The organism is Catellatospora vulcania, from assembly GCF_009720385.1.
Taxonomy (GTDB): Bacteria; Actinomycetota; Actinomycetes; order Mycobacteriales; family Micromonosporaceae; genus Catellatospora; species Catellatospora vulcania.
This window is the reverse complement of record NZ_ML769302.1, coordinates 169,437-227,107: the sequence shown is the minus strand read 5'-3', so window position 1 is coordinate 227,107 and position 57,671 is coordinate 169,437. Positions and strand designations below refer to the sequence as shown.

The 57,671-nt window shown below is 71.9% G+C and carries 45 protein-coding genes and 1 pseudogene (2 of these 46 cut by a window edge); 25 read left to right on the top strand and 21 right to left on the bottom strand.

Going from position 1 to position 57,671, the window contains the following annotated elements:
* The 3 genes from nuoN to F6W97_RS05290 form a co-directional block, all read left to right on the top strand.
* Nucleotides 1-624 carry the final stretch of an NADH-quinone oxidoreductase subunit NuoN gene (gene nuoN / locus F6W97_RS05300; RefSeq protein WP_155369008.1) on the top strand. It extends 930 nt beyond the left edge of the window, so only the last 624 of its 1,554 coding nucleotides appear in the window; its start codon lies off the left edge, out of view; it ends in the stop codon at nucleotides 622-624.
* 94 nt (nucleotides 625-718) lie between these two features.
* A complete protein-coding gene (locus F6W97_RS05295) occupies nucleotides 719-1,738 on the top strand; it encodes a polyprenyl synthetase family protein (RefSeq protein ID WP_230686492.1) in 1,020 nt (339 codons plus the stop codon).
* A 257-nt stretch (nucleotides 1,739-1,995) separates the two neighbouring features.
* Nucleotides 1,996-2,805, top strand: coding sequence for an IclR family transcriptional regulator (locus F6W97_RS05290; protein WP_407924541.1), 810 nt, complete (start codon nucleotides 1,996-1,998; stop codon nucleotides 2,803-2,805).
* A gap of 24 nt (nucleotides 2,806-2,829) precedes the next feature.
* Here the strand turns inward: F6W97_RS05290 and F6W97_RS05285 are convergent, their stop codons facing one another.
* The 5 genes from F6W97_RS05285 to eccE form a co-directional block, all read right to left on the bottom strand.
* On the bottom strand, nucleotides 2,830-2,979 hold the full coding sequence (locus F6W97_RS05285) for a hypothetical protein (RefSeq protein WP_155369005.1): 150 nt from the start codon (nucleotides 2,977-2,979) through the stop codon (nucleotides 2,830-2,832).
* A gap of 68 nt (nucleotides 2,980-3,047) precedes the next feature.
* Nucleotides 3,048-5,183 (bottom strand): PhoX family protein, encoded by a 2,136-nt coding sequence (locus F6W97_RS05280; protein WP_155369004.1) that lies wholly within the window; start codon nucleotides 5,181-5,183, stop codon nucleotides 3,048-3,050.
* 252 nt (nucleotides 5,184-5,435) lie between these two features.
* Nucleotides 5,436-6,371 (bottom strand): EamA family transporter RarD, encoded by a 936-nt coding sequence (rarD, locus tag F6W97_RS05275; protein ID WP_155369003.1) that lies wholly within the window; start codon nucleotides 6,369-6,371, stop codon nucleotides 5,436-5,438.
* Nucleotides 6,372-6,441: 70 nt separating this feature from the next.
* Nucleotides 6,442-6,813, bottom strand: coding sequence for a phage holin family protein (locus F6W97_RS05270; RefSeq protein ID WP_155369002.1), 372 nt, complete (start codon nucleotides 6,811-6,813; stop codon nucleotides 6,442-6,444).
* Between the two features lie 66 nt (nucleotides 6,814-6,879).
* On the bottom strand, nucleotides 6,880-8,724 hold the full coding sequence (eccE, locus tag F6W97_RS05265; protein WP_155369001.1) for a type VII secretion protein EccE: 1,845 nt from the start codon (nucleotides 8,722-8,724) through the stop codon (nucleotides 6,880-6,882).
* A gap of 142 nt (nucleotides 8,725-8,866) precedes the next feature.
* Here eccE and eccB point away from each other — a divergent pair, with 142 nt between their 5' ends.
* From eccB to F6W97_RS05250, 3 genes are all read left to right on the top strand, one after another.
* Entirely contained in the window at nucleotides 8,867-10,243 is a 1,377-nt protein-coding gene (eccB, locus tag F6W97_RS05260) for a type VII secretion protein EccB (protein ID WP_196278987.1), read from the top strand.
* 183 nt (nucleotides 10,244-10,426) lie between these two features.
* The gene (locus tag F6W97_RS05255) at nucleotides 10,427-10,717 is read left to right on the top strand and encodes a WXG100 family type VII secretion target (protein ID WP_230686435.1); all 291 of its coding nucleotides are present in this window, start codon (nucleotides 10,427-10,429) and stop codon (nucleotides 10,715-10,717) included.
* 37 nt (nucleotides 10,718-10,754) lie between these two features.
* Nucleotides 10,755-11,051: a WXG100 family type VII secretion target gene (locus F6W97_RS05250; RefSeq protein ID WP_155368998.1), complete on the top strand. Its 297-nt coding sequence runs from the start codon at nucleotides 10,755-10,757 to the stop codon at nucleotides 11,049-11,051.
* Nucleotides 11,052-11,112: 61 nt separating this feature from the next.
* Here the strand turns inward: F6W97_RS05250 and F6W97_RS05245 are convergent, their stop codons facing one another.
* Nucleotides 11,113-12,072 carry a sulfotransferase gene (locus F6W97_RS05245; protein ID WP_155368997.1) on the bottom strand — a complete coding sequence of 320 codons (960 nt, stop codon included), beginning with the start codon at nucleotides 12,070-12,072 and terminating at the stop codon, nucleotides 11,113-11,115.
* 156 nt (nucleotides 12,073-12,228) lie between these two features.
* Nucleotides 12,229-13,464, bottom strand: coding sequence for a type VII secretion-associated serine protease mycosin (mycP, locus tag F6W97_RS05240; protein ID WP_155368996.1), 1,236 nt, complete (start codon nucleotides 13,462-13,464; stop codon nucleotides 12,229-12,231).
* 184 nt (nucleotides 13,465-13,648) lie between these two features.
* Here mycP and F6W97_RS05235 point away from each other — a divergent pair, with 184 nt between their 5' ends.
* Nucleotides 13,649-15,805, top strand: coding sequence for an SseB family protein (locus F6W97_RS05235; protein ID WP_407924540.1), 2,157 nt, complete (start codon nucleotides 13,649-13,651; stop codon nucleotides 15,803-15,805).
* Entirely contained in the window at nucleotides 15,802-16,167 is a 366-nt protein-coding gene (locus F6W97_RS05230; RefSeq protein WP_155368994.1) for a hypothetical protein, read from the top strand. Before F6W97_RS05235 ends, F6W97_RS05230 begins: the two co-directional genes overlap by 4 nt.
* Nucleotides 16,168-16,171: 4 nt before the next feature.
* On the opposite strand, the gene F6W97_RS05225 is transcribed toward F6W97_RS05230, so the two are convergent.
* Both F6W97_RS05225 and nhaA read right to left on the bottom strand, forming a co-directional pair.
* Nucleotides 16,172-17,101 (bottom strand): alpha/beta fold hydrolase, encoded by a 930-nt coding sequence (locus F6W97_RS05225; protein ID WP_155368993.1) that lies wholly within the window; start codon nucleotides 17,099-17,101, stop codon nucleotides 16,172-16,174.
* An 80-nt stretch (nucleotides 17,102-17,181) separates the two neighbouring features.
* Nucleotides 17,182-18,381, bottom strand: a complete 1,200-nt coding sequence (gene nhaA / locus F6W97_RS05220; protein ID WP_230686434.1) for a Na+/H+ antiporter NhaA — start codon at nucleotides 18,379-18,381, stop codon at nucleotides 17,182-17,184.
* A gap of 175 nt (nucleotides 18,382-18,556) precedes the next feature.
* Here nhaA and F6W97_RS05215 point away from each other — a divergent pair, with 175 nt between their 5' ends.
* The 3 genes from F6W97_RS05215 to F6W97_RS05205 all read left to right on the top strand — a co-directional run bounded on the left by F6W97_RS05215 (nucleotide 18,557) and on the right by F6W97_RS05205 (nucleotide 23,853).
* On the top strand, nucleotides 18,557-19,675 hold the full coding sequence (locus F6W97_RS05215) for a C45 family autoproteolytic acyltransferase/hydolase (RefSeq protein ID WP_196278986.1): 1,119 nt from the start codon (nucleotides 18,557-18,559) through the stop codon (nucleotides 19,673-19,675).
* Nucleotides 19,676-19,824: 149 nt separating this feature from the next.
* Nucleotides 19,825-22,152 carry an immune inhibitor A domain-containing protein gene (locus F6W97_RS05210; RefSeq protein ID WP_230686433.1) on the top strand — a complete coding sequence of 776 codons (2,328 nt, stop codon included), beginning with the start codon at nucleotides 19,825-19,827 and terminating at the stop codon, nucleotides 22,150-22,152.
* Nucleotides 22,153-22,341: 189 nt separating this feature from the next.
* Nucleotides 22,342-23,853, top strand: a complete 1,512-nt coding sequence (locus F6W97_RS05205; RefSeq protein WP_230686432.1) for a vanadium-dependent haloperoxidase — start codon at nucleotides 22,342-22,344, stop codon at nucleotides 23,851-23,853.
* Nucleotides 23,854-23,918: 65 nt separating this feature from the next.
* On the opposite strand, the gene F6W97_RS05200 is transcribed toward F6W97_RS05205, so the two are convergent.
* The 8 genes from F6W97_RS05200 to acs form a co-directional block, all read right to left on the bottom strand.
* On the bottom strand, nucleotides 23,919-26,699 hold the full coding sequence (locus F6W97_RS05200; RefSeq protein WP_155368990.1) for a M6 family metalloprotease domain-containing protein: 2,781 nt from the start codon (nucleotides 26,697-26,699) through the stop codon (nucleotides 23,919-23,921).
* Nucleotides 26,700-27,085: 386 nt separating this feature from the next.
* Nucleotides 27,086-29,863 carry an immune inhibitor A domain-containing protein gene (locus F6W97_RS05195; protein WP_155368989.1) on the bottom strand — a complete coding sequence of 926 codons (2,778 nt, stop codon included), beginning with the start codon at nucleotides 29,861-29,863 and terminating at the stop codon, nucleotides 27,086-27,088.
* A 339-nt stretch (nucleotides 29,864-30,202) separates the two neighbouring features.
* Entirely contained in the window at nucleotides 30,203-30,781 is a 579-nt protein-coding gene (locus F6W97_RS05190) for a hypothetical protein (RefSeq protein WP_155368988.1), read from the bottom strand.
* A gap of 5 nt (nucleotides 30,782-30,786) precedes the next feature.
* A complete protein-coding gene (locus F6W97_RS05185) occupies nucleotides 30,787-31,845 on the bottom strand; it encodes a helix-turn-helix transcriptional regulator (RefSeq protein WP_155368987.1) in 1,059 nt (352 codons plus the stop codon).
* Nucleotides 31,846-32,218: 373 nt separating this feature from the next.
* Nucleotides 32,219-32,455 (bottom strand): helix-turn-helix domain-containing protein, encoded by a 237-nt coding sequence (locus F6W97_RS05180; protein WP_155368986.1) that lies wholly within the window; start codon nucleotides 32,453-32,455, stop codon nucleotides 32,219-32,221.
* Between the two features lie 217 nt (nucleotides 32,456-32,672).
* Nucleotides 32,673-33,230: a hypothetical protein gene (locus F6W97_RS05175; protein WP_155368985.1), complete on the bottom strand. Its 558-nt coding sequence runs from the start codon at nucleotides 33,228-33,230 to the stop codon at nucleotides 32,673-32,675.
* A 3-nt stretch (nucleotides 33,231-33,233) separates the two neighbouring features.
* Complete coding sequence (locus F6W97_RS05170; RefSeq protein ID WP_196278985.1) at nucleotides 33,234-34,250, bottom strand: helix-turn-helix transcriptional regulator; 1,017 nt, start codon at nucleotides 34,248-34,250, stop codon at nucleotides 33,234-33,236.
* Between the two features lie 417 nt (nucleotides 34,251-34,667).
* Nucleotides 34,668-36,620: an acetate--CoA ligase gene (gene acs / locus F6W97_RS05165; protein WP_155368983.1), complete on the bottom strand. Its 1,953-nt coding sequence runs from the start codon at nucleotides 36,618-36,620 to the stop codon at nucleotides 34,668-34,670.
* A gap of 142 nt (nucleotides 36,621-36,762) precedes the next feature.
* Between acs and F6W97_RS05160 the strand changes: the two genes are divergently transcribed.
* Nucleotides 36,763-37,503 carry a Fic family protein gene (locus F6W97_RS05160; RefSeq protein ID WP_155368982.1) on the top strand — a complete coding sequence of 247 codons (741 nt, stop codon included), beginning with the start codon at nucleotides 36,763-36,765 and terminating at the stop codon, nucleotides 37,501-37,503.
* A 297-nt stretch (nucleotides 37,504-37,800) separates the two neighbouring features.
* Here F6W97_RS05160 and F6W97_RS05155 read toward each other — a convergent pair whose 3' ends face one another.
* Nucleotides 37,801-38,604 carry an HAD family hydrolase gene (locus F6W97_RS05155; RefSeq protein WP_155368981.1) on the bottom strand — a complete coding sequence of 268 codons (804 nt, stop codon included), beginning with the start codon at nucleotides 38,602-38,604 and terminating at the stop codon, nucleotides 37,801-37,803.
* 539 nt (nucleotides 38,605-39,143) lie between these two features.
* Between F6W97_RS05155 and ssd the strand changes: the two genes are divergently transcribed.
* The 7 genes and pseudogenes from ssd (at nucleotide 39,144) to F6W97_RS05120 (ending at nucleotide 45,002) form a co-directional block, all read left to right on the top strand.
* Nucleotides 39,144-40,196, top strand: a complete 1,053-nt coding sequence (ssd, locus tag F6W97_RS05150; protein ID WP_196279019.1) for a septum site-determining protein Ssd — start codon at nucleotides 39,144-39,146, stop codon at nucleotides 40,194-40,196.
* An 11-nt stretch (nucleotides 40,197-40,207) separates the two neighbouring features.
* Nucleotides 40,208-41,206 (top strand): annotated as a pseudogene (locus tag F6W97_RS05145) (TadA family conjugal transfer-associated ATPase); the annotation flags it as partial.
* 878 nt (nucleotides 41,207-42,084) lie between these two features.
* Nucleotides 42,085-42,816, top strand: a complete 732-nt coding sequence (locus F6W97_RS05140; RefSeq protein ID WP_407924556.1) for a type II secretion system F family protein — start codon at nucleotides 42,085-42,087, stop codon at nucleotides 42,814-42,816.
* A gap of 230 nt (nucleotides 42,817-43,046) precedes the next feature.
* Complete coding sequence (locus F6W97_RS05135; protein ID WP_120321631.1) at nucleotides 43,047-43,175, top strand: DUF4244 domain-containing protein; 129 nt, start codon at nucleotides 43,047-43,049, stop codon at nucleotides 43,173-43,175.
* A complete protein-coding gene (locus F6W97_RS05130) occupies nucleotides 43,172-43,462 on the top strand; it encodes a hypothetical protein (protein WP_155368978.1) in 291 nt (96 codons plus the stop codon). Before F6W97_RS05135 ends, F6W97_RS05130 begins: the two co-directional genes overlap by 4 nt.
* On the top strand, nucleotides 43,459-43,779 hold the full coding sequence (locus F6W97_RS05125; RefSeq protein WP_155368977.1) for an Rv3654c family TadE-like protein: 321 nt from the start codon (nucleotides 43,459-43,461) through the stop codon (nucleotides 43,777-43,779). The genes F6W97_RS05130 and F6W97_RS05125 overlap by 4 nt, the downstream gene beginning before the upstream one ends.
* Nucleotides 43,780-43,874: 95 nt before the next feature.
* Nucleotides 43,875-45,002, top strand: a complete 1,128-nt coding sequence (locus tag F6W97_RS05120; protein WP_155368976.1) for a type IV toxin-antitoxin system AbiEi family antitoxin domain-containing protein — start codon at nucleotides 43,875-43,877, stop codon at nucleotides 45,000-45,002.
* Here the strand turns inward: F6W97_RS05120 and F6W97_RS05115 are convergent.
* Nucleotides 44,974-47,238 (bottom strand): DEAD/DEAH box helicase, encoded by a 2,265-nt coding sequence (locus F6W97_RS05115; RefSeq protein ID WP_230686431.1) that lies wholly within the window; start codon nucleotides 47,236-47,238, stop codon nucleotides 44,974-44,976. The two genes, F6W97_RS05120 and F6W97_RS05115, sit on opposite strands and share 29 nt — an antisense overlap.
* Nucleotides 47,239-47,415: 177 nt before the next feature.
* Between F6W97_RS05115 and F6W97_RS05110 the strand changes: the two genes are divergently transcribed.
* From F6W97_RS05110 to F6W97_RS40475, 5 genes are all read left to right on the top strand, one after another.
* Nucleotides 47,416-47,751 carry an STAS domain-containing protein gene (locus F6W97_RS05110; protein ID WP_155368975.1) on the top strand — a complete coding sequence of 112 codons (336 nt, stop codon included), beginning with the start codon at nucleotides 47,416-47,418 and terminating at the stop codon, nucleotides 47,749-47,751.
* Between the two features lie 11 nt (nucleotides 47,752-47,762).
* Complete coding sequence (locus F6W97_RS05105) at nucleotides 47,763-48,173, top strand: ATP-binding protein (protein WP_155368974.1); 411 nt, start codon at nucleotides 47,763-47,765, stop codon at nucleotides 48,171-48,173.
* A gap of 270 nt (nucleotides 48,174-48,443) precedes the next feature.
* Complete coding sequence (locus F6W97_RS05100) at nucleotides 48,444-50,789, top strand: sodium-translocating pyrophosphatase (protein WP_155368973.1); 2,346 nt, start codon at nucleotides 48,444-48,446, stop codon at nucleotides 50,787-50,789.
* Between the two features lie 174 nt (nucleotides 50,790-50,963).
* Nucleotides 50,964-51,497 carry a hypothetical protein gene (locus tag F6W97_RS05095; protein ID WP_155368972.1) on the top strand — a complete coding sequence of 178 codons (534 nt, stop codon included), beginning with the start codon at nucleotides 50,964-50,966 and terminating at the stop codon, nucleotides 51,495-51,497.
* On the top strand, nucleotides 51,488-52,459 hold the full coding sequence (locus F6W97_RS40475) for a hypothetical protein (protein WP_230686430.1): 972 nt from the start codon (nucleotides 51,488-51,490) through the stop codon (nucleotides 52,457-52,459). The genes F6W97_RS05095 and F6W97_RS40475 overlap by 10 nt, the downstream gene beginning before the upstream one ends.
* Here the strand turns inward: F6W97_RS40475 and F6W97_RS05085 are convergent.
* Nucleotides 52,405-53,079, bottom strand: a complete 675-nt coding sequence (locus F6W97_RS05085) for a M15 family metallopeptidase (protein ID WP_155368971.1) — start codon at nucleotides 53,077-53,079, stop codon at nucleotides 52,405-52,407. The genes F6W97_RS40475 and F6W97_RS05085 overlap by 55 nt on opposite strands.
* A gap of 194 nt (nucleotides 53,080-53,273) precedes the next feature.
* The gene (locus F6W97_RS05080) at nucleotides 53,274-56,300 is read right to left on the bottom strand and encodes an AfsR/SARP family transcriptional regulator (RefSeq protein ID WP_155368970.1); all 3,027 of its coding nucleotides are present in this window, start codon (nucleotides 56,298-56,300) and stop codon (nucleotides 53,274-53,276) included.
* 246 nt (nucleotides 56,301-56,546) lie between these two features.
* Between F6W97_RS05080 and F6W97_RS05075 the strand changes: the two genes are divergently transcribed.
* Nucleotides 56,547-57,671 carry the 5' end (the start) of a S8 family serine peptidase gene (locus tag F6W97_RS05075; RefSeq protein ID WP_155368969.1) on the top strand. It continues 2,640 nt past the right edge of the window, so only the first 1,125 of its 3,765 coding nucleotides appear in the window; the start codon lies at nucleotides 56,547-56,549; the stop codon falls past the right edge of the window.

Genomic DNA, 57,671 nt, shown 5'->3' with positions numbered 1-57,671 from the left:
GGCATCATCGCGGTGCTGACCATGCTGATCGGCGCGATCCTGGCGGTCACCCAGACCGACCTCAAGCGGCTGCTGGCCTACTCGTCCATCGCCAACGCCGGCTACCTGCTGGTCGGTCTGCTCGGCGGCGGCAAGGAGGGCCTGAGCAGCATGCTGTTCTACCTCGTGGCGTACGGCTTCCTGGTCATCGCGGCCTTCGCGATGCTCACGCTGGTCCGCGACGCCGACGGGGAGGCCACCCACCTGTCCCGCTGGGCCGGGCTGGGCAAGCGGTCGCCGCTGTTCGCCGGGGTCTTCAGCTTCCTGCTGCTGGCCTTCGCGGGCATCCCGCTGACCAGCGGTTTCGTGGCGAAGTTCGCGGTGTTCGGGGCGGGCATCAACGGCGACCAGACCTGGCTGGTGCTCTTCGGCGTGCTGAGCAGCATGATCCTCGCCTTCCCGTACCTGCGGGTCGTGGTGATGATGTGGCTGAGCGAGCCTGGTGAGACGACGCCGAGTGTCTCCATCCCGGGTGCGCTCACCTCGACCGCCCTCATGATCGGCGTGCTGGTCACGCTGGTGCTGGGGGTCTGGCCGAGCCCGCTGCTCGACCTGACGACCAACGTGTCCAACTTCATCCGGTAGTTAGGCGTAAATCCGAAGCTCCCTCCACGTCCGGTCCGCCGAACATGGGGGGAGCTTCGATCATGTGAGAGCCATGTGGCATCGTGAGGACGTGGTGAGCAGCGTGAACGGTCGTACTGCCCGGAGCACCGGAGTCCGGTTCGAGGACCCGGCCCTGGAGGCCTCGGTGATGGCGCACCTGGCGTCGGTGGAGGACCGCCTGCGCGAGTGCGTCGAGTCCGCGGACCCCTTCGTCACCGAAGCCGCCAAGCACCTGATGGATGCCGGCGGCAAGCGGTTCCGGCCGATGCTGGTCGCGGTCTGCGCGCACTTCGGCGACCCCGACGGGCCCGAGCTGGTCGACGCGTCGACCGTGCTGGAGCTGACCCACGTCGCGACGCTCTACCACGACGACGTGATGGACGAGGCGCTCATGCGCCGGGGCACCCCCAGCGCCAACGCCCGCTGGGGCAACTCGCTGGCCATCCTCGTCGGCGACTTCCTCTTCTCCCGTGCCGCGGAGCTCGCCGCGGGCCTCGGCCCCGACGCGGTGCGCATCCAGGCGCAGACGTTCGCCCAGCTGGTGCACGGCCAGATCGCCGAGACCGTGGGCCCGCGCGACGCCGACCCGGTCGAGCACTACCTGAAGGTGCTCGACGGCAAGACCGCGTCGCTCATGGCCACCTGCGGCACCTTCGGCGGCATGTTCTCCGGCGCGTCCCCGGCCACCACGGCAAGTCTCACCAAGTACTGCGACTCGCTGGGGCTGGCCTTCCAGCTCTCGGACGACCTGCTCGACATCTCCAGCGACTCGACGGACTCCGGCAAGACCCCCGGCACCGACCTGCGCGAGGGCGTGCCCACGCTGCCCGTGCTCTACGCGCTGGCCTCCGAGGACAGCGACCCGGCCGCGGTGCGGCTGCGCCAGATCCTGGCCGACGGCCCCGTCACCGACGACGCGCTGCACGCCGAGGCGCTGGAGCTGCTGCGCGACAGCCCGGCGCTCAAGCGTGCCCGGGAGACCGTGCGCGGCTACGCCGAGCAGGCCCGCGCGCAGCTGCAGGGGCTGCCCCGCAACGCGGCCCGCGACGCCCTCGAGTCCCTCTGCGACGTGATCGCCGACCGCATCGCCTGACCCCGGCTCGGCCACCCCGTTTTCATAGACGTTGGCCTATTACATCGAGTTTGATCTACAAATACTCGATGTAATAGGCCAACGTCTATGTAGGTCCTGGTTCGGCGCGGGGTGCCACGGACCGGGCGGGGTGGATGGAGGGGCTGGCGGGTGGGGGTGGGGACCGTCCGGAATGGATCGAGGGATTTCGTTACGTCGGGCCTCTTCACGTCAGGCGTGCATTTGCATATCGTAGGTGCGACTCCATGGAGGTGACGGTGCGAGATTCAGCGGTTCCGCCATCGGACATGGTCAGCAGCGTGGCGCGAGCGCTGCGGGTGCTGGAGGTCGTGGGCGAGTCGCCCACGGGGCTGTCCCCCAAGCAGATCGCGCGCCGGTGCGACATCACCATCGCGGCGGCATACCGGATGCTGCGCACGCTGGCCCACCAGGGCTACGTGATGCGCCGCGCCGACGGGGCGTACACGCTGGGGCTGGCGGTCGCCGACCGGTTCCGCGAGCTGGTCACCGCGATGCGCGGGCCGGCTGAGGTCGGGGCCGTGCTGCGCCGGGCCAGTGCCGAGATCGGCTACAGCCACTACCTGGGCAGCTTCGTCGACGGCCGGATCGCCATCACGGCGGTGGCCGAGGGCTTCCGCTCGCCGCACGTCGAGGACCTGGTGCCCGGCTTCGACGAGGGCGCGCACGCCACGGCCCTGGGCAAGAACCTGCTGGCCACGCTCGACCAGGTGCAGCGCGAGCGCTACCTCAAGGAGCACGGCATGCGCGCCTTCACCCAGGCCACGCTGCGCTCGCACACGGCGCTCGACGCCGACATCGCGGCGGGTATGCGCCGCGGCATGCAGGTGGAGATCGGGCAGTTCCGCGCGGGGGTGGCCTGCGCGTCGGTCTCCGTGCAGACGGCCGGGGACCTGTCGCAGCGCTACGTGGTCGCCTGCGCGCTGCCGGCGGTCGACCTCGTGAAGCAGGCGCCGGTGATCCGGGAGCGGCTGCACGCCACCGCCCGGACGCTCCAGGCGGCCCTCAACGCGCCGCTGGCGGCCGCGCCGGGCGCGGCTGCGGCCTGACCCACCCTGGGGCCTGCCGCGCGGTCAGCCGGACCGGAAGAGGCAGCAGGGGTGCCCGGCCGGAGCCAGGTAGACCCGGACGTCCTCCTGGGGCTGGAAGTCGGTGCGGGCCTGCGCGTCGAGCGAGTCCAGCACGATGCCGGACCGCTGCAGCCGGGGCTTGTTCGCAGTCATGCCGGTCAGCGTGGACAGGAACGGCGCCCGCGGCCCGAAGGCCGCGAGCGCCGCTGGTGCGAGGCAGGTCAGCTGCCTACGGGGCGGCCGTCGAGCCGCCACACGCCGACGATGCCCGGCTTGGCGTAGTCGCCGTCGGGCCAGGTGCTGGCCGGCTTGTCCATGGACGCGCCGCTGATCTCGCCCGGGTGCTGCGGGGCGACGAACACCGTCTTGTTGTCCACGCTGATGAACGGGCCGCAGGCCTCGGCCCCGCGGGGCACGGTGAGGAACTGCTTGAGGTGCCCGGCCTCGGGGCCGCTCAGCGCGGTCGCGAACAGGCCGTCGTTGGACAGCAGCGCGTTGCCGTCCGTGGAGATCCACAGGTTGCCCGCGCCGTCGAACGCCAGGTTGTCCGGGCAGGAGATCGGCGAGACCTTGGTCTTGTCGTACCCCATGAAGTAGGTCGACGGGTCTGCCGGGTCGCCGCAGACGATCGGGACCGCCCAGGTGAACGTGGTGCCGGTATGGTTGCCGCCGTCCTCGGTGATCTCGAAGATGTGCCCGTGCTTGTTGGCGTTGCGCGGGTTCGCCTCGTCGGCCGGCGCGTTGCGGCCGCCGGTCGTGCCGCGGGCCGTGTTGTTGGTCAGCGCGGCGTAGATCTTGCCGGTGACCGGGTTCGGCTCGACGTCCTCGGGGCGGTCCATCTTGGTCGGGTTGACCAGGTCCGCGGCGAGCCGGGTGTGCACCAGGATCTGCTCGACGGTCCAGCCCGGCACCATCGGCTTGTTGTCCTTGACCAGCGGGATCCAGACGCCGGTGCCGTTGAACGCGCCGTCGCTGGGCAGCTTGCCGGTGCCGTCGATCTCGGCGGCGCTGGTGTAGCCGAGCTGCGCCACGTACAGGTCGCCGGACTCCAGCAGGGACATGTTCTGCTTGCGCGCCCACCACGAGTTGCCGCGGGTGAACTTCTTGTGCGACACGAACTTGTACATGTAGTCGTGCCGCTCGTCGTCGCCCATGTACGCCACGACGTGCCCGCTGTCGGCCACGATCACGTTCGCGCCCTCGTGCTTGAACCGGCCCAGCGCGGTGTGCTTGCGCGGGGTCGAGCCCGGGTCGAACGGGTCGACCTCGACGATCCAGCCGTGGCGGTGGATCTCGTTCGGGGTCACGGTCAGGTCGAACCGGGCGTCGACCCGGTCCCACTTGCGCGAGCCGCTGGGGTAGCGGGCCGTGGTGGAGACGCCGTAGCGGGCCAGCGAGGCCTTGTTCTCCTCGGGCGCGCCCTCGCCGCCGACGAAGTACTGGTTCCAGTTCTCCTCGCCGGACAGCACGGTGCCCCACGGGGTGACGCCGCCCGCGCAGTTGTTGAACGTGCCGACGACCTTCTTGCCGGTCGGGTCGGTCGCGGTCTTCAGCAGCGCCGAGCCGGCGGCCGGGCCGGTCAGCGCGAAGACCGTGGACAGGCCGGTGATGCGCCGGTTGTACGGCCGCCGCCCCTTGCCGACCACGACCCACTGCCCGGTGCGCCCGATCCGCTCCAGCTCGACGACCGACATGCCGTGGGCGGCGATGGTGGCCTGGATCTGGTCGGTGGTGAGCGCGTCCAGCCCGGCGAAACCGGGGAACATCAGCTCTTCGTTGGTGTACTCGTGGTTGCAGACCAGCAGGGCACGGTCGCCGCCGCGGCCCAGCGGCAGCACCGCGACGAAGTCGTTGTTGTAGCCGAACTGCTTGGACTGGGTCGCCGCGGTCTGCGTGGCCGGGTTGAAGTCCGCCGCACCCGGCACGACCTCGTCGCCCCAGCGGATGATCACGTTGTGGTCGTACCCGTTGGGCACCACCAGGTTGTCCAGCGTGTTCGGGGGGATCGGCGAGAAGGTCAGCGCGGTCGGCTGCCCGGTGCGGGTCAGTGCGTCCACGGAGAACTCCTCGGCCGCGCCCGCCTCGCCGCTCTCGGCGTACGCGGGGGTGGCCGCGGTCGCGCCGGCCACCGCACCGGCGAAGCCGAGCGCGATGGCGCCGGCCGAGCCGGCCTTGAGCATGCCGCGCCGGGACACCTCGGCCTGCACGACGTCGCCGAAGTACTCGTTGGACGACGTGTTCGGGGCCGGGTGGTCACACGCATTGCCGCAGCGGTACAGGCAGGTCATGGACGACCGGCTGCCTCCGCTGTGGCCGTCCCCGCCGAGCAGGGGGAGCCGGCGGCGGGATTCGTTCATGGGAGTTGCCTCCATACGTCGGGTCGACAGGTTGTGCCGTCGTCCGGAACGTAGGGAGGCCAGGTGAGCCGCGCTCATCCCACAGCTGAACCCCACATGAACACCACCAGGCCACCCGCCCGCGCCCGCCCCGCCCGCCCCGCCCGCGCCGCCCGCGCCGCCTGCGCCGCAACTCTTAAAGAGTTGCGGCGACCGCGGGGTCGTGAGGGCGCAGGTCTTTAAGAGTTGCGCCAGGGGTGGGGGCGGGTGGGGTCAGGCGCGGGTGGCGGCGGGGGTGAAGGGGGTGGCGTCGCCGGTGGCGAGGGCGAGGCGGTTGCGGCGGGCGTTGCGCAGGCCGTCCCAGGTGAACACGGCCAGGGCGAGCCAGACCAGGCCGAAGCCGAACAGGCGGGTCGCCGGCATCGGTTCGTGGAAGGCGAAGACGCCCAGCGCCAGCTGCAGGGTCGGGGCGACGTACTGCAGCATGCCGAGGCCGGTCAGCGGGATGCGGTTCGCGGCTCCGGCGAACATCAGCAGCGGGATCACGGTGATCCCGCCCGCGGCGGCCAGCAGCACGGCATGGCCGGCGCCCACCTGTCCGAACGTCAGGTCGCCCGCGAAGGCGAGCCAGCCCAGCGCCGCCAGCGCGGGCAGGGCCAGCCCCGCGGACTCGACGAACAGCCCGTCCGCGGGCGGCAGGGCCAGCCGCTTCTTGGTCAGCCCGTACAGCGCGAAGGAGAACGCCAGGATCAGCGCGATCCACGGCGGACGGCCGTAGTCGACGGCCAGCACCAGCACGGCGACCGTGCCGACGCCCACCGCGGCCCACTGCGCGGGGCGCAGCCGCTCGCCGAGCACGAGCACACCGAGCACGATGACGACGAGCGGGTTGATGAAGTAGCCGAGTGACGTCTCCACCACCCGGTCGATGTTCACGCCGTAGATGTAGGTGCCCCAGTTGACGCCGATGAAGACGGCGGCCAGCGCGATGCCGCCGACGGTGGCGGGCCGGCGCAGCAGGTCTGCGATCTGCCGCCAGCGGCGCATCGCGGTGAGCACGAGCACCATGAACAGCGCGGACCAGGCGATCCGGTGCGCCAGCACCTCGATCGGGCCGGCGGGTTTGAGCAGCTTGAAGTACGCCGGGAAGAAGCCCCACAGGGCGTAGGCGCCGAATCCGTACAGGTAGCCGAGGCGAAGCTGACTCACCTACCAATGGTAAGGGGAGGCCCCGCCTCGGCTCCTGACATGTGTGCCAGTGCTCAGCCGGTGGGAAGAATCAGTCCTCGATGAACCAGTTCAACGCCCAACTGGTGAGACCGACGACGAGCGCGCCGAGGATGGCGGCGGGCCAGAAGTTGTCGACGTGGAACGGCACGTCCAGCAAGCCGGCGATGAAGCTGGTCAGCATGAACAGCGCGCCGTTCACGACCAGCGCGATCAGGCCGAGGGTGAAGACGTACAGCCCGCAGCCGACCATCTTGACGATGGGGCGGATGAACGCGTTGCAGAGTCCGAAGATGACGGCGATCGCGACGAACGTGCCGATCGTGCCGAGGACCGTGTCGGCCGTCACGCGGATGCCCGGCACGAGCATGGTCGCCACCCAGACGGCGGCGGCGCTGGCGGCCAGACGGAGGAGGATGCCCATGGTGCGGCATCGTGCCACGATTCGCCCCGGTGCGCACCCCCCGGCTTCCGCCGCGGGCGGGCCGGATCACCGTCCGTTCTGCTGGGTGGCGTTGATCAGCTGCTGCTCGTAGCCGGTCGTGCTCAGCGCCGCCCAGCGCACCGAGCGGCGGTGCACCACGCCGATCATGCCGGGCTGGGCGCGGGACAGCCACGCCTCCTGGTCACGGCTCAGACCCAGCACGGACACCGCGACCGCGGCCTCGGCCGGCTGCAGCGGCTGCAGCAGCGCGAGGTCGGCGCGGCCGAGCACGTCGACGTCCACCGGGGACAGGTCGTCGCGTACCACCAGGGTGCTGTGCCAGGGCGTGCCCGGCGTGCGGTCCGCGGCGACCGGGCCCGCGTCGACGATGCTGAGCAGCGGGCGCAGCGGTGTGCCCGGCGGCACGTTGACCGGGCCGGGCGCCATCACGGCCAGCGGCGCGCCGGAGCCGAGCCCGCGGCTGAACGGCTCCCAGGCCCACGGGCGGGTCGTCTGGACCAGCACGTACGCCCCGAGGGCCATCGCGCGCACGGCGACGACCTGCGCCACCGCGACGCCGCCGATCAGGACCACGCGGGTGGCCTCGGGGCGGAACAGCCGGAAGGAGACGGGCTCGCTGTGCCGGTTGATCCCTATCATGAGCCCGCTGCCGCCGTACGGCGTGGTCAGCGCCGCGACCGCGGCAGGTCGGCGGGTGACGCCGCCGCGCCCGCCGGTGGCGAGTTCGGCGGGGCCGGGCCCGGCCAGCGGGAGGGTGGCGGTCAGGCCGTCGAACTGCTGGCCGTCCAGGCGGCGGGCGTGCGCGTGCTCGTTGGCCAGCAGTTGGCGCAGCGCGGTCCCGGCGTTGCCGAGGGAGTTGTGGTCCGGGGCGGTCAGCCGCACGGTCAGCTCGGCCTGCATGGTCGCGCCGCCGTCGGTCCACGGTCCCGCCGTCAGCGACACCGAGACCGTGGTGGCGGGCAGCCGCAGCAGCCGCGGCAGCAGCGCGTGGGCCGGGTCGGGGTGCGGGGTGGGCCAGCGCTCCACGGCGTACGAGCTGGCGTACAGCCCGCCGATGTGCAGCGCCGACCAGCCCTCCTGGGCGGGGGCCGTGCCGTCGTGGCCGGCTGCCTCGGCCAGCGCGCGCAGCGCGGCGACGTCGCCGAGCAGCCGGTGCGGGACGTCGCCCAGCTTCGCCCGGACCTTGCGGACCGCACCGCTCAGCGCGCGCTCCAGGTCGGCCTCCTGCCAGCCCTCGGCCCGGCGCACCCGCACGACGAGCACGGCGCGCTCGTTGGCCAGCAGCCGTCCGCTGGAGAGCTGGCGGTAGGACGAGGCCGCCGGGGACGATCCGTTGGCGGCGTTGGCGTGCAGCACCAGTTGCAGGCGCACCGGCGGGGTGTCGGTGGCGGGCGCGGGCAGCAGCGCGGCGGGCGAGGGCAGCGGGTGCCAGGCGCGGGCCGGCATCACCGCCTGGTCGCCGAGCTCCAGCAGCACGCACATGCCTTCGGCGTCGGTGAACGCGGCGCAGGACACACCCTCGACGTCCAGCGTGGACAGTCGGCTGCCCGGTGCCGCTGCGGCCAGCAGCTCCGACGGGTCGCCGGTCGGCTCGACGCGCCTGCGGCGGCCGCGGTAGCGCAGGTAGACGGCGGCCCACTCGGACAGCCAGCGCCCCCGCCAGCGGCCCCACGCCAGCACCACGAGCGCGGCGGCCACCGGCACGGCGGGCAACAGGTAGCCGACGCCCGCCTGCGCGGCGGCCACCAGCAGCACCAACGCCAGTTGCACGGCGACGATCTGGCCACTGCCGAGCCCGAGGAAACGCCGGGCGGGCCGGGGATGTGCCGCCGGGGCGGCCTCCGCGTCGGCGCTGTGCGCCGTCGGCCCGGTCACCGTGTCGACCGTCATCGCGATAGCCTCCCCTAGGCTCCAGCTCGTGGCGTCCCTGCGGTCGCCCGGACGGCGGCTCGCGAGGGATCACCCGCCGGCTGTGCCGCCGCACTTCGCCCGGCTCATGGTAGAGCCGTACGCTGACCCGTGGGGAGGGCCCATGCCGTCGAGACAGGACCAACTGCACTCGTACCAGTTCACGGTGCAGCGTGTGGTCTCGGCGCTGGTGATGCGCGACACCGATCCGGCGCAGGCGCCGTTTCGCCGCGCGGCCGGCGCGACGCTCGCCAGCATCCTGCTGGCCGTGGTCATCGCGGCCGGATACGGGGTGTACGGCGTGTTCAGCAACCGTGGTGACACCGGCTGGAAGGCCGACGGCACGGTCATCATCGAGGAGGACTCGGGCGCGCACTTCGTCTTCCGCAACGGGAAGCTGCACCCGGCGCTGAACCTGACCTCGGCGCTGCTGGCGTCCGGCGCGGCCCAGCCGAAGATCGCCACGGTGGCGCGCAAGTCGCTGGTGGACGTGCCGCGCGGCCTGACGGTCGGCGTGGTGGACCTGCCGGACTCGCTGCCGGACCCCGGCGCCCTGCTCGGGCTGCCCTGGTCGATCTGCTCGGCGACCGAGGCGGGCAAGCCGGCCTCGGTGCTGGTGGTGGGCGACAGCGTGCTGGCCGGCAAGGGCCGGGTGCTGGGCGGCGACGACGCGCTGTTCGTGCGCGCCGGGGAGATGACCTACCTGCTGTGGCACGGCCGGCTCTACAACGCCGACGCCGACGAGTTCGCCGACCTGGCCGGCGGCGCGCAGCCGGTGGCCGTGCCGGCCGCGTTCGTCAACGGCATGCCGCAGGGGCAGCCGCTGGACGAGCCGCGGGTCAGCGAGCCGGGGGTGGCCTCGGGCGTCAAAGGGCTGAAGAACGGCCAGGTCATCAAGATCAAGGGCCTGGACGGCAAGTCCCACCAGTACGCGGTGGTCCGCGGGAACGGCCTGGCGATGATCACGCCGGTGCAGGCCGCGTTGCTGCTCGGCCGGTACCGCCAGAAGCACGACATCGGCCGGGAGATCGAGATCGACCAGACCGAGCTCGCCGAGTACGACAACTCGCCCGCCAGCCTGGTCCCGGACCCCAACGACCCGCGGCAGCCACCGGCGAACATGCCGACCATCGCCAGCTACGGCCAGGGCGCGCTGTGCGCGGTGACCCGCGACGACGCCGGCGGCACCGAGGTGCGCGCCGAGGTGCCGCTGGACCTGTCCGGGCGCATCGCGACCGTGGCCCGCAGCGCCGAGGGCGGCTCGTACGCCGACTACGTGCTGGTGCCCTCCGGCCGGGGCGCGATCGTCGCCGCGGGCACCACGTTGAGCCTGGTCACCGACCAGGGGGTGCGTTACGACGCGGCCCGGCCGGACGTGCTGCCGATGCTCGGATACAAGGACCCGGTGCCGCTGCGGCTGCCGTCGTCGCTCGTCGACCTGCTGCCCCCGGGTCCGGGTCTGGACCCGCAGACGGCCTCGGGGCAGCTCGCCCTCGGCTGATCCAGGCACCGCGGTTATCCACAGGCGACGGCTCCGGGCTGGCACGAGTCGACGCGGGACGCTACCGTCACCGAGACAGGCGCACCACCACCAATGCTCCGCATAGGACGGTGGATGTGTAACTGCACAAAGGGAATGGGGTGACGTACGACAATGGCGGAAACCGCCTCCGAAGCTGCGATCATGGCCTCGACCGCGGCCAAGTTCGACACGGCCAACGACGACCTGCAGACCATGCTCAGCCGCTTGCTGAGCGAGCTGGAGATGCTGCAGACCAGCTGGGTCGGTCGGGCCGGCAGCTCCTTCGAGCAGGTCAAGATCGCCTGGTCGCAGGACCAGAAGGCACTGCACCAGGCGCTCGCTGAGACGTCGAAAGCGATCCGCACGGCAGGCCAGGAGTACACCCGGGCCGACGAAGAGCAGGCAGGCCGGGTGGCCTCCAAGAACACCGGCGGCGTCTCGCTGAACCTGTGAGCGCGGCAGACCACGGACCGAAAGGGGGAGGACCGATATGAGCAACGGCGACAGGCTCGTCGTCAACTTCGCCTCGCTGCACGATGCGAGCGGGCACATTCAGACGGCGCTGGGCAAGCTGGAGACCACGCTGGGCCAGCTGGAAAGTGACGCCGGGCCGATGGTGTCCTCGTGGAGCGGCGCCGCGCAGACGGCGTACCACGAGCGCCAGGCCAAATGGCGCAAGGCCGCGGACGAGCTGTCCGTGATGCTGCGCGACATCAAGGGCGCGGTCGACGAGGCCGCCATCCAGTTCAAGGACGCCGAGGACCGTAACACCCGGCTGTTCCACTGACCCACGTCGCCGCAGCCCGGGGCAGCTGACAACCGCCGCCCTGGGCTGCGCGCGTGGGTGATCAGGCCGCCGTGCCGGCCGGCCGGAAACGGTCCATCACCTCGCTGGTGATCGCCACGACGCGGGCGGCGTCCTCCGCCGACAGCCGGTTCTGCGCCGCGGCCAGCGCCTGCTTCGAGTCCATCGGGCGGAACGCCGTCTTCGAGGTGCCCGAGCGCACGAACCCGCGCTGCGAGTCCTGCTCCCCGGCCGTGGTCGCCTCGATCACCCGGGCCCGCGCCTGCTCGTCGAAGGTCAGGCCGAAGTGCGCGTACAGCGCCCCGAACTCCTCCACCGGCCGCATCGCGAAGTCCTCGTAGCGGCGTACCAGCACGCCCGGCACGTGCCGGTGCACCCGGTCCACCACGTCGTAGACGACCCGCCACAGCAGCGCCGTGGTGTGGATCTCGTCCTGGGTGGCGGCGGCCTCGCGCAGCTCGTCGACATGGTCGGCGAGCAGGTCCCGGGTCAGCAGCGGCTGGCCCAGCAGCTCGTCGAGGCTGATGTGCCAGCCCAGCTTGCGGTAGCTGCCGACCAGCGACACCGGGTCGCGCACCAGCACCACCGCGCGCACCCCGAACTTCTCCGCCAGCCACGGCACCGCCATGAGGGCGTACGGGTCGTCGAGCATGGCGCTGCGCCCGCGCAGCCGACCGGTCGTGAACGCGGTCGCGTACTTCACCATCCGGGCGATGTCGTAGGGCGCGTGGTTGCGCCGCAGCTCGCGGCCGATGCCGTAGCGCAGGGCCAGGGTGCGGCGGAACGCCCGCAGCCACACGTCCTCGTTGTCGGCGCAGATGTACTGGAAGCGGTGCGTGACGTCGGCGTCGAGCACCCCCGGCGAGCGGCCCGGTGGGTGGCGCACGTTGAGCGGCTCGTTGACGTACACGACCTGCCGTCCGGCCTCCACCATCTTCCCCACCCAGCTCGTCCCGCTCCGGGGCAGCCCGGTGACCAGCAGTCCCGGCTGGGTCGCGCTCATCGGCTCTCCTTCAGACATGGCAGGGTGCCAGCGGTGACGATGCAGTCCAACGGACATGATGGCCGCCGCCGTGAGCGGGCGGATCCTCCGTCGAGTCGGCAGTCGGCGACACACGGGCCCGACGTGGGCAAATAGGTCACGAATGTCATGCTTCCGTCAGTTGCCGGCGGCACGCCACCGGCGGCGGATGCCGTTCGGCAGCGCCACGGCCAGCGCGAGCACCAGGCCGGCCAGGATCACGCCGAGCGCGGCGAGCCAGAGCGCCTGAGAGCGCTGCTGGGCGGCCCGGTCGGCGGCGGCCTCGGCGGCGGGGTCGGCGGCCCGCGGGACCAGCGCGGCCGGGGTGACCCGGGCGCCGCCGTCGAGCACGTCGGTCACCGCCCGCACCGGGTTGAGGATGCCCACGCCGTAACCGTCGCTGTGCCGGCCGCCCGGTGCCGGGTCGGCCGTGGCCATCAGCCGTCGCCGCACCTGCGACTCGGTCAGTTTCGGGTAGGCCTGGCGGATCAGCGCCGCGGTCGCGGCCACCATCGGGGCGGCGAAACTGGTGCCGCTCTCCTTGGTGTGCCCGCGACCCGGCCGCGCCACGGTCACCTTGTCACCGGGGGCCACCAGATCCACGTACGGTCCCGTCTGCGAGGCCGGCAGCCGCTGCCCGGCCTCGTCGATCGCGCCGACGCCGAGCACGTCGTCCCAGGAGGCGGGATACGGGGTCGGGTTGCCCTTGTCCTTGAGGTTTCCCGCCGCCGCGATCACGACCACGTCGGCGGCGATCGCCTCGCGGACCGCTTCGCGGAACTCGGCGAGCCTGCTCGCGGCGATGTCGCTGTAGCTCAGCGAAAGATTGATCACGCGGGCCTTCTTGCTCACCGCGTACCGGATGGCGTCGGCCATCTCCGGCACGTCGGCCCGCCGGCCGTCGTTTGAGTTCTCCTGGCCGCCGAGCTGCTCACTCACCCGCAGCGGCAGGATCTGCACGCCGGGGGCGATGCCCCGGAACTCCGTCCCCTCGACCCGCTTGGCGGCGATGACGCTGGCCACGCCGGTGCCGTGGCCGAGGCAGTCCTGCCGGCCGTCGGTGCCGCCGCCGGGCAGCAGGTCCCGGCCGGCCATCACCCGCCCGCGCAGTTGCGGGTGGGTGGCGTCGACACCGGAGTCGAGCACGGCCACGATGACGCCCGATCCGTCGATGCCGCGGGGCAGCGCGGACAGGTCCCAGCGCTGCTGCGGCCAGGGTTTGTCGGCGAGCACCTGGCCCGGCGCGGCCGCGCCGTTCGGGCACGGCGCCGCGGCGGCGGGCGCTGTCGCGATCCCGACGACCCCGAAGCTGAGCACCACGCTGAATGCCACCGTGCGGGCCGCGAAGGCGGCCGTCGGCCGGCTGCGGTACATGTCGCCTCCCCAGGCCTTGTCCGGGGACCGGCCCGCTCGCGCGCGGACGAAAACCCGCGTGGCTGATCCCCGGCGCAGATGCTACTGGAAGGAGCGGACCTAGACTGCTGGTTGCGACACGCCTACGGGGCGCAAGGTAAGTTGTGTCTCAGTACTCTCGCGGCAGCCAGGAGGTGAGCGCGTGATGGGTTGGGAGCCGGCCACCGATACCGAGATCGCGCTGCGTGACGCCCTGCGCGCCGGGGACCAGGAGCTCTACTTCCGCATCCTCGGCCGTTCGGAACTGCTGCTGCCGGTCGCCGGTGACGCGTCCGCGCGCGGCCCCGCAGGCTGGGGCACCTGGACCGCGGAGAACCGCACCCACGTGCTGGCCTTCACCTCGTCCGCCGCACTGCGGGCCTGCCTGGCCGAGCACGCCGGTCCCGCCCGCCGCGTCCCGTTCCAGGAGCTGGCCTCGTCGTGGCCCAACCACGAGTGGTGGCTGGCGGTGGACCCGGGTCTGCCGATCGAGGGTTACCTGCCGGCCTGGTTCGTCACCCAGCTGGTCCGCGGTGACGTGCGCATTCCCGGCGCGCCCGCGGTCGCCCGGGGCCGCCTCGAACGGCTGGAGGCGCTCGAGCGCGCCAAGGCCGCCCGCACCGCCCCGCCGCCGGTGCAGTCCCGCGGTCCGCAGCAGCAGGCGGCGTACGCCCCCCACCCCGACGAGGACCTGATCCTCGACGCCGAGGTGATCGACGTCGAGGAGGTGCGCCCGGTCGCCGCGCCGCAGGTGCATACCCCGCTGGCGATCGAGTCGCCGGTCGCGCCGCCGCCCACCGTGCCGGTCGCGCAGCCCGGTGGCCGCTTCTTCCCGGCCGACCCGGCCTTCTCCGCCGAACCGGTCTCGCCGGCCGCGGTGCACACGCCCACCCCGCCGGCCGCGATGCCGCCGCCCGCCGCCGTGCCGCCGCCGGCCGTCGTGGTGCCGGCTGCCGCGCCGCCTCCGCCCGCCGTGCCGCCGTACAGTGCGCCTGCCGCCGAGGCCGCCTTCGTCGCTGCGCCCCCGCCCGCCGGAGTGCCTGCGCCCGCCGGGCGGTCCGGTGAAGGTTCGCTGTTCGAGCCGGTGTCGGCTGCGCCGCCGGTGCGCCCGCCTGTCGTCGAGCCCGCGCCGACCGCGCCGACCGGTCCGCGGCCGGGCGAGGGGTCGCTGTTCGAACCTGTGTCGGCCGCGCCGCCGTTCAGCCCGTCGGCCGCCGAGCCCGCGCCGACCGCGCCGGCCGAAGGGTCGCTGTTCGAGCCCGCGTCCCCGCCGCCGACCGTGCCCGACGTCCCGGTGCCGCCGGTGACGGCACCCGACGTCGCCGTGCCGCCGGCCCAGTCCGGTCCGCGACACGTCCGGCCCAGCGGCCCCGAGGACGACTTCAGCCCGTCGAACTCCGTCGAGGAGCAGCTGCTCGAAGCCGCCGACGCGGGCAACACCGACGCCTTCCTGTCCACGCTGCTGCTCGCGACCGTGCTGCTGCCGGTGCCCGGCGGGGCGGCCGCGCCCCGGCCCGGCGAGCCCGGTTTCACCTGGCAGCCGCGCGACATCGACGGCGAGCCGCACATCGTCTGCTACACGTCCACGCAGACCATGCCCGAACCGGTCGAGGCCGTCCCGGTGCGCTTCGTCAAGTTCATCGCGACCTGGCCCGACCCGTCCTGGTCGTTCGCGGTGAACCCGGGCACCGCGATCGGCGCCAGCCTGCCCGGCGACCAGCTGCTGGAACTCGCCCGCTGGGCGGCCGAGATGGGCCTCGGCGGCGACGAGAGCGAACCGGCGGTGACCGCGCCGACGGCCGGGGCAGCCCCGCCGCCCGCCCGCCGCGACCCGGAGATCACCGAGATGCAGAAGGTGATCGCGCCCAGCCAGATCGGCTACTACCTCGACCGCGGCTACGACCGGGTCTCCGGGTTCGTGCACCGCGCCCGCGAGGTCGGCCACCTGCGCGGTCCCCAGGCGCTGCGCAGCGCGCTCGGCCTGACCTGGACGGGCTCCCCGTTCGCCGCCGACGACAAGGAGATCTACGTGCTGCGCTGGCCGGCCTACCGGCCCAGCCTGTACCGGATCCCGTACGGCGGGCAGCACGAGGCGGCGATGAAGGCCATGGAGGGCTGGGTCATCGAACGCGCCCCGTTCCGCGGCAACGGCTTCGCGCCCGGGGAGAGCACCGAGATCATCGCCGAGTTCAAGGTGGACAGCGCCCGGCTGCCGCACGGCGCGCGGCTGCTGCGCGTGGACGCCGAGGGTAAAGAGGAGATGGTCGCGGTGCTCGACGCCGACGGTCCGCGCTGGCTGCGCACCGACGGGGGCGAAGAGTGAACCGCGACGGCTACATCGCCCGCTACCTGGGCCGGGAGTACGAGGCCAGCCCCGACGGCGACGCCGTGCGCCTGTACCGGCCCGAGCCCGCCGAGGGCTTCGAGGAGGTCCGGCCCGGCCGGTTCGTCCGGGTGGTGCCCGCAGCCGAGATCGACGACCTGGCGTACGTGCGCAGCACCTGCACCTGGCGCGGCCAGCCGTTCATCGTGCTGGCCGAGCACGACGCCTGGCTGCGCGTGGAGTACACCGGCGGCAAGTCCCCCGTCGCCGCCGAACTCGGCCTCGAAGAGTTCGACTACGGCGTCTACCAGGGCTGGGCTCCCAAACAGGAAGTGACGGACCTGCGCGAATCCCGCGTCTGACCGGTCACTTGGTCCAGCGGATGATCTCGCCGGCCACCAGGTCGGGGCGTTCCAGGTGGGGGAAGTGGCCGGTGTCCTCCAGCAGGCGCCACTCGTAGTCGGCCAGGACGTAGCGGCCGGAGCCCTGGGCGGTGGCGGGCAGCGTGATCGGGTCGAGGGCGCCCTGCAGCTGCAGGGTGGGCGAGATGATCGGCTGGCGGATGGCGCGCAGGAAGCGGTAGCCGTGCAGCCGCAGCGTGGACCGGAACGCCCAGCGGTACGCCTCCATCGCACAGAACGCGGCCTGCGGGATGCGGATGGCCTCGCGGTACCGGTGCTCGTAGTCGGCGTACTCGGCGGTCTGCCGGAACGCCGGTGACGACCAGGCCCGCATCAGTCCACCGGCCATCGCGGCGTCGTCACGCGTCAGCACGTGCTCGTAGCGGGGCAGCTGGAAGCGGAGCAGCTCGCGCCCGGCCCGGCGCTGGGCCGCGTTGGCGACCAGCGCCGAGCGCAGCCGCAGCGGGTGCGCCGCGCCGAGCACCACCAGCCGGCTCACCAGCCGCGGGTGCAGCGCCGCCGCGGACCAGCCGATCAGGCCCCCGGCCCCTGCGCCGACGACGGTGGCGTTGCGCTCGCCGAGCGCGCGGATCAGACCGACCACGTCCGCGGCGAGGGTGAAGCCGTCGTACCCCCGGGGCGGCTTGTCGCTCGCGCCGTAGCCGCGCAGGTCCACCGCCACCGCCCGCAGGCCCGCGTCCGCGAGCAGGGGCAGCTGCCGGTGCCAGGCCCACCAGAACTCGGGGAAGCCGTGCAGGAGCACCACCAGCGGGCCGGTGCCCTGCTCCACGACGTGGAACCTGCTGCCGTTGGCGTTGACGAACCGGTGCGTCCACGGCCCCTCGTCCAGGACGCACGACTCGTCCACCGCGGTGTTCCCGGCCCGTTCATTCATGCCTTCTCCTCGCTACGCTCGTCGAAGGCATGTTCACTGAGCCTGTTGATTCGCTCGCTTCGCTCGCGCATGAGTGCAGGCTAGCGTGTGCGTACCCGGACCTGTCTGCGCAGCAGGGCTGCGGCCAGCAGCGATGCGATCAAGGAGCCGAGCAGCACCGCGCCCTTGACCCGGGCCTGCTGCTCTCCGTAGTCGAAGGCCAGCTCCGCGATGAGCAGGCTGACCGTGAAGCCGCACCCGGTGACCACCGCGACCGCGACCAGGTCGCGCCATTCCAGCCCCTCGGGCAGCTCGGCCAGCTTCGAGCGCACCGCGATGACCGCGCCGAGCAGCACGCCGACCGTCTTGCCGACGACGAGGCCGAGCAGCACGCCGAGCGAGGCCCGGTCGGCGAAGATCGCGCCGAGCGCGCCGGCGCTGATCGCGATGCCCGCGGAGAAGAACGCGAACAGCGGCACGCAGATCCCGGCCGAGATCGGCTGGATCCGGTGCTCCAGGGCCTCGGCGGGCGACTCGTGCTCGCCGGGATCGTGCTTGACCCTGGTGAGCAGGCCGACGGCGACGCCCGCGATGGTGGCGTGCACCCCGGAGGCGTGCACCAGCGCCCAGGCGGCCAGCGCCAGTGGCACGTAGAGCCACCAGCCGCGGAACCGGAACTGCTGGAGCAGGGCGTAGACCACCAGCACCGCGGCCGCGCCGAGCAGCGGCAGGAACGCCACGTGCGCGGTGAATACCAGGGCGATCAGCAGGATGGCCCCGAGGTCGTCGACGATCGCCAGCGACAGCAGGAAGACGCGCAGGCTGGGGGGCAGGTCCCGGGCGCAGATGGCGAGCACGGCCAGGGCGAAGGCGATGTCGGTCGCCACCGGGACGGCCCACGCGTCGGCCCCGCCGGGGGCGCCGAACGCGATGAGGAAGCACAGCAGGGCGGGGACGACCATGCCGCCGATCGCGCCGGCGATGGGCAGCGCGGCCTGCCGCGGGCTGCGCAGCTCACCGACGACCAGCTCGCGTTTGAGTTCCAGCCCGGCGACCACGAAGAAGACGGTGAGCAGACCATCCTGGGCCCACTGTGCCACCGACAGGTTGAGGTGCAGCGCCTGGGGGCCGAAGGTGTACGCGCTGAGCCGCTGGTACGCGTCGGCCAGCGGCGAGTTAGCGATGATCAGTGCCAGCGCCGTCGCGCCGAGCAGCACCAGGCCGCCGATCTGCTCGGTGCGCAGGAAACGCACCACCTCGGCGGCGGCGCTGCGGGCGGCCTGGGCACGACGGCGTTTCATCCGCTTCAGGCGCGGGCTGGACCTCGGCCGTGTCCGGCTGTCTCCCATGATCCGGATACTACGGTTCTCACCAGGCGCGCACCGGGAGGTTCGCCGCGAAGAGGGCCCGGCTCACGCGGGGGCGGCCGGTTTCACGCTGGCGCGGCGGGCGGCGGGTGCGGCAGAGTGGCCGGGCATGAACACCCCCCTGACCGTGGTCGACGTGAGCGGCACGCCCGAGGAGATGGGCACGGCGTACGGCCGGGCCGCCGCCGACCTGATCAATCTGAACGTGACCGCCTACCTCGACCGGTTCTCGCGGGCCGCCGGGCTGGACCGGGCGGCGGTGACCGTGCAGGGCGCGGCGTTCCGCGAGACGACGCTCGCCCACTTCCCCCGCCTTGCGGCCATGCTCGACGGGGTCGCCCGGGGGGCGTCCGTCGCGCCCGAGCTGATCTACGCGATCAATGCCCGCTCCGAGCTGCTGTACGGGGCTCCGGCCTGCGGCTCACCCGGCGACTCCGGCCCGCCGGCCGGTGACCGTGGCGAGTGCACCAGCCTCGGGGTGCTCGGTCCGCGCAGTGCCGGTGGGCGCACCCTGCTGGCGCAGAACTGGGACTGGCATCCCGGGCACCGCGACTACAACGTCCTGCTGATCACCCGGGACGAGCGCGGCCACGAGGTGCTCGCGCTGACGGAGGCGGGCATGCTCGCCAAGACCGGTCTCAACTCCGCCGGGGTGGGGGTCTGCGTCAACCTGCTCGGCTGCGACCGCGACGGCCGGCCCGGCGGGGTGCCCTACCACGTGCTGCTGCGTTCGGTGCTGGAAGCGGACTCGCTGTCCTGGGCGATCCGCAACGCGATGCGCGCGCCGCGCTCGGCCTCCATCAACCTGCTGATCGGCCAGGCGGATCCGGCCGGCGGCGAGTTGATCGACCTGGAACTGGCGCCGGGCGACGCGGGCTGGCTGCACCCGGTGGACGGGGTGCTGGTGCATGCCAACCACTTCGAGACGGGCCTGCCGGTGTACGACACGATCAAGGACTGGGGCGGCTCGTCGCTGTTCCGGTCGGCGCGGGCACGCCGGCTGCTGGACGCGACGCGCCAGCCGCTGACCACCGCCGATCTGCGGGCGGTGCTGCAGGACCACCACAGTCACCCGGTCTCCATCTGTCGCCATGCCGACGCGCGTGATGCGGAAGACGATCGGTCGGAGACGATCTGGACCGTTTTCATGGATTTGGATGATCGATTTGTCCGTCTAGTGCCCGGCCCACCGTGTTCGGGTGGAGAAGGTATGACTTACTCCCTCTGATGTGGACAGCCGAAATCTCGTGCGGCGCAGGGTGATGACAACGACGGGCAGTTATGCAACGCTGCTTTCACAATTGACGACTCCGGGCCGCCCGCCCACCCTGCCGTGCGCTGCCCGGTGTCGTTTCCGCTAAAGGGAGGGAGGACCCTTTGCGAATCCGCAGAATCGGCAGCGCAGTCGGGATCACCGCTGCATTGGTCGCCGGCAGCCTGGCGGCAGCGCCCGCTAGCGGTGCGCCGCAGCCGGCGGTCAGCGCCACGGAGCCGACGGGCGTCAGCCGGGCGGACAACCTGCCCAACGCGCTGAACAAGCAGCGCCAGGAAACCCTGAAGCAGGCCATCGCCGACGTCGTGTCGGGCAAGTCCAAGCCGATCCAGCGCAACGGCTCCGAGGTTGTGCAGGTCGGCAAGGGCCGCTGGGCCGAGCTCAAGAAGAAGGCCGACAAGGTCGACCCGATCTTCACCATCCTGGTGGAGTTCGGCGACCAGGTGGGTCCGGACGGCACGGCCGGCACGCCCGGTCCGCGCGTGAACCAGATCCCCTCGCCCGACCGGGCCAACGACAACTCCACGTATTGGGTCCCTGATTTCAACAAGGCCCACTTCGAGAAGATGATCAACGGTCCGGGCGAGTCGATGGCCGACTTCTACTACAAGCAGTCGGGCGGCAAGTACTCGGTCAAGGGTGACGTCACCGACTGGGTGCAGGTGCCGTACAACGAGGCTCGTTACGGCTACAACTGGGACGAGGTCGAGAACCCGAACGGGTACGACGACACCGACACCGCGTGGCCGTTCATCGAGGACACCCTCACCGCCTGGTACAACTCGCAGGTGGCGGCGGGCAAGTCGAAGACCGAGATCACGGCGTACCTGTCCAAGTTCGACGTGTGGGACCGGTACGACCACGACGAGGACGGCAACTTCAACGAGCCGGACGGCTACATCGACCACTTCCAGGCCATTCACGCAGGTGAGGGCGAGGAGGCCGGCGGCGGCGCGCAGGGTGCCGACGCCATCTGGTCGCACCGCTGGTACGTGAACCAGACCGAGGAGGGCACCACCGGCCCGGCGAACAACAAGCTGGGCGGCGCTCCGATCGGCGACACGGGCCTGTGGGTCGGTGACTACACCACCGAGCCGGAGAACGGCGGCCTCGGCGTGTTCACCCACGAGTACGGCCACGACCTCGGTCTGCCGGACCTGTACGACACCCGGGGCGGCGACAACAGCACCGGTTTCTGGACGCTGATGTCGGGCGGCTCCTGGCTCAACAAGGGCCTGGACAGCATCGGCACCTCGCCGGGCTACATGGGCCCGTGGGAGAAGCTGTTCCTGGGCTGGCTGGACTACAAGACCGTCGAGGACGGCAAGACCAAGCTGGTCTCGCTCGGCTCGGCGGCCACCCCGGAAGGTCTGCCCCAGGCGGTCGTCGTGCCGCTGCCGGACCAGACCGAGACCACCGACTGGAACGACCCCTTCGGTGGCAACTGGGAGTGGTGGACCGGTAGTGGCGACGACCTGCGCAACACGCTGCGCCGCAAGCTCGACCTGACCGGTGCGACCACCGCGTCGCTCACCACGAAGATCGAGTACGACATCGAGCAGGGCTACGACTGGCTCTACGGCGAGGTCAGCACCGACAGTGGCGTGACCTGGAAGAAGATCACGGAGCCGGGCCTCGGCGGCACCCACGCCTGGACCGACCTGTCCTACGACCTGACCCCCTGGGTCGGCAAGGTCATCGACTTCCGGTTCCGCTACCAGTCCGACGGCGGCGTGGCCGGCAAGGGCGCCTTCCTGGACGACATCAAGCTGGTAACCGACGGCCCGAACGGGTTCGTCGACGATGTCGAGGCCGGCGAGGGCGCGTGGACGTCGAAGGGCTTCAAGCGCATCGACGGCAGCTACACCGACGTGTACCCCCGCTTCTACCTGGCGGAGTACCGGACGTACACCGGTTACGACAAGAACCTCAAGACCGGTCCGTACAACTTCGGCTACGGCAACACGCGGCCCGACTGGGTGGACCGGTTCCCGTTCCAGGACGGCCTGCTGGTCTGGTACGTGAACTACCTGTACGGCGACAACAACACGTCGGGTACGGGCCGGGCCGGCACCGGCCTGGCGCTTCCGGTCGACGCCCGGCCCGCGCCCGTCGCGTGGCCCGGCATCTCCTGCGCCGTGAACGGCGGCAACCCGGACGGTCTGTGCAAGCTGACCAACCGGCGCCAGCCGTGGGACTCCGTGTTCGGTCTGCAGAAGACCGACGCGGTCACGTTCCACCGCAACGGTGTGCCGCTGACGGTGCCGGCGAGCAACGGCATCGCGACGTTCGACGACTCCGACCCGAACCGTTACTGGTCGGCGGCGAACCCGTGGGGCTCGGTCAAGGTGGCCGGCAACGGCGTCAAGATCTCGGTCTGGCTCGAGCTCACCGGTCCCGCACCGGTGATGCTGGTCCAGGTCAAGAACTGACCCGGCGCGTATAGCACGAAAAAAGGGCCTGCCCGCGAGGGCAGGTCCTTTTTCGTGTTCGTGTCCCTTTCGATAACTCGTTATCGATTGTTTATCGAAAGGGGCGGATGCCTCCCCGGTGGATCCATATCGTACAGACACAATTCAATTCCATGTCTGTCACGGGCATGGCCACGGGGAGGAACAAACGTGAAGCGACTGCGAGGTCGTGGGCTGCTCGCTGCCCTCATTACGGTCGTCACGGCGACCGGTGCCGCCGTCATTCCGGCGGCTTCGGCTTCGGCCGCGGCACCGGCCGACCACACCGTCTACTGGAACCAGGTGCTGCTGCGCACCTACCGCACGGTCGGCGGCGCACCAGGCCCGCTGGCCCGCGCGGGCGCGATGATGCACGCAGCCATGTGGGACGCGGCGAACTCGGCGAGCTGCCGGGTCGGGGCATTCGCGGTCCCGGTGCTCGACACGTGCCTTGGCAAGAAGTACCTGGTCAACGTCACCACGGTGAAGTACGCCGGAGCGAACACGCCCATCGTGGGCACCGCGATCGACTACGCCGCCGTGACCGTGCTGCGAAACCTCTACCCGGCGCTCAACTTCGACGCCGACCTGGCTACCGCTCAGCAGGGGGTCGGCACCACCAACAACCAGAAGGAAGCCGTGTACATCGGCCAGCAGGCCGCCGCGGCGATGAAGACGGCGCGGACCGGTGACGGCTCCACCGACACCACCCCGTACGTCGAGGGCACGGTCCCCGGGGCCTGGCGCAACACGGGTTCCGGTGCGGCCGCGACCCCGAACTGGGGCGGGGTCACGCCGTTCGGCATGACGTCCGGCACGCAGTTCCGGCCGCAGCTGCCGCTGGGCTACTCGACCTATCCGAGCCTGCTGGCCAGCTCCGGATACGCCGCGCAGGTCAACGAGGTCAAGAGCCTCGGCTCGGCGACCTCCACCACGCGGACCGCGGACCAGACCCAGCTGGCGTGGTTCTGGGCCAACGACCTCGACGGCACCTACAAGCCGCCGGGCCAGCTGTTCGCGCACACCGCGATCCTCGCCCAGGCCCGCGGGCTGTCCACCACCCAGAACGTGCGGCTGTTCGCGCTGGTCGCGATCGCGATGGCCGACGCGAGCATCACGGCCTGGGACGCGAAATACCGCACGGCGATCGACCTGTGGCGGCCGGAGTCCGCGGTGCGCCTGGCCGACACCGACGGCAACGCCGCGACCGTGGCCGACCCGACCTGGAAGCCGCTGTCCGCGAACACCGCCGGGGTGAACTTCAGCCCGCCGTTCCCGGCGTACATCTCGGGCCACGCGACCTTCGCCGGGGCGTGGGCGGGCGTGGTGAAGGCGTTCCTGGGCACCGACGCGGTGACCTGGACGGCCACCACGGAGGACCCGCACGCGGTGGGGGTGTCCCGCACCTTCACCAGCATCTCGGCGGCCGCGACGGAGAACGCGCTCAGCCGGATCTACCTGGGTGTGCACTACCGGTTCGACGCCGACTTCGGCCTGGCGTCCGGTGGCGGCGTGGCGGCCTACGTCTTCGGCCACGAGCTGACCCAGTGGTACGACTACGGCGTCTACTCCGACGTCGCCGCCTGCCACAACGCAGGCGCCGCCCTGGTCGCGGGGGGTTCGTACGAGGAGTACAAGTGCGTCGAGTTCACCAACGAGACGGCGTTGCTCTCCGTGCGCTGACGTGCGACGAAGGGGGCCACCGGCGTGATGCCGGTGGCCCCCTTTTTTTGTTCAGTGTTGCCGGATCAGCTGTTCGCCGCCGTGACCTGCACGTAGGCGTAGGCGTTGTCGTGCGTCGCCCACAGGATGGTCAGCTTGACGCCGTTGGCGACCGCCGCGTCACCGGGGTTGCCGGTGCCGAGGACGGTGAACCCGAGGTCGGTGCCGTAGACATCCGTCGCGGGCGTGCCGTCGGGGTTGACGATCCGGGTGGTGTACGGCGCGTTGCCGGCCGAGGGGATGACGACGCTGGCGTCGGCGTCCCGGTAGAACAGGCTGCCGTCACGCAGCTCCAGACCCGGAGCCCAGCCCTTGGCGTCGGTGAACGCGCCGACACCCTTCTGCGCCTTGAACGCGGTGCAGTACTCGACGAACGGCTCGGCGGGCACCTCCAGGCACTCCTTGAAGGGGTACGTGGGGTGCAGCGTGAACGCCGCGTTCGAGGACTGCGGCCGGCCCTGCAGGTTCTTCAGGGTGGAGGTGTCCTTCGTCGCCGCGACGCCGGAACGGCGGAACGGGTCGAAGTGCGAGTCCACCAGGAGCAGGCCGCCCTTGGCGCCGACGCTCGGCAGCGCCGTCAGGTTCGCCGTGACGTGGTTGGTGCTGCCGAACGTGGTGTCGCGGTACCACAGCAGCATGCCCGGCGCGTTGTACTTGATCTTCTGGACCTTCCAGGCGCCGTCGCGCTGGTAGGTGCTGTCGTAGGCGTACTGCAGACCGTTGTCGAAACCGTCGAAGTTACGCCACTCGGCCAGGTAGTAGTGCGCCTTCACCGAGGTGCCGCTGTCGATCCGCCAGCCGGGGCCGGTGGTGTCGACCCAGGTGCCGCCGACCGCGGTCCAGCCGGCCGTGCCGGCCTCTACGTCGTCGCTCCAGGTGGTGCTGCCGCCGCCGGTGACCGAGAAGTCGTCGGCGAACCAGCCGCGCTCCTGGAAGGCGGCGTCGGTGGCCTGGCGCAGGCGGACCTGCACCGTGGTGCCGGCGTACGCGCTCAGGTCGACGTAGTCGTGACGCCAGCCGTGGCTGTCGCCGGTCAGGCCGTAGCGGTTCTGGAACGTGGCCATGTTGCCGTTGGGGTCGGCGTAGCCGTCGTCCGTGGACACCAGGGTGCCGGCCTCGTCGTAGACCTTGAGGTCGGTCCAGTTGGCGCCGCCGTCGGTCGAGACCTCGACGAAACCGTAGTCCCAGTCGGCCTCGATGACGTAGTTGTTCCACATCCAGAACTTCGCGTCGGCAGCGTTCGGAACCGCCACCTCACGGGAGATCTTGATGTCGGCCCAGTCCTGGTCCGCGCCGGTGTGCCACATGTTGGCGCCGCTGTGCGGAACCGCCGTCGTGATGGTCTTCGGCGGCAGGTCGATCTTGATGCCGTCCTGGGTGCCGACCGGCGTGCGCGAGGTCTGGCCCAGCTTCACGTTCGACGTGCCCGCCCCGGGCGCGATGACCTGCGGGTCGGCCCAGCCGAGCACCCACTTGTCCCAGATGCCCATGTGCGTCGGCATCGACTGGAAGATCGGTCCCGAGTGCGAACCCGAGGACATGAGGTCCCAGAAGTCGATGCCGGACTCGCCGGCGCCGGAGGTGTCGTACAGGTCCGGCAGGCCGAGGTCGTGGCCGTACTCGTGGGCGAAGACGCCCACGCCCGAGTCCTCGGGCTGCACGATGTAGTTCGACACCTTCAGGTTGGTGCCGGGGATCGTGTAGCCGCCCGCGACCGCGGACGAGTGCGCCCAGATGGCGTAGGTGCCCTGGGCGCCGCCGCCGCCGGACTTGTCCTCACCCGCGTGCACCAGCACCAGGTGGTCGATGACGCCGTCCGGCTCGTAGAAGTTGCCGTCGCCGTCCCGGTCGCCCTGGTCCTCGATGTCGTAGTCGGCCCACGGGAAGTTCGGCTGGGCCGCGGCCAGCGCGTCCACCGCGTCCGTCGCCATCTGCTGCGGGCCCAGCGGGTTGTCCTTGTGGCCGTTCATCGACTGGATGGCCGGCATCAGCCAGTTGCCGTCCGCGTCCTGGTAGCACTGCGTCGCGGCGTACCAGCCCTCCGAGTGCGGCAGGGTGATCCACGGGGTCGCCTGGCCCTCGACGGTGTAGGCGCCCTTCGACATCTCCAGGTACATGTTGCGCATCGTCAGACCGGTGAGGTCGATGCCCTTTTTGCCGTCCGGTCCCTTGAGGTCCGTGCGGACCCGCTGGGTGATGCCCTTGGAGGTGTAGAGCAGCTTGTTGTAGTAGTCCTGGTTGAAGTCGGGGACCCACATGGAGTTGTTGTCCAGGTGGGACATCGTCGCCGGGTTCGGGATCCCGTTGTGCACCGGACCGTTCTGGATGTTGCCCGGAACGCAGGTGCGGTCCGCGTCGGTCGACGAGGTGACCATCTGGTCGGTGAAGTCGTCGTTCGCGGTGGGGTTGTACTCGACCAGCATCGTCAGCAGCTTGGCGACCTGGGTGGTCGGCGCCTGCTTGATCTTGCGGGGGCTCTTGCGCTCCTTGATGGACTTCGCTTCGAGCTTGGCCAGCTGGCGCGAGGTGAGCGGGTTGCCGGAGGCGTGCTTCTTGTCGAAGGCACGGGTCTTGTCACCCGCACCGCCGAAGAGGCCGCCCGCGCCCTTGGTCTCCTTGCCCGTGGTGTCCGGCTGGATCGCGGGCTCGGCGTAGTTGATGTAGTACTCGCTCGGGCTGATCACGGCCGTCGGGCCCGCAGCGGCGGTGGCCGCCGCGGGTGCGTACATCCCGACAGCTGCCAGTGCCAGCGCCGGGACGGCAGCGAGTAGCCGCCGTCTCCGTTGCGCATGGATGGCGTGCGTCATGGTCACTCCATTCCTCGGGGTGTCCACCACGGCAGGGGGCGCCGTGGCGGTAACAGGTGGAGACGGGGGACGTGGGAGCCTGCCCTCCCACGTCGACGCGGCTTCACGTGGCGGATGGCGTTCACAGCTCACGTGAAGCAAGCACTTCACAATCGCAAATGAATTCACCATGAGGCATGGCCCGGACATCGGAGGGGTTCGCTCCGAAAGGTTGACGGAGACTGTCCCAATACGAGACATGAGCATCCACCGTTCGGTGGATGCTCATGTAGGTCGGCCGCGACGCAGCCGTCGTCGACCGTACGACAGCCGCTGGTAGACGACGAGGGCGGCCCGCCGGATGCGGGCCGCCCTCGTCGTCAGCGGTGTTTCAGATGTTCGTGCGGTCAGCCGTTCGCGGGCGTGACGTGCACGGTGGCGTACGAGTTGTCCTTCGCCGACCGGACGATGGTGATCGTGACGCCGTAGGAGATGCCCTGATCGCCGGGGTTGCCCGAGCCCAGGATGGTGAACCCGAGGTCGGCGCCGTAGACGCCGGTCGCGGGAGTGCCGTCCGGGTTGACGATCCGGGTGGTGTACGGCGCGTTGCCCACCGACGGGATGACGACGGAGGCGTCGACGTCCCGGTAGAACAGGCTGCTGCCGCGCAGCTCCAGACCCGGCACCCAGCCCTTGGCGTCGGTGAACGACGCCACGCCCGGCTGCGCCCCGAAGGACGTGCAGTACTCGCTGAACGGCTCGCCGTTCGCCTCCAGGCACTCCTGGAACGGGTACGTCGGGTGCAGCGTGAATGCCGCGTTGGAGGACTGCGGCCGGCCCTGCAGGTTCTTCAGCGTGGACGGGTCCTTCGTGGCCGCCGTGCCGGTGCGGCGCAGCGGGTCGAAGTGCGAGTCCACGATGAGCAGGCCGCCCTTGGCACCGGCGCTCGGCAGTGCGGTCACCGCGGCGGTCACCGCGTTGCTGCTGCCGAACGTGGTGTCGCGGTACCACACCAGCATGCCGGGCGCGTTGTACTTGACCTTCTCGACCTTCCAGGCGCCGTCACGCAGGTAGGTGCTGTCGTAGGCGTACTGCAGGCCCTTGTCGAACCCGTCGTAGTTGCGCCACTCGGCCAGGTAGTAGTGCGCCTTCACCGAGGTGCCGGTGTCGATGCGCCAGCCGGGGCCGGTGGTGTCGACCCAGGTGCCGCCGGTGGCGGTCCAGCCGGCCGTGCCGGCTTCTACGTCGTCGCTCCAGGTGGTGGCGCCGCCGCCGGTGACCGAGAAGTCGTCGGAGAACCAGCCGCGCTCCTGCGCCGCCGCGTCGGTCGCCTGGCGCAGGCGGACCTGCACCGTGCTGCCGGCGTACGCGCTCAGGTCGACGTAGTCGTGACGCCAGCCGTGGCTGTCGCCGGTCAGGCCGTAGCGGTTCTGGAACGTCGCCATGTTGCCGTTCGGGTCCGAGTAACCGTCGTCGGTGGACACCAGGGCGCCGGCCTCGTCGTAGATCTTGAGGTCGGTCCAGGTGTTGCCGCCGTCGGTCGAGACCTCGACGAAGCCGAAGTCCCAGTCCTCCTCGATGACGTAGTTGTTCCACATCCAGAACTTCGCGTCGGCAGCGTTCGGAACCGCCACCTCACGGGAGATCTTGATGTCGGCCCAGTCCTGGTCCGTGCCCGCGTACCACATGTTGGCGCCGCTGTGCGCGGTCGCCAGCGTGATGGTCTTCGGCGGCAGGTCGATCTTGATGCCGTCCTTCGTGCCCTTCGGCGTGCGCGAGGTCTGGCCCAGCTGCACGTCGCGGTCCGAGGCTCCGGGCGCGAGGACCAGCGGGTCGGCCCAGCCGAGCACCCACTTGTCCCACAGGCCCATGTGCGTCGGCATGGCCTGGAAGATCGGGCCGGAGTGCGAACCCGAGGACATCAGGTCCCAGAAGTCGATGTCCGACTCGCCGGCGCCGGAGGTGTCGTACAGGTCCGGCAGGCCGAGGTCGTGGCCGTACTCGTGGGCGAAAACGCCCACGCCCGAGTCCTCGGGCTGCACGATGTAGTTCGACACCTTGAGGTTGGTGCCGGGGATCGTGTAGCCGCCCGCGACCGCGGACGAGTGCGCCCAGATCGCGTACGCGCCCTGCGCGCCGCCGCCGCCGGACTTGTCCTCACCGGCGTGCACCATGACCAGGTGGTCGATGACGCCGTCCGGCTCGTAGAAGTTGCCGTCGCCGTCGCGGTCGCCCTGGTCCTCGATGTCGTAGTCGGCCCACGGGAAGCTCGGGTCGGCCGCGGCCAGCGCGTCCACCGCGTCCATGGCCATCTTCTGCGCGCCCAGCGGATTGTCCGGGTGGCCGTTCATCGACTGGATGGCCGGCATCTGCCACGCGCCGTTCTCGTCCTGGAAGCAGCGCGTCGCGCCGTACCAGGCCTCGGAGTGCGGCAGGGTGATCCACGGGGTCGCCTGGCCCTCGACGGTGTAGGCGCCCTTCGACATCTCCAGGTACATGTTGCGCATCGTCAGACCGGAGATGTCGATACCCGGCTTGCCGTCCGGACCGGTGAGGTCGGGACGCACCCGCTCGGTGATACCCGTCGAGGTGTAGAGCATCTTGTTGTAGTGCTCTTGGTTGAAGTCGGCGACCCACATCGAGTTGTTGTCGAGGTGGGACATCGTCGCCGGGTTCGGGATGGTGTTGTTCGTCGGCCCGTTCTGGACGTTGCCGAGGCCGCAGGACCGGCCCGCGTCGGTCGTGTCCGTGACCATGACGTTGGAGAAGTCGTCGTTGGCGGTGGTGCTGTACTCGACCAGCATCGTCAGCAGCTTCGCGACCTGGGTGGCCGGCGCCTGCTTGAGGTTGCGCGGGTTCTTGCCGGTCTTGATGGACTTCGCCTCGAGCTTGGCGAGCTGGTGTGCGGTGAGCGGGTTGCCGTTGGCGTGCTTGCGGTCGAACGCGCGGGTCTTGTCCGCCGCGCTGCCGTAGATGCCGTTGGCGCCCTTGGTCTCCTTGCCCGTGGTGTCCGGCTGGACAGCGGGCTCGGCATAGTTGATGTAGAACTCACTGGGGCTGATCACGGCCGGTGCGGCAACGGCATTCGCCGTTCCCGGGCCGTACAGCCCGACAGCGGCCAGCGCCAGCGCGGGAACGGCGGCGAATAGCCGACGTCTCCTCCGCGCATGGATGGCGTGCTTCATGGTCACTCCATTCCTCGGGGGTCTCCGCCGCGGGCGAGGGGCGCCGTAGCGGTACAGGTGGAGACGGGAGGCGTGGGAGCCTGCCCTCCCACGCCGACGCGCTTCACGCGGCTGATGGAGGTTGCGGCTCACGTGAAGCAAGCACTTCACAATCGCAAATGAAGGCACCGCCAGGCATGGCCCGGACATCGGAGGACGCCGTGGCAGGCAACGGCGAACCCGTGACACGGACGTGTCGCGGGTCGACGCCTGGCCTCGGCCGATCGGTGGAGGCCCGGCAGCGGAAGGGCGGCCCCGGTGTGGGGCCGCCCTTGTGCTCTCACCGAGGCACGTTGCCGGTCACGGGCACTTGAAGCACGTCGGCGTGACGGGACCGCCGACGACGGCACTCATCTTGGTGATCGCGGGCATGGCGACCCGTGGCGAGTCGACGGCCAGCGGACCTTCGATCACCGGCACCATCGAGTAACCGGCGTCGACCCAGACTACGGAAACGCAGGCCAGCCGCGTCGTCTCGTTGGTGATGAGGCACACGGCCTGGATATCGGGATAGACGTCGATGGGCGACCCATCGTCAAACGTCGGGGTGGGGAAGCCGGGATTGATATAGGTGTAGGCCCCGCCGTATGCGTCAGAGCTGCCATAGGCGCCGATCGCGTATACGGTCGCATCGTTGGGGATGCGCCGGCAGGGCGTGAGCGTGCCGTACAGGGTGACGAAATGCAGGTAGTAGTTGTTGCCCTCGACCTCATGGGTATAGGTGGACGATCCGGTGACCAAGCCCGTGGTGGCGGTGCCCGCCGGGCAGGTGAGCCATTGGTAGTTTATGATCTTGAAGGCTGCCGCCGGGGTCGCCGCGATGGCTCCCACGGTCATTGCGACGACTGCCACGATGATGGTGCGGACGGTTCTGTTCACAGGTGTCACTCCCCGTTGGTCTCGTGTCCGTTCGGTTCCCCCGGTGCCTGCCGCGCTGCCTCGGCACCGAGCCGTAAGCCCAGTTGGAATCGGTTCGTCACGTCGTACCTGTCCATGAGCGCGGACAGGGTGTAGGCGATCGTGCGCACGCTGATGTCGAGCTTCGACGCGATCGCCGTGTCGGTGTAGCCCATGGCGAGCATCACCACGACGGTGCTCTCGCGCGGGCTGAGGCCCGCGGGCGGGTTCCAGAAGCGGCCCGGTTCCGTTGCGCGGGCCCATTGCTCCAGGAAGAGGGAGACGAGTTCGGCGACCACGCCCGGTTCGGTGATCTCCCACATCCCCCGCGCACGGTTCGCGGGATCCAGCCGGATGAAGGCGGTGGCGCGGTCGATGATCAGCAGCTTGCCCGGCACCTCCGGCAGCTCGCGGTAGTAGAGGCCGTGGCTGCGCATCTCCTCGTCGTGCCAGTCCGACTCGTCCTCCGCCGAGGCTGGCACGCCGAGGCTGAGTACCGTGACGCCGCGGGCGAGGGTCTGCCGCTCCAGCGGCGCCGCCTGCTTGATCTGTGCGGCGTTGAAGGACGGTTCGGGATTCATGGCCAGGTTCTCGTGGCGTTCCGTGGCCGACACCGCAGCGATCCGCTCCATCGTCCGCTCCAGCCCTTCCAGCGGCCGGGCACCCCCGGCGGGGATCCGTGCGGGATCGGCCACGAGGCTCGGATACGACACCCGGATCAGGCGCTGGTGTGCCCGCTCGCGGGCCAGCGCGGCGCGGTGGTGCCGGTCGTGGAGCAGTGAGAGCACGTGCGCGGGAGCGCGACCGGACCACAGCCGGTCGTCACCGGCCCGCGCACCCGCCGCCACGGCGCGCTCCGGGGCCGCCGCGCCCAGCCCGGACAGCTCGTCGAGGGCTGTGCGCACCTGCCGCGACCTCATCTCCAGGGAGCGGCTGATGCTGTCCACCGACCAGGGGCCGAAGGTGATGAGCGTGCGGTACACGAGGTCCGCGTGCGGTGAGACGCCCCACTTCATCAGCGAGGGCACAACTTGAGCTTCGAGCATGTCGGCCTCCCCCGTGTGCCCGTGCCGGTGCGCTTCGCTCCCGACCGCATGAGCAACGTAGACAGTCCATTCAACCCGAACCAAGGTCATCCGGCCGATTGCAGATTCATGCAACGATGCCTGGTGATCTTGGTAAGCGAGTTGTCCCGCTCTATGTTCTGTGACATCGCCTCCGCTTCCGGCGGAGGCGGGTTACCACGAGACCAGGCATGTCAGCGGTGGGCACCGCGCGACGGTCCGGTCTGCGCGGCGCGGGCACGTGCGTGCGTGCCGGACGGCTCCATCGTCCGGCGGGTACGGGGGACCACGTTTCCGGCGACGGCGACAGGGGTGGCCGGCGGTGTGTGCCGGTGGCCACCCCTCCGGCCGCCGCTCACGCCTGCTCGGGCCCCGGCTCCTCGGGGCCGTCCGGGTCTGCCTGCTGCGCCGATTCCTCGCCGAGCCGCAGCCCCAGTTGGAATCGGTTGGTCACCGCGTATCTGTCCATCAACGCGGACAGGGTGTAGGCGATGGTACGCACGCTGATGTCGAGCTGCGCCGCGATCGCGGCGTCGGTGTGTCCCGCGGCCAGCAGCGCCACGATGCTGCGCTCGCGTGGGGTGAGATGCATGGGTGGCGTCCAATCGCGGCCCGATGGGTGACATTCTCCGGTGGGTGCCTCCCGGCCGGACATGAGCAACCTAGACAGCTGGCCGGCCGCAGGCCAGGGGTTCGCACCCGATTGCAGGTTTGCGCAATGGCAGGTGGCGCGGAGCCGCCGCTGACGCAGCAGGGGTGACCCGCAGTGTGCGGGTCACCCCTGCTGGGTGACGCGGGCAGGCGAACTATCACGGACACTTCGGGCAGTACGGCCCGCCAGGTCCGTCGACCAGCATGTTTGTTGGAGCCGGCATGGCGACCAGCGGCGAGTCGACAGGCAGGCTGCCTTCGTAGACGGCGGACGGCGTCCCGGCGATGTCCACCCAGCTGACCGCCGCGCAGGCAAGGCGGGTCGTCTCGTCGGAGAGGATGCACACCGCCTGCACCGTGCTCCCGGTCAGCATCGTCCCGCCATGATCGGTTCCGGTCCCCGGATCGAGCTGAAAGGGCTGCGCCCGGCCGACCGCGTGGTCGCCGTAGTACAGGGCCAGACCCCAGGCCTCCAGGGTCTGCGGCGGCCGGCAGGGGAACACTTCCCCGCCGACGCTGAGCCAGAGCCTGTTGTCGTGCGCACCGATGTGGGAGGCGACCGTGTCAAGGCGCGCAGTGGTCGCGGTGCCTGCCGGACAGGTCATCCACCGGTAGCTGACGGTCCCGGACGGCACCGCCGCGGCGGGCGCGACCGCGAAGGCAGCCAAGATCATCGTCGTCACGGTCAGGCAGATCATTCGGATGGTTCCACGCACCGGTCACTCCTGGTCGGGTTCGTGCTCGTCCGGTTCCCCGGCGGCTGTCTGCTGCGTTGCTTCGGCGCCGAGCCGTAGTCCCAGCTGGAATCGGCTGGACACGGCATAGCGGTCCATGAGGGCGGAGAGGGTGTAGGCGATGGTGCGCACGCTGATGTCGAGCTTCGCCGCGATCGAGGCGTCGGTGTGGCCCGCGGCCAGCAGCGCCACGATCGCGCTCTCGCGCGGGGCGAGGTGCAGGGGAGGTGTCCAGTCGCGCCCCGGGTCCTTCGCGCGGCCCCACAGCTGGAAGAAAAGGGCCGTCAACTCGGCGACCACGTCCGGTGCGCTGATCTCCCACACGCCGCGCGAGCGGTCGGAGGGATCGAGCGGCACGATCGCGGTTCTGCGGTCGGAGATCATGACGCGGCCGGGCAGCTGTGGCAGTTCCCGATACTGTGCGCCGTACGAGCGCTGCTCCTCCAGATGCCAGGCCGACTCGTCCTCGGGGGCGGCGGGCACGCCGAGGCTGCGGATCTGCACACCGCGGGCGATCATCTTGCGGTGCTGGGGCGCCGCCGCCTTGACCGCCTCGGCGCTGTAGGCCACATCCGGGCTGATCGACAGGAATTCGTGGCGCTCCAGCAGGGTCAGCTCCGCGAGCCGCCCGATCGTCCGTGCCATGCCGTGCACCTGCCGGGCCTCGGTGGCGGGAAGGTCGCTCAGGTCGCCGACGACGCTCGGGTACGTCATCCGGGTGAGCCGCTGCTGCAGCCGGTGCCGGGCGAGCGCGTGATGCTGATGGCGGTCGCGGAGCAGGGACAGGACCTGGGCGGGCGCCCGGCCGGCCCAGATGCGGTCGTCGCCGGCTGTGCCGTCCGCCGCGTTGCGGGTGGGCACGGCCGCGCCCAGCGCGGTCAACTCGTCCAGCGCGACACGCACCAGCCGCGTCTTCATCTCCAGCGACCGGCTGATGCGGTCCACCGACCACGGTCCGAACGCGGTGAGGGTGCGGTAGACGAGGTCCGCGTGCGGTGACACGCCCCACCTCATCAGCGATGGAACGACCTGTGTTTCCAGCATGAAGGCCTCCCCCGTGAAGCCGTGCCGGTGCGGGCTTCTTCGCGACCGGACAAGAGCAATTTAGATACGCGGAGCAACACTGGCGAGAGCCGTACGCCGGATTGCAGATTTGTGCAACCGCGGCTAGTGATCTTGGGGCTGCCTCCCGGCCGCCCTAGGGTCGAGGCATGACAACCGCTCCGCGCGGAGGTCGAGACCGCGAGTCCTGGCACGTCGACGGCAGGGGGCCGAGCGACGACCGGGGGCTCGATGTCGCCGAGTACGTGCGTGCGCGTCGGCTTCGCCGCCGGGTACGGGGGACCACGTGGACGGCGGCAGCGAAAGGGGCGGCTACCGGTGTGGCACCGGTAGCCGCCCCTTCGATCAGGCGGGGGTTCAGTCCTCGTCGGACTTGCTCGACTGCATGCCCGCGGAGATCAGGTTCATCACGGCCGAGTCCTGCAGCGTCGTGACGTCGCCGAGCGTCCGGTTCTCCGCCACGTCACGCAGCAGCCGCCGCATGATCTTTCCGGAGCGGGTCTTCGGCAGCTCGGTCACCAGCATGATCTGGCGCGGCTTGCAGATCGGGCCGAGCGTCTTGGCGACGTGGTCGCGCAGCTCGGCCACGCCGACTTCGGCTCCGCCCTTGAGGATCACGAAGGCGACGATGGCCTGGCCGGTGGTCGGGTCGGTGGCGCCGACGACCGCCGCCTCCGCCACCGCCGGGTGGGCGACCAGCGCCGACTCGACCTCGGTGGTGGAGATGTTGTGGCCGGACACCAGCATCACGTCGTCGACCCGGCCGAGCAGCCAGATCGCCCCGTCCTCGTCGCGCTTGGCGCCGTCGCCGGCGAAGTAGAAGCCCTGCTCGGCGAAGCGCGACCAGTACGTCTCGACGAACCGCTTGTCGTCACCCCAGATGGTGCGCAGCATCGACGGCCACGGCCCGGTCAGCGCCAGGTAACCGCCGCCGCCGTTGCCCACGATCGTGCCGTCGTCGGCGACGACCTCGGCCTTGATGCCCGGCAGCGGGCCCATCGCCGAACCCGGCTTGCAGTCGGTCACGCCCGGCAGCGGGGAGATCATGATCGCCCCGGTCTCCGTCTGCCACCAGGTGTCCACCACGGGGCACCGGTTGCCGCCGATGTGCTCGCGGTACCACATCCAGGCCTCGGGGTTGATCGGCTCGCCGACCGAGCCGAGCAGCCGCAGCGAGCTGAGGTCGAACTGGGCCGGGATGTCGTCGCCCCACTTGGCGAACGTGCGGATCGCGGTGGGGGCGGTGTAGAGGATCGTGACGCGGTACTTCTCCACGATCTCCCAGAACCGGCCGCGGTGCGGGGTGTCCGGGGTGCCCTCGTACATGACCTGGGTGGCGCCGTTGGACAGCGGGCCGTACACGATGTAGCTGTGCCCGGTGACCCAGCCGATGTCGGCGGTGCACCAGTAGACGTCGGTCTCCGGCTTCAGGTCGAACACCGCGTGGTGGGTGTACGAGGCCTGGGTCAGGTAGCCGCCGGTGGTGTGCAGGATGCCCTTGGGCTTGGCGGTGGTGCCCGAGGTGTAGAGGATGAACAGCGGGTGCTCGGCGTCGAACGGCTGGGCCTCGTGCTCGGGGCTGGCGTTGCCGACGGCGTCGTGCCACCACACGTCACGGCTGTCGTCCCAGGCGACGTCCTGCCCGGTGCGGCGTACCACCAGGACCTTCTCGACGGTCGGGCACTCGGCCACGGACTCGTCGACGGTCGGCTTGAGCGCGCTCGGCGCGCCGCGGCGGTAACCGCCGTCGGCGGTGATGACGACCTTGGCGCTGGCGTCCTGGATGCGGCCGCCCAGCGCGTCCTTGCTGAAGCCGCCGAACACCACCGAGTGGGTCGCGCCGATGCGGGCACAGGCCAGCATGGCCACCGCGGCCTCGGGAATCATCGGCATGTAGATCGCGACCCGGTCCCCGGCGTTCACCCCGAGGCCGGTCAGCGCGTTGGCCGCCTGGCACACCTCGGCATGCAGGTCGGCGTAGGTGATGGTGCGGGTGTCGCCCGGCTCGCCCTCCCAGTGGATGGCGACCCGGTCGCCCAGACCGTTGGCCAGGTGCCGGTCCAGGCAGTTGTACGCGATGTTGAGCTGACCGCCGACGAACCACTTCGCGAACGGCGGGTTGGACCAGTCCAGTACCTCGTCCCACGGCCGGGCCCAGTCCAGCCGCTTGGCCTGGGTCTCCCAGAACGCCAACCGGTCGGCGTCGGCCTGCGCGTAAGCCTCGGCGGTGACGTTCGCCCGCGCGGCGAGCTCCGCCGGCGGTGGGAACCGGCGCGACTCGTGCAGCAGGTTTTCGAGGGTCTCGCTCACTACAGCGCCTCCCTAGGGGTGGTGATCATGCCCTGTGACGTGGGTCTCCGGGGAATGTTACGGCCCGGTGACCCAGCTTTACAGTAAGGGTCCCTAACTATTGTGCTCCGGCCAGGATCGGTCCGTTGGCTACGCTCTGGCTGTGACTATGGATCCCCTGGCGCCGCTGTTGAAACTGGCCGACGTCGAATCTGCGGTGAATGGCGCACGCGCTGCGGTGGACGGTGCCTACAAGCACCGGTCTCTGCGGCGCCAGGGCGGGGCGGTCGCCGCGGAGATCAGCCTGCGCTGCGCGGTGGCCAGCGCCGCGCTGGAGGGCCACCGGTACGAGCTGAGCGACGTCCGCGGCGGCACGGTGCTGGACGCGGTGCTGCAGGGGGCGCTTCGGGTCGCCGAAGCGCTGCCCGGCCTGCACCAGCACTGGCACGGCGCGCCGCGGCAGGTGCTGGCGAAACTGCACCTGCTGGCCGGCACGGGCGTGCTGCCGGACGCCGCGCTGGGCAAGCCGGTGGCAGACAGCGCCGCCCGGCTGGACACCCTGCTGGAGATCGTGTCCGGGCAGCTGGGCAACCCGCTCGTCCGCGCGGCCGTGGTGCACGGGGAGCTGCTGGCGATAGCGCCGTTTCCCGGCGTGAACGGCATCGTGGCGCGGGCCGCCGCCCGGCTGACCCTGGTCGGCAGCGGCTTCGACCCACGTGGCCTGGTCGCACTGGAACTGGCCCAACTGGCCCGCGAACCGGAGTACATCGGCGCCGCCGGGGCCTTCGCCACCGGTACGCCCGACGGCCTGCGTTCGTGGCTGCGCCACTACGCCGTCGCGGTCGAGCAGGGCTGTGCGGAGATCGCCGTCGTCGGAGACGCCGTCCTGGCCTCCGTGCGCTGACAGTATGGATGGCGCCGCACGTTCGCGGCGCCATCGCGTACGTCCCGCCGGGTTACCAGGCGTGCACCTCTTAGCAACCGCCCTCGGTGGACCCGAAGATCACACCGGGACTTTGCCTTCACGACGGCTAGATCGCGCGTGGGTGCCCGGAGGCCGTACCCGAAAGCCGGCTTCTGCCAGCCACTTCCAGCTGCAGAATGCTTTCGTAACCACTTTTCTACGCCCGTTTGGCAGTGATGGCCAGGGTTCGGCCGCAATGTGTGACAGGTGGGGCTGTTGTGGCGGCGAAATCACCCATCAGAGGGCAGAAGCCGCGGCACGCGCCCGCTTGCGGCGGCCGTACCAAGCGATGCCGATCGCGACGCCGACCCCGATGCCGAGCGCGGCGGCCACCGGCACGGCAGGCCGGTTGCGCAGGCGGCGGCCCAGCGGCACCGGGTGCCGGAACTCCAGCACCGGCCAGCGCCGCTCGTTGGCCTCGCGGCGCAGCGCCTTGTCGGGGTTGACCGCGCTGGGATGCCCGACGGCGGCGAGCAGCGGGATGTCGGAGATAGAGTCCGAGTAGGCGTAGCACTCGGCGAGGTCGTATCCGCGCTCGGCGGCGAGCTTGCGTACCGCCTCGACCTTGGCCGTGCCGGCGGCGTAGAACTCGATCTCGCCGGTGTACTGGCCTTCGGCGACCTTCATCCGGGTGGCGATGACGTCGGTGACGCCGAGCTGCGCGCCGATGGGCTGCACCATCTCCTCGCCGGATGCCGACACCAGCACGATGTCGCGGCCGGCCGCCTGGTGCTCTTCGATGAGGGTCGCCGCCTCGGCGTAGATGTACGGATCGATCAGCTCGTGCAGGGTCTCGTTGACGATCTGGCGGACCTGGTCCACCCGCCAGCCCTTGACCAGCTCGGCCATGTAGTCGCGGGTGCGCACCATGGCCTGGTCGTCGGCTCCGCCGCGTTTGAACATGAACTGGGCGAACGCCGTCTTAACGACGTCACGTTTAGTGATCAGGCCGTCACGATAGAACGGTCTGCCGAATGCCAGCGCGCTCGAAGTCGCGATGACGGTCTTGTCCAGGTCGAAAAACGCGGCGCTGCGGCCCACGGTCGCAAAGTGTAGCCGGGCTGTCGTCGCCGCGGCGTCCGGCCATGGGTCGGATACCGGCAGCGGCTCGCACCACGGTGGCCGTGGATGTCCCCGGCAAGCAGTTACTGAGCGACGACTCAGTGATTGCGTAGCGTAGGATCTTGGATTTGTCTACGGCGTGTCGTAGCGTGTCGGCTGCAAGCCCTCTCGACGGCGCGCCGTCAAGTCAGGCATGCTTTCGCCAACAGCCCTCAGCGGGTGCCACCCCCCCGCAGCCGCTGAGCGGGCTCCGGCTCACCATCCCCCCTGAGAGCCGGACCCCAAGACGACCCCCGTCTCCCCAGACGGGGGTCGTCGTCATCTGTGCCGGGTGCGGCCTCCACCGGCGGAACCGGCTGCCGCATAACAGATCCACACGGTGATCGGCGCACTGTCCACAAGCGCCGGTCCATCCACAGGCGCGGTCGGCGGGCCCTGGTCCGGCAGGGCCGCGCCGGCGCACAGTGCCCGGCATGACCCGTCCGCCCGCCCCGCCCGCGTCGGCCCGCACCCTGCTCGTGACCGCCGACCCCGACCTGCTCGACGACCTGCTGCGGCTGGGCTCCGCCGCGGGCGCCGAGGCCGAGGTCGCCCACGACCTGTCCGCGGCACGCCTGCGCTACGGGCCCGCCCCGCTGGTGCTGATCGGCGGTGACATGGTGCCGGGCTGCCTGCGCGCCCGTCTGCCGCACCGCGCCGGGGTCGTCGTGGTCTGCCGCGACAGCACCGACACGCGTCCCTGGGACTATGCCCAAGCGCTCGGGGCCGAGCACGTCGCGCTGCTGCCGGCGGCCGAGTCCTGGCTGGTCGACCGCCTCGCCGGGATCGGCCGCGGACCGGCGAGGGGAGCCGGGCGGGTGCTGGCGGTGCTCGGCGGCCGCGGCGGAGCCGGAGCCAGCGTGCTGGCCGCCGGGCTCGCCGTCACCGCCTGCCGGACCCGGCTGCGCACCCTGCTCGTCGACGCGGACCCGCTCGGCGGCGGCGCGGACCTGCTGCTCGGCTGGGAGGAACTGCGCGGGCTGCGCTGGCCGCAACTCGCCCGCGCCAGCGGCCCCGTCGACCCGGCGGCGTTCGTCGACGCGCTGCCCAGCCGCGGCGACCTGGTGGTGCTGTCCTGCGCCCGGGACATCCCGGAGGAGGACGCCCCGATCTCCCCGGCCCTGCCGCCCGACGCGATGGCGGCCGCGCTGGACGCCGGACGGCGCGGCCGCGAGCTCATCGTCGTCGACCTGCCCCGCCGCCTGGACGACGCCGCGGCCGTGGTGCTGCAGGCCGCCGACCGGGTGCTGCTCGTCGTGCCCGCCGAGCTGCGCGCGGCCGCCGCGGCGGCCCGGGTCGTCGACGTCGTGTCGGCGTACCGGCGGGAGATGTCCGTGGTCGTCCGCGGCCCGGCCCCCGGCCGGCTCGGCCCCGAGGACCTGGCCCAGGCCCTGGGCCTGCCGCTGGCCGGGATGCTCCACCCCGAGCCGCGCCTGGCCACCGCCCTCGAACGCGGCGAGGCCCCGGGCAGCGCACCCCGCGGCCCGCTCGCGACGCTGTGCGGCCGCCTGATCCGGGAAGTGATGGCATGACCACGCCTGTGGAGCTGGTCGGGGCGGGGCCGTTGGGGCCGCTGCTGGCCGCACCCGAAGTCACCGACGTCCTGGTCAACGGGGTGCAGGTGTGGACCGACCGGGGATCCGGCCTGGTCCGCGAACCGTTCACCATGCCATCGGCCGAGGCGGTGCGGCGGCTCGCGCAGCGGCTCGCGGCCGCGTGCGGGCGGCGGCTCGACGACGGGCAGCCGTACGTCGACGCGCGCCTGGCCGACGGGACCCGCCTGCACGCGGTGCTGCCGCCGGTGGCGACCGCGGGGCCGTACCTGTCGCTGCGCACGTTCCGGCAGCGGCCGATGGCGCTGGCCGACCTGGCCCCGCCGGACGTCGCCGGCCTGCTGTCCGCGATCGTCGCGGCCCGGCTGACCTTCCTGATCTCGGGCGGCACCGGATCCGGCAAGACCACGCTGCTGGGCGCGATGCTCGCCGCGGCGCCGGGCCGGGAACGCATCGTGCTGGTGGAGGACTCGGCCGAGCTGCGTCCGGCGCACCCGCACGTGGTCGCGCTGCAGGCGCGCACCTCCAATGTGGAGGGCGTCGGCGTGGTCGGCCTGGCGGAGCTGGTGCGGCAGGCGCTGCGGATGCGCCCGGACCGGCTGGTGGTGGGCGAGTGCCGGGGCGCTGAAGTCGTGGACCTGCTGGCGGCACTGAACACCGGGCACGAGGGCAGCGCCGGCACGTTGCACGCCAACGCCTCCGCCGACGTCCCCGCACGCCTGGAGGCGCTCGGCCTGCTCGGCGGGCTGCCCCGGCCCGCACTGCACGCGCAGGTCGCCGCGGCGATCCGGCTGCTGCTGCACCTGCGGCGCACGCCCTCCGGCCGGGTGCTCGACGAGATCTGCCTGCTCGCCGCAGACGGCCCGGACCGCCTGCTCACGGTCCGGCCGGTATGGCGGCACACCGGGGGCGCGCTGCCCGCGGCCGCCGAACTGGCCGCCCTGCTGCGCAGCCGCGACGTCACCCCGCCGGCCTGGCTGGAGGCCTGATGCGTACGCCGAGCACCGCCACCGGATCCGGCACGCCGAGCGCGCCCGACGTCAGCCCGGCCGCGACCTCCGGCAAGGCCTGGTCAACTGGCGGGGCCGCGGCACCTGGCCGCGCCTGGGGACCCGATGGGGCTGCGGCGCCTGGCGGCGCCTGGGCGCCACGCGGTCGGACTGCGGCCGCGGTCGCAGGTCGGCTGCGTGGTGTCGCCGGTTCTCTGCTCGCACCTGTCGCCAAGCGCCGCCTGGTCCGAGCCACGGCGGGACGGCGGTCCGGCGATGCCACCACGATGGCGGGCGAACATCGAGGTGCGCAGCCGATCGGATCGGCCCGGCCCGGCGGGCGATCGGCCGCCACCTGGTCGCCGCGGCACGCCCGAGCCGCCGCCGCGGCCGTCGGCGTGGGCGCGTGGCTGCTGCTCGACGCGCCGGTCGCCGGGCTGATCGCGGGCGGATACACGATCCTCGGGCTGCGGATGTGGCGTGACCAGCGCACCGCCCGGCGCGATTCGGGACACCGGCAGCATGCCCTCGACCTGCTCGCCGCTTCGGCGGCCGAGCTGCGGGCCGGTGGCGTGGGCACGGTGCTGCTGCTGCCCGACGACGAGCTGGACCGGTCGGTGCACGCGGCGCAGCGACTCGCCGCGAGCACCGGGGCGCCGCTGGCCGACCTGCTGGAACGGCTGGAGGAGCAGTGCCGTGCCGCCGACCGTGCCGACGCCGCGGCCCACGCGCAGGCGGCCGGCGCGCAGCTCACCGCGATGCTGCTGGCCGCGCTGCCACTCGGCGGCATCGGGCTCGGCCACCTGATCGGCGTCGACGCGCTGCGGATCCTGCTGCACACGCCGACCGGCGTCGCCTGCGCCGGTGGAGCCGCCGTGCTGCAGGCGGCGGGGCTCGCCTGGACCCGGCGGTTGCAGCGGCCGGGCACACGTACCCCCGTGGACCGGGCCGTCGGACGGTTCACCGCCCGGCGGCGGCTGCGGCGGCTGCCGCTGCGGCGGAACGCGGAGCAGCCGAACAGGCGTACGCCGTGGCTGTTCGGGCTCGTGGCGGGCGGGGCGGTGCTCGCACTGCTGCCGTCGGTGCCCGGTGCCGTGCTGGGCGCGGGTGTGGCGGCCGGGACCGTGCGGGTGCTGCGGCGGATGGAACCCGCCGCGGTGCGTGCGGAACGGGAGACGGCGCTGGCCGACCTGCCCTGGGCCGTCGACCTGATCGGCACCGCGCTGCGGGCCGGAGCCCCACTCGATCACGCCGTGCTGAGCGTGGCCGCGGCCCTGGACGGGCCGCTCGGCAGCCGGCTGCAGCGGATCGGGCGCTCGCTGCGGCTCGGCGCCACCACGGGTGAGGCCTGGTCGCACCTGGCCGACCTGCCACCCGCCGGTCGCCTGACGGCGGCGGTGGAACGCAGCTCCGCCAACGGATCCGCGCTGGCCGGCGCGCTGCACCGGTGCGCCGACGACCTGCGCGCCGACACCGCCGTACGCCGCCAGGCCGGCGCGCAGCGCGCCGGTGTCCTGATCGTCCTCCCGCTCGGGCTGTGCTTCCTGCCCGCCTTCGTGCTCGCCGGCCTGGTGCCGGTGGTCCTCGCCGTACTCGGCGAGGTGCTCTGACCCACCACCGAAAGGAGATCGTCATGCCCCCACAGAGGTTGCCGCGAACGGAGGCGCCGCCCGTGCCGGCACCGGCTCTGCCGCGCGACGTCGATGCCGACGCCGCCGCGATCCTGACCGAGGCCGTGGGCCCGTCCGCTGCGACACCCTCGCCTCGGCCCGCCCGCGCCGAGGAGGGTCCGCAGGCAGACGGAGTGCCGGGCCGTCCGGCCGGGCCGCCCGACGCCGGGATGAACACCGCCGAGTACGCCGTCGGCACCCTGGCCGCGGTCGCCTTCGCCGGGCTGCTGCTCAAGGTGCTGACCAGTGACAGCGTGCAGGCGGCGCTGGCCGGTGTGATCCAACGGGCCCTCGGGTGAGCCGAACCGACCGGGGTAGCGCCACCGCCGAACTGGCGGTGGCGCTGCCCGCCGTGGTGCTGCTGCTGGTCACCGGCATCGGCGCGGTCGCCGCGGTGACCGTGAAACTCGGCTGCGTCGCCGCCGCCCGGGACGCCGCGCTCACCGCCGCACGTGGTGGCGGCACGCCCGGCGGGGCGAGCGTGGACGTCGCCGGCGACACCGTCACCGCGACGGTCCGGCGCTCGATCCGGGTTACCGTGCTGACCTGCACCGCGACCGCCGCCCGGGAACCGGGTGCGCCGTGAGCTCGCTGTACGCGCTGGGCGTGGGGCTGGTCTTCGTGGCTGCGGGCACCGTCGTGGCCGCCGACGGCGCGCACCTGGTCGCCCGCGAGCAGGCGCAGACGGCCGCCGACCTGGGCGCGCTGGCGGGCGCGGCGTACGCGATCGAAGGCACCGCCGCGGCCTGCGACCGGGCCGCGGCGATCGCGGCCGCCAACGCGGCGACAGTCACCGCCTGCCACCTCGACGGTCTCGACCTCACCCTCTCCGTGCAGGTGGTCACCGGGGCAGGCGCAGCCGAGGCCACCGCCGTCGCGGGCCCGGTCCGGGAGTCGACGTGACCGGGTGCGCGGGTGCCGGTTGTGGTTGCGGTTGTGGTTGCGGTTGCGGGGGAGATCGCTGTCTGGTGTCAGAAAGTGAGGTGTGACCGCAGATCATGACCGGAAACAGCGATCTTCGACGGCTCGATGCGCTGGCCGCGAGCCGCGGCGGGTTGTTCACCCGGGAGGAGGCGCGGGCGTGCGGGTTCTCGGACGACCAGATTCGGCGGCGGGTTCGTCGGCAGGACTGGCAGGTGGTGCTGGGCCAGGTGCTGGCCCGCGCCGGACGGCGAATCACGCCGCTGCTGCGGGACCGGGCCGCGCTGCTGGCGGTGCCGGACGCGGCGCTGAGCGGGCAGTCCGCGGCGCGCCGGTACGGGCTCGACGTGCCGGATCTGCGGCCCAGTCTCGTCGTGGCACCGGGTCGGCAGGTGCGGCTCGCGGGGGTCGTGATCCGGCGGGAGCGGCTGGATGCGGAAGACCTGTTGCTGGTCGACGGAGTCCTGCTGACCACGCCGATGCGAACAGTCGTCGACTGTGTGCGTGCGCTGGCTCCGGTCGAGGCCGATCTGGTGCTGGACCGTGCGCTGCAACGCAGGCTCATCACGTATGAGGAGTTCGTCTCCCAGGTCCACAGGCTGGTCGGCCGGCACGGGGTGCGGAAGCTGGTCCAGGCCGTGGCCCGGCATGCGCACGGGGCGCGTTCGGTGGCGGAGCGGCTACTGGTGCAGGGACTGCGCCGGGGACGGATCGGCGGCTGGCAGGCCAACCTTGCGGTTTACGACGCGGACGGCCTGATCGGCGAGGTCGACTTCGGGTTCTCGGAGATCCGGCTGGCCGTGGAGGTCGACGGCCGGGCCTGGCACAGCGCCGGCGACCGTTTCCAGCGAGACCGCGCACGGCAGAACCGGCTGGTGCGCGCCGGCTGGACGGTACTGCGCTTCACCTGGCATGACCTGACCGAGGACATGGACGGCGTACTCCGCCAGATCGCCGCCGTCCGCCGCCAACTCGCCGACTACTCCCCACGCACCCCCGCTGACCCGCGCGGGCCACGCCCGGGAGGCGAGTTGGCGGCGAAGATCGCTGTTTCGTGTCAGAACCTGGGTCGAACCGCAGTTCTTGACACCAAACAGCGATCTTCACCCGAAGCCAGCCCACGGGGCGGCCGCAGGGGGGTGTGCCGGGGCGGGGCGGGTTGGGGGCGGGGCGCGGTCAGGGGGTGGGTGGGGGGAGGTGGGTGAGGATGGTGTCGAGGATGGTCACGGCGCCGGGCTTGTCCAGGGGGTTGTTGCCGTTGCCGCACTTGGGGGACTGGACGCAGCTGGGGCAGCCGCGTTCGCAGGCGCATTCGGCGACGGCGGTGCGGGTCGCGCGGAGCCATTCGGCGGCCATGCCGTAGGCGCGTTCGGCGAAACCGGCGCCGCCGGGGTGGCCGTCGTACACGAAGATGGTCGGCAGGTCGGTGTCGGCGTGCCGGGCGGTGGACAGGCCGCCGATGTCCCACCGGTCGCAGCTCGCGACCAGCGGCAGCAGGCCGATCGCGGCGTGCTCGGCGGCGTGCAGCGAGCCGGGCAGGTCCTCCAGCCCGGCGACCGCGGACTCCGCGATGGTGGCCCAGACGGCGACGGTGCGCAGGGTGCGGGTGGGCAGGTCGAGGGGCCAGGTGCCGAGCACCTCGCCGCTGTCCATGCGGCGGCGCTGGAACGACACGACCTGGCTGGTGACCTCGACCTCGCCCAGGTACAGCCGGACCGGCCCGGCGTCGATGTGGGAGCGCACCTCCAGCACGGTGAGGTCGATGGTGTCGCGGGCGTGCGTGGAGTACGGCGGGTTGTCGGCCTCGACCAGGGCGACCCCGTCGGCGAGGTCGAGGGCCTGCACGACGTAGACACGGCCCTGGTGCGTGTAGACGGCTCCGGGGTGCAGGTGGTGGTGGGCTGCGCCGGCGTCGGCGGTGCCGATGAGGCGTCCGGTGGCGGCCTCGATGACGGCGATCGGCGGCCCGCCGGTGCCGCGCAGGTCGATCTCGGGGCGCTGGGGGTGGGTCCAGTACCAGCCGGTGGGGCGGCGGCGCAGCGCACCCGCGGCGACGAGTTCGTCGAGCAGCGCGAGGTCCGCGCCGAACAGCGGCAGGTCGGCCTCGGTGAGGGGCTGCTCGGCGGCGGCGGTGCACAGGTGCGGGGCGAGCACGTACGGGTTGGCGGGGTCGAACACGGTCGCCTCGACGGCTTTGCCGAACAGCGCCTGCGGGTGGTGCACCAGGTAGGTGTCCAGCGGGTCGTCGCGGGCGACGAGCACACACAGCCCGTCGCGCCCGGCGCGGCCCGCCCGGCCGGCGCGCTGCCAGACCGCGGCGCGGGTGCCGGGGTAGCCGGCCAGCAGCACCGCGTCCAGGCCGGTGACGTCGATGCCGAGTTCGAGGGCATTGGTGGTGGCCAGGCCGGTGAGGCTGCCGTCGGTGAGCTGCTGTTCCAGGGTGCGCCGTTCTTCGCGCAGGTAGCCGGCCCGGTAGGCGGCGACCTGGCGGCCGAGTCCGGGCTGCGCCTCTTCCAGTGCGGCGCGCGCTTGCCCGGCCACCACCTCGGCGCCGCGGCGGGACGGCACGAAGGCGAGGGTGCGTACGCCGTGGACGACCGCGTCGGCGAGCAGGTCGGCGGTCTCGCGCAGTGCGGAGCGGCGGACCGGGGCGGCGTCGCCGTTGCTGTCGGCACCGGGCAGCTCGGGCGGCTCCCACAGCGCGAAGGTCATCGACCCGCGCGGCGCGGCGTCCTCGGTGACGGCGCGCACGGGCCGCCCGATGAGCTTGCCCGCGCTGCCCGCCGGGTCGCCCGACGTCGCCGAGGCCAGCAGGAACACCGGCCCGCCACCGGGCCGGTCGGTGAGGCGGCGGAGGCGGCGGAGGATGTGGGCGACGTGGGCGCCGAAGACGCCGCGGTAGCTGTGGCTCTCGTCGACGATCACGTAGGCGAGGTTGCGCAGGACGCCGGACCAGCGTTGGTGGCCGGGGAGCAGGCTGTGGTGCAGCAGGTCGGGGTTGGTGAGGATGACGTTGGCGTGCTGGCGGATCCAGTCGCGTTCCTCGCGCGGGGTGTCGCCGTCGCAGACCGCGGCCCGCAGGCCGGGCAGGTTCAGCCCGGTGAGGGCGCGGTGCTGGTCGGCGGCGAGGGCCTTGGTCGGGGCGAGGTAGAGGACCCGGGCGCGGCGCTGGGTGAGCACCGCGGACAGGGCGGGCAGCTGGTAGGCCAGCGACTTGCCGGAGCCCGTGCCGGTGGAGATGACCACGTCGGTGCCGCCCCAGGCCAGCTCGGCGGCCTCGACCTGATGCTCCCACGGCGCGGTGATGCCGCCCGCGTGCAGCGCGTCGAGCAGCGGGGCGGGGACCCAGGCGGGCCACGCGGCGGCGCGCCCGGCCCGCGCGGGCAGCAGCTCGACGTGCGTGACCTGGTCACGGTTGAGCCAGTACGGCAGCAGGTCCACCCCAGCACTCTGCCACCGCGGGCCGGGCCACGGCCAGCCGCCGACGTCGGGCCCGGCCGGGTGCGCGTTAAGGGCAAAGGGCGCGTAGCCCGGAAACCCGACCAGTGGTTAGATGCATGGGGATCAGGTGCACGGAGAGATTCCGGGCAGTGACCGGACGTCGTAGAGGAGGTGCCGATGGAGTTGTCGCTGGCCACACGTGTCGTCGCCGCGCACACCGTGCTCGAAGTCGGCGGCGAGGTGGACGTCTACACCGCTCCGAAGCTGCGTGAGCGGATCGCGGAGTTGCTCGACAGCGGGGTGACCGCGGTGGTGGTCGACCTCGCCCGGGTCGACTTCATGGATTCGACCGGCCTCGGTGTGCTGGTCGGCGGGCTGCGCAAGGCGCGGGCCGCGGGAGCCACCTTCGGCGTGGTGTGCTCACGGGAGTCGCTGCTCAAGATCTTCCGGATCACCGCGCTGGACCAGGTGCTGCCGCTGTACCCGTCCGTCGACGCGGCCACCGCGAGTTGACCAGCGCGGACATGGCGACCGTCCGACTCGAATTCACCCCGGAACCCGCGCACGTGCGTACGGCGCGGCTCGTCGGCGTGGCCGTCGCCCGCCGCGCGGGGGTGCCCGACGACCAGCTCGACGAGGTGCGCCTGGCGATCGGCGAGGCGTGCGCGCGGGCGGTGGCCCGGCACCAGCGGGTCGGGCTGCGCGACGTGGTCGCGGTCGCGTTCACCGACGGCGACCGCTATCTCGTGCAGGTGTGGGACCACGCCGGCGACGAGGAGCAGATCACCGACGAGGAGCAGATCACCGTCGACGTGAGCGCCAGCCTGCTCCAGGCGATCGTGAAGGATCTGCAGGTGCGCCCGCTGGAGAGCGGGCCGGGCACCGAGGTGCAGATGGCCTGGCCGGTCCGGCGCGCCTCGCGCCTTGGGCGCTGATTCACTCATCTGCGGGCATAGAGTCGCGTAGCGTACCGCACAACCCCGCGGTGGCGCAGCAACGAAGATCACCGCGACACGGCAGGTGGCGGGTGTGACCCGGACCACGTGTCCGGTTTACAGTTCACGGGTTGTTTCCAGGCCGTAACCGTCGTCACATGGGCGGCGGCCACGGCCGGCCAGTGGCACGTCCCGGCGGCCCGCCCGAACGGCGGTCCTCCGGCGACCCCACCGGCTCACAAGTAGATCGTGATCTTTGGGAGGACAAAGATGTCCGGGTCCACTCTCGCCGCGCCTGGCGGCGAGCTGGCCCTTACCGGCGAAAACGTTTCGTACGTGGTCGTCGCGGCTGTGATCGCACTGGTGGCGCTGGGTTTTGCCGCCGTGCTGGTCAAGTCCGTGCTTGCAACCGGTAAGGGCACCGAAAAGATGCAGGAGATTGCCGGGGCCGTCCAGGAGGGCGCGTCGGCATACCTGTTCCGCCAGTTCAAGACGCTCGGCATCTTCGTGGTGCTCGCGGTCATCCTGCTCTTCCTGCTGCCGGTCCACGGCGACGGTGACAACGACACCGCGCTGAAGATCGGCCGATCCGCATTCTTCGTGGTGGGCGCGCTGTTCAGCGCGTTCATCGGCGGCGCCGGCATGGCCATGGCGACCCGGGCCAACGTACGGGTGGCCGCGGCCGCCCGTGAGGCCGAGGGTGGCCGCGAGGCCGCCATGGCAATCGCCTTCCGCACCGGCGGCGTGGTCGGCTTCCTGACCGTCGGCCTGGGCCTGTTCGGCGCGGCGCTGGTGGTCTTCATCTACCGCGTCGACGCCGCGACCGTGCTCGAGGGCTTCGGCTTCGGCGCCGCGCTGCTCGCGATGTTCATGCGGGTCGGCGGCGGCATCTTCACCAAGGCCGCCGACGTCGGCGCGGACCTGGTCGGCAAGGTCGAGCAGGGCATCCCGGAGGACGACCCGCGCAACGCGGCGACCATCGCCGACAACGTGGGCGACAACGTCGGCGACTGCGCCGGCATGGCCGCCGACCTGTTCGAGTCGTACGCGGTGACCCTGGTCGCGGCCCTGATCCTGGGCCGGGCCGCGTTCGGCGTGGAAGGCCTCGTCTTCCCGCTGATCGTCTCCACCATCGGCGTGCTGATCGCGATCGTCGGCGTGTTCCTGACCCGCCTGCGCAAGTCCGACAAGAACGGCCTGCAGGCGATCAACCGCGCCTTCTACATCTCGGCCGCGCTGTCCGCGGTCGCGGTGGCCGGTGCTTCGGTGTACTACCTGCCGAAGACCTTCGCCGAGCTCGGCAAACCCGAGTTCAGCGGCAACCCGCAGACCGTGGCCATCGGCGCGGTCGTCATCGGTATCGTGCTGGCCGCCGCCATCCAGGCGCTGACCGGCTACTTCACCGAGACCGGGCGCCGTCCGGTGCAGGACATCGGCAAGTCGTCGGAGACCGGCGCGGCCACCGTGGTGCTCGCCGGCATCAGCGTCGGCCTGGAGTCGGCCGTCTACTCGGCGCTGCTCATCGGCGCGGCCGTGTACGGCGCGTTCCTGCTGGGCGGCGGCACGCTGGTCGTGTCGCTGTTCGCCATCGCGCTGGCCGGCTGCGGCCTGCTGACCACCGTCGGCGTCATCGTGGCCATGGACACCTTCGGCCCGATCTCCGACAACGCGCAGGGCATCGCCGAGATGTCGGGCGACATCGACGAGCAGGGTGCGCGCACCCTGACCGAGCTCGACGCGGTCGGCAACACCACCAAGGCGATCACCAAGGGCATCGCGATCGCGACGGCCGTGCTGGCCGCGACCGCGCTGTTCGGGTCGTACACCGACACCCTGGGCGTCTCCCTGGCCGAGGCCGGCGAGACCACCGCGGGCTTCATCGACGAGATGCTGAACGTGGCGAACCCGGCCAACCTGGTCGGTCTGCTCATCGGCGCGGCGGTCGTCTTCCTGTTCTCGGGCCTGGCCATCAACGCGGTGTCGCGTTCGGCCGGGGCGGTCGTGCACGAGGTGCGCCGCCAGTTCCGCGAGCTGCCGGGCATCATGGACGGCACGCAGCGGCCCGAGTACGGCAAGGTCGTCGACATCTGCACCCGCGACGCCCAGCGTGAGCTGATGACCCCGGGCCTGCTCGCGGTCCTCGCCCCGATCGCCGTCGGCTTCGGCCTCGGCGCGGGCGCGCTGGCGGCGTACCTGGCCGGCGCCATCGGCGCGGGCACCCTGATGGCGGTGTTCCTGGCCAACTCCGGTGGCGCCTGGGACAACGCGAAGAAGATGGTCGAGGACGGCGCGCACGGCGGCAAGGGCTCGTCGTCGCACGAGGCGACCATCATCGGCGACACGGTCGGCGACCCGTTCAAGGACACCGCCGGTCCGGCCATCAACCCGCTGCTCAAGGTGATGAACCTGGTGTCGCTGCTGATCGCCCCCGCCGTGGTGGCGCTCTGGTACGGCAGCACCGCGAACGCGACCGCCCGCAACCTGATCGCGATCGGCGCGACCTTGGTGATCGTGGTGGCGGTGTTCATCAGCAAGCGCAAGCCGATCACGGTCGGCGGCGACGACCAGGGAAAAGCTGACGCTGCGCCGACGCAGCGCGAGAAGGTCAACGCCTGACGCTCCGCATCTGAAGCGGCGCCTTCCCCACCCGGGGAGGGCGCCGCTCCTTTTTGCCCCCTCGCCGCCACGATCTCGCGCCGCCGGCTGCGTCGTCGCCCCGTTTGCCCGTGTCGCGGGGTACATCTGTACAAGATCGCCGCGACCGCCGGGGGCGGCGCTAGGCTGCACATCATGCGTAGGCCCCGCGCTGGATTCATACCGCTGCTGGTTGTGGTGGCGGCGGTGTCGGGTGGGTGCGTGGCGGACGGGCCGCCGCCCAGGGTGTGGGCGGCATCGGTCTGTTCGGCGCTCGACCCGTGGCGTGAGGAGATCGCCACCTTGACCACCCGGGCGCAGCAGCAGACGCCCACCTCGACCACGCCCCAGCAGGCCAAGGAGAACCTGGTCCGCATGCTGGAGGGGGCGCGGGACGCGAGCGAGAAGGCGCGCGGCCGCATCGCCGACGCCGGAGTGCCCGAGGTGGACGGCGGTGACGCCATCGCCGACGGGGTCGCCGGGTCGCTGGCGAAGGTGCGCGACGCCTACGGCCGGGCCGGCGAGGCGGTGCGCGCGCTGTCCACCGACGACGCGGCCGGCTTCTACCAGAACGTCACCACGGTCATGGCGACCCTGCAGCGGGAGTACGACGCGAGCGCGCTGGACACCAGCGAGCTGCGCTCCACCGAGCTGCAGCAGGCCTTCGGCGAGGTGCCGGAGTGTCTCTGAACCGCCAGCTCGCCATGTTCTCCGCCGAGTCGGCCCGCCCCTCGGCGTACGACCTCGCGGGGCTGCTGATCGGGCCGGGCCAGGTGACCCGGATGGGCGGCACGGCCCGGGTGTCGGTGGTGGTCGACGCGGCCTGGCGGGTGCACGCGCTGGCGGCCGAGTTCACCGCGCGCGGGCTGGAGACGAGCTGGGAGCCCGCCGCGGTCGAGGGGCACTTCGGGGTGCGCACGGCGTACACCGGGATGCTGGCGCCGCTGGCGGAGGCGTGGTCGCGCGGGTCGGGCAAGCGCCCGCCGGCCGGGTTCGCGCTGGACGGCGCGCGGCTGCGGCTGTGGTTCGCGGCGGCGGGTTCGGTCGATCCGGAGGGTGACGGCGCGGTGCTGCGGCTGGGGTCCAGCGACGAGCACTGCGCGGCACCGGCGCTGCGCGCGTTCACCGCGCTGGCCTGCATGGCCGAGCTGGGCCGAGGACCCGTACTGCGGATCAGCGGGCGGCGGCGGGTGGCCCGGCTCCGCGAGCTGGTCGGCGAACGTCCGGCCACGGCCCCGCTCGGCGCGTGGCCCGGCGATCCCACCGCCGTCGAGGAGCCCGATGACCAGGCACCCGCCGCGGAGCAGGCCGAACCGCGTCCGGTGCGCGTCGCGCGAGCCTCGCGCCTACGGCCGGTGGCACCCGGCCAGCTGGACACCGGCCAGATAGAGCCGCTCGCAGCCGGACCGGAGCAGGCGCCGTCCGGACCGGAGCCCACCGAGCGGGAGCAGGCGCCGTCCGAGGCGGAGCAGGCGCCAACCGAGCCGGAGCAGCCAACAACCGAGGCGGAGCAGCCTCCGGCCGAACCGGAGCAGGCGCCGGTCGGTTCCGGTGCGATGCGGCCGAGGCGGAATCGGCGCAGCGCCGCCGAGCCGGATCAGGCTGGGACGACGGGTCCGGTCCGTACCGGCAGCGACTTGACCGGGCCGTAGCGGGCCACCGGCGCGCCGGTGACGTGCGCCCAGTAGCGGTCGCCGTAGGACCAGTGCCACCACTCGGTCGGGTAGTTCACCATGCCGACCGAGGTCAGCGCGTCGCACAGGTACCGCCGGTGGCGGGCCGCCTCGGCGGAGACGTTCGCGGAGTCGGTGTGGCAGGCCTCGCTGTCGGTGTCGTTGACCTGGGTGCCCATCCACAGTTCCACGCCGTCGGCGGTGCACAGCGTCAGGTCCACCGCAGCGCCCGCGACGTGCGGGGCGACCTCCGGCGGGGAGATGTAGCGGCTCGCCCGGCGGTGGTACCAGGCTTCGTCGTGGCCGGGCTGGATGACCCGGAGCCGCTGCTTGTGGGAGTCGAAGTACTCCTGCTGCAGGGTCAGCGGTCGGTAGCACTCGACGATCAGCAGCCGCATCCCCGCGGGCAGCAGCGTCTGGGCGGTGACCAGCCGGTCCACCACGCTCAGGCGGACGTGGGCGAAAGCGCCGTCGCCGTCGGCCAGGCGCGGGTCGAGTCGCAGCGCGCCGACGCCGCGCAGGTCGACCAGGCACTCGTCGCACTCGGCCACCGGCGTCTCCACGACTGCCGTGTCCGACAGGAGCACCATCTCCGCCATGTCTGCATCCCTCCCCGCGCAGGCCAGTTCCCCGGTGCGCGCGCCCGAGGGTCCCCCACCTGCCCGGTCGCGATGTGAACGCCGGGACGGGTGGCTCGCCCCGTGCCGAGCCACCCGTACCTCCGACGAAGAGAACACTCGCAGGTGGCGCTGGAACTTTTCTGTAATAGACGACCGTGATGGCCGCGGACGGCTCAGTGGTCGCCGTCGAGTTCGCGGATCTCGCGGGCGCCGTGGTCGTGGAAGACGCCCAGCGCGCGGGACCGCGCCGTCTGCGCCCCGGCCGTGTCGCCGCGGGCCGCCAGCAGCCGGGACCGGTCCAGGTCCAGGCGGGCCTGCCAGACCGGCACGTCCATGGACTGCCAGATGTCGTGCGCGGCGTCGAAGCAGGCCTCGGCCAGGTCGAGCCGGTGCTCGCCGAGGTGGAGCTGGCCGAGCACGCGCAGCGTGGCCCCCTGGCCCCAGCGGTCGCCCATGGTGTGGCTGACCGACAGCGCCCACTCCAGCCGGGGCAGCGCCTCGCCGTGGTGGCCCTGCCGCATGCGCGACTTGGCGAGCGCCCGCACCGCGTACGCCTCCATCAGCTCGTCGCCGAGGTCGTGGAAGATCTCGGCCGACTCGGCGCAGCGCCGCTCGGCGTCGGCCCACTCGTCCCTGGCCCGGTGGTAGAGGCCCAGCGTGCGCAGGGTGTGGCCCTCGCCCAGCCGGCTGCCCGCCCGCCGGTACGCGGCCAGCGACTCGGTCAGGTCGTCCAGCGCGCCGTCGTAGTCGCCGAGCTCCAGCCGCACCGAACCGGCGATGCGGCGGCAGTAGCCGATGCCGATGTCGTCACGGGCGTCGTGCAGCAGCGCCGCGGCCTGGTCGAGGAAGTGCACGCCCTCGGCGAAGCGGCCCGGCTCGCGGCAGGCGATGCCCAGCCCGGCCAGCGCGGCGGCCTGCCCGGGAAGGTCGTTCAGCTCGCGGAACAGGCTCAGCGCGGCCCGGAACTGCCGCCGTGCCTCGGTGTAGTGGTCCTGGTCGTAGCGCAGCTGTCCCAGCTCGGTGAGGATCACCGCCTCGTCGCGCGGCTTGCCCGCCCGCCGGGCCGCGGTCAGCGCGGCCTCGATCACCCGGGTCCGCGCCGCGAACCGGTTCGCGCCCATGAACGCCGACGCGTTGCGGGCCGAGGCGAACTCGCAGACCAGGTCGTACAGGCCAAGCGCGAGCGCCCGCTCCACCCCGGAGGCCAGCGCGGACTGCTCCGCCTCGAACCAGTCCCAGGGGTCGGCGATGACCAGCGCGGTCAGTTCCTCCGACACGTCGTGCGGGCTGAACGGCCGCCGCCACCGGATCTCGGCGGGCGGGGAGTCGACCGCGGTGCGGTGGATCAGCGCCAGCCAGCCGCGCAGCGCCCGGCCCACCGCGTCGGCCAGATCCTGGGCGGGCTCCTCCAGCGCGGCGCACTCGCGGGCGTAGAGCCGGATCAGGTCGTGCAGCCGGTAGCGCAGCCCGCCCATGCGGTCCACGCCGACGAATTCGACCAGCTGCGCGTCGACCAGCTGCTCGACCAGTTCCTCGGCCTCGGCCGGGGAGGTCTCGACCAGCCAGGACACCACCCAGGGCGAGAAGTCGGGCACCCCGAACCAGCCGAGCCGGCGCAGCGTGGTGCGGCAGTCGGGGTCCAGTGCCCGGTAGCTCAGCTCGATGCTGCTGCGTACGCCGACGTCGCCCGCGGACAGGTGGTTGAGCCGGCGGCTCTCGTCGGCGAGCCGGTCGGCCAGCGGCTTGAGCGGCAGCGCCCGCCGCCCGGCCAGCCGCGCGCTGACGATGCGCAGCGCCAGCGGCAGGTTGCCGCAGTACTCGACGATCCGCCGGGCCGCGTCGAGGTCCTCGTCGACCCGCTCGTTCCCGGCGAGCCGCCGCAGCAGCAGCAGCGCCTCCTCGGGCTCCAGCACGCGCAGGTCGGTCAGCGTGGTGCCGGACAGCCCGGCCAGCCGGTCCCGGCTGGTGATCACGACCGCGTTGCCGGCCCGGCCGGGCAGCAGCGGCCGCACCTGCTGCTCGGATGCGGCGTCGTCGAGCACCAGCAGCATGCGGCGCTGGGCCAGCAGCGAGCGGTAGAGGTCGGCCCGCTCGTCCAGGCCTTCGGGCAGCTGGGCCTGCTCGACGCCGAGCGCGCGCAGGAACCGGGAGAGCACGTCGCCCGGCTCGACCGGGGCGTCGCTCATGCCGCGCAGCTCGGCGTAGAGCTGGCCGTCCGGGAAGTGCTCGGCCAGCCGGTGGGCCACCGCGGTGGCCAGGGTGGACTTGCCGGTGCCGCCGGGTCCGGCGATGACCTGTACCGCCGGCGAGCCGTTGGCGGGCAGCAGGCCCTGCGCCAGCGCCTCGATCTCGGCGGCCCGCCCGGTGAAGTCCGCGGGCACGGGTGGCAGCTGGGCCGGCACCGGATGCACCGTGCCCGGCCCGGCCAGCTCCGCTGACTGCGCGGCGACCGCGAGTTGCTCGGTCTCGCCGCGCAGGATCGCGTGATGCAGCGCGTTGAGCTCCGGGCCGGGTTCCACGCCCAGCTCCCCGATGAGCACGTCGCGGCCCTCGCGATAGCAGGCCAGCGCCTCGGCCTGGCGGCCCAGCCGGTACAGCACGGTCATCAGCTGCCCGCGCAGCCGCTCGTTCGTCGGACGGTGGCCGACCAGCACGGTCAGCTCGGAGACCAGGTCGCCCCACTGGCCGGCGGCGATCTCCGCGGCGATGCGCTCCTCGACGGCCGCGGCCCGCAGCTCGTCGAGGCGGGACGCCTGCACGGTGAGCTCGGTGGCGTCCAGCCCGGACAGCGCCGGGCCCTGCCAGAGGGCGTCCGCCGAGCGCAGCAGCTCCGCGGCGGCGGGCTGGTCGCCCGCGGCCGCCGCGGCCCGCCCCTGCGCCAGCAGCCGGGTGAACACCTCGACGTCGAGCGCCTCCGGCTCGATCCGGATCATGTAGCCGGGCGCCGCGGTGGTGATGAGGTCACCGGCGCCGTGCTTGGCGAACGTGCGGCGCAGCGTCGAGACGTAGGTCTGGACCAGGGCGCGGGCGGTGTCCGGCGGGTCGTCGGCCCACAGCACGTCGACCAGGCGGGTGGCGGCCACGACCCGGCCGTGCTCCAGGAGCAGGGCGGCGAGCAGGGCTTTCGGTTTCGCGCCGCCGAGCGGCACGGCCTCGTCGCCGGCGTACGCCGAGACGGGTCCGAGCAACCGGAACTCCACCTCGCACTCCTCCGCCGCGTCACTAGATCGATCCAGCGTACGGCCGGACGGTGGCAGAGGACCACAGCTCGGCACGACATCGCAGGTCAGAGGCTAGCGCATGGCCGCGATGACCAATTTGTCCCGGTCCTTTCGCGGGATTGGCGGGGCAGCGGCCCCACCTGCGTGTTGGCGGAGTTTCGCCATGGCGTAACCCCGCCAACGCCACCTATTCACTCCGTAACAACGGGCCGGTAGACCGTTGTCATGTACTCCCCCTCACAGCCTTCTCGCTTTCGGCGCAGGCGCTGGCAGCTGATCTCAGCGGCCACCGCGGCACCGCTGCTGGCGGCGGGTCTCGCCGTCCTGCAGGCGCCCGCGGTCGCCGCCCCGAGCAAACCCACCACACCCGCCAAGCCGTCGGCGACCCACAAGGTCACGCTGGTCACCGGCGACGTCGTCACGGTCACCACGATGGCCGACGGCAAGCAGATCGCCGATGTGGACCGGCCCGACCACGCGGTCGGCGGAGTGAAGTTGCAGCAGATCAAGGGTGACCTGTACGTCATCCCGGACGAGGCCGTGGCGCTGCTCGGCGCGAACAAGCTCGACCGGCGGCTGTTCAACGTCACCGACCTGATCGAGATGGGCTACGACGACGCGAAGTCGTCGGGCGTGCCGCTGATCGCCACCTACACCGCGGCGCAGTCCCGCGCGGTCACCGAGCCGAGGGCTCCCCGCGGCAGCAAGCTGACCCGCAAGCTCAAGGGCATCCGGGGCGCGGCGCTGACCGCCGACAAGAAGCAGGCCCGCACGTTCTGGAAGACCGTCGCGCCACAGGGCAGCACGACGGCCGGCAAGGGCAGCACCACGCTGGGCGAAGGCGTCGCCAAGCTGTGGCTCGACGGCCGCGTCGAGGTCAACCTGAAGGAGAGCGTGCCGCTGATCGGCGCGCCCGAGGCGTGGGCGGCCGGCTACACCGGCAAGGGCTCCAAGGTCGCCGTGCTCGACACGGGCGTCGACGTCACCCACCCCGACCTGGCCGGCGTCATCGACGGCACGGCCAGCTTCGTGCCGGGCGAGTCGGCGACCGACGACGTCAACGGGCACGGCACCCACGTCGTCTCGACGATCGTCGGCACCGGCGCCGCGTCCAGCGGTGACTACAAGGGCGTCGCCCCCGACGCCGACATGATCGTCGGCAAGGTGCTCGGCGGCACCGAGGGCTACGGCCAGGACTCGTGGATCATCGCGGGCATGGAGTGGGCCGTCCAGCAGGGCGCCGACGTCGTCAGCATGAGCCTCGGCGACACCTACCCGACCGACGGCAGCGACCCGATGTCGCAGGCCGTCGACGCGCTGTCCGCGCAGTACGGCGCCCTGTTCGTCATC

Coding starts and splice junctions, on each gene's coding strand:
- F6W97_RS05200 (WP_155368990.1), bottom strand. CDS start 26,699: ATGACGCACGCCATCCATGCGCAACGGAGACGGCGGCTACTCGCTGCC.
- F6W97_RS05095 (WP_155368972.1), top strand. CDS start 50,964: ATGCGTAGGCCCCGCGCTGGATTCATACCGCTGCTGGTTGTGGTGGCG.
- eccE (WP_155369001.1), bottom strand. CDS start 8,724: ATGACGGTCGACACGGTGACCGGGCCGACGGCGCACAGCGCCGACGCG.
- eccB (WP_196278987.1), top strand. CDS start 8,867: ATGCCGTCGAGACAGGACCAACTGCACTCGTACCAGTTCACGGTGCAG.
- F6W97_RS05100 (WP_155368973.1), top strand. CDS start 48,444: ATGTCCGGGTCCACTCTCGCCGCGCCTGGCGGCGAGCTGGCCCTTACC.
- F6W97_RS05285 (WP_155369005.1), bottom strand. CDS start 2,979: ATGACTGCGAACAAGCCCCGGCTGCAGCGGTCCGGCATCGTGCTGGAC.
- F6W97_RS05135 (WP_120321631.1), top strand. CDS start 43,047: ATGAACACCGCCGAGTACGCCGTCGGCACCCTGGCCGCGGTCGCCTTC.
- F6W97_RS05235 (WP_407924540.1), top strand. CDS start 13,649: ATGGGTTGGGAGCCGGCCACCGATACCGAGATCGCGCTGCGTGACGCC.
- F6W97_RS05120 (WP_155368976.1), top strand. CDS start 43,875: ATGACCGGAAACAGCGATCTTCGACGGCTCGATGCGCTGGCCGCGAGC.
- F6W97_RS05105 (WP_155368974.1), top strand. CDS start 47,763: ATGGCGACCGTCCGACTCGAATTCACCCCGGAACCCGCGCACGTGCGT.
- F6W97_RS05270 (WP_155369002.1), bottom strand. CDS start 6,813: ATGGGCATCCTCCTCCGTCTGGCCGCCAGCGCCGCCGCCGTCTGGGTG.
- mycP (WP_155368996.1), bottom strand. CDS start 13,464: ATGTACCGCAGCCGGCCGACGGCCGCCTTCGCGGCCCGCACGGTGGCA.
- F6W97_RS05180 (WP_155368986.1), bottom strand. CDS start 32,455: ATGCATCTCACCCCACGCGAGCGCAGCATCGTGGCGCTGCTGGCCGCG.
- nhaA (WP_230686434.1), bottom strand. CDS start 18,381: ATGAAACGCCGTCGTGCCCAGGCCGCCCGCAGCGCCGCCGCCGAGGTG.
- F6W97_RS05255 (WP_230686435.1), top strand. CDS start 10,427: ATGGCCTCGACCGCGGCCAAGTTCGACACGGCCAACGACGACCTGCAG.
- F6W97_RS05195 (WP_155368989.1), bottom strand. CDS start 29,863: ATGAAGCACGCCATCCATGCGCGGAGGAGACGTCGGCTATTCGCCGCC.
- F6W97_RS05085 (WP_155368971.1), bottom strand. CDS start 53,079: ATGGCGGAGATGGTGCTCCTGTCGGACACGGCAGTCGTGGAGACGCCG.
- F6W97_RS05250 (WP_155368998.1), top strand. CDS start 10,755: ATGAGCAACGGCGACAGGCTCGTCGTCAACTTCGCCTCGCTGCACGAT.
- F6W97_RS05225 (WP_155368993.1), bottom strand. CDS start 17,101: ATGAATGAACGGGCCGGGAACACCGCGGTGGACGAGTCGTGCGTCCTG.
- F6W97_RS05280 (WP_155369004.1), bottom strand. CDS start 5,183: ATGAACGAATCCCGCCGCCGGCTCCCCCTGCTCGGCGGGGACGGCCAC.
- F6W97_RS05245 (WP_155368997.1), bottom strand. CDS start 12,072: ATGAGCGCGACCCAGCCGGGACTGCTGGTCACCGGGCTGCCCCGGAGC.
- F6W97_RS05215 (WP_196278986.1), top strand. CDS start 18,557: ATGAACACCCCCCTGACCGTGGTCGACGTGAGCGGCACGCCCGAGGAG.
- F6W97_RS05185 (WP_155368987.1), bottom strand. CDS start 31,845: ATGCTCGAAGCTCAAGTTGTGCCCTCGCTGATGAAGTGGGGCGTCTCA.
- F6W97_RS05110 (WP_155368975.1), top strand. CDS start 47,416: ATGGAGTTGTCGCTGGCCACACGTGTCGTCGCCGCGCACACCGTGCTC.